This is a genomic window from Streptomyces sp. NPDC052052, from assembly GCF_040680455.1.
In the GTDB taxonomy this organism is placed as follows: domain Bacteria; phylum Actinomycetota; class Actinomycetes; order Streptomycetales; family Streptomycetaceae; genus Streptomyces.
In genome coordinates, this window is sequence record NZ_JBFAWU010000010.1 from 56,571 (window position 1) to 112,943 (window position 56,373).

Consider the following 56,373-nt stretch of genomic DNA (forward strand, 5'->3'; position numbering starts at 1 on the left):
GCCGCGCCACTGCTGCTCCTCCCACTGCGGGGCGAAGACTCCGTGCGCGGTGCCGACCCGGAACACCGGGTCCTTGACGGGCGCGGAGCCCAGATTGCCCACGGTGAAGACCAGTTGACGGGAGGGCGGGGCGCCGAACCAGGTGAGGATGCCGCTGTCGCCCTCCAGCCGGGTGGTGGCCAGGACCGCGAGTCTGCCGCTCCCGGTCTCCTTCGGCAGGGCGGCGACCGGGTGCCCGGCGACGACGAACGCCGCGTCGGCGGTGGCCTGTTCCCCGGTGACGGTGGCGACATGCACCACACAGGGGCAGGGTACGGGCGGTTCGGTGACCGGCATCTTCTTGCGGAAGCCGCCCTTGGTGTCGGTGGTGACGGCACGGCCTTCGGCGTTCGCGCAGGAGTTGGTGCCGCCGATCACGCCACGGTCCGGCGTGGCCTGTCCGCAGATCAGCATCATCAGCAGCGTGTTCGGACGCCAGCCGCTGCCCCGGACGGTGATCTCACCGCCCTTGCCCGCCTGCGACCGGGACAGGGTCACCCCGGGGTCCGCCGAGGCGGACGTCGTACCCGCCGCCTCGGCGCCGGTCGTGCAGAGCATCAGCAGGGCGGGCAGCAGTGCGCCGAACAGCACGGCCGCCCACCGGTGTCCGCCGCTGCGGAGTGCCGCCCCTGCGGCCTGTCCAGTCACGATTCCGCTCCCGCCTTCGCCACGTGCCTTCTCCTGGAGTGCCGTTGATCTCCCGAGAACCGTCGGGGTCCGTCGTCGTCCGGCGGCCGCGCGCGTGAGCGCCGGACACCCGGGACCTGGAGAAAGGACCTATCGGCCCACGACTCCCTGTCCACGCCTGGTCAGCCAGAGCACCCCCGCCGCGCCGGTCAGCAGCACCGTGCCGCCGAGCGTCCCGAGTGCCGTGGCCGAGTCGAGCGGACCGGTCTTCGGCAACTGCCCGCTGTCGTCCGTGGTGCTCTCCGTGCTCTCCGTACCGCCTGCGGCCGTCACGTCGAGCTGGAGCGAGGGGCCCGGGTTGTTGGAGGGGGTGCAGGTCGTGGTCGTACCGAGCGCCTTGATGGTCAGCACACCGGCGGTGAAGGTGACCTTGCCGCTCTTCTTCGGGGTGTACGTGCCCGACAGGTCACTGATCTTGATGGGCGCGTTGGCGGTGATGGCCGTGGAGTTCGACGGTCCGGAGACCTTGACCTCGCCGGAGTCCGCGCCTCCCACCTTGATGATCGCACTGGGGTTCATCGCCCCCTTGCCAAGTTCGACCGGGCTGGCGGAGACGCCCTTCTGAAAGGTCATCGTGAGCTTGTAGCTGCTGCCGCTCTTGACGCTCTTGATGTCGATGGGAGACACCGCGCCCTTGTCCCCGATCGGGGTCTTGCACTGGTAGTCGACGTCCACGACCGTCGCGTGCGCGGCGGGCGCGGTCATCAGCACCACCGTGCCCGCCAGCGCGGACGCCAGCGCGAGAGCTGTTCGCTTCTGGTAGGACACTTGAGTTCCCCTCATGCCGGAGGTCGTCGCACGCCGGTTCGCACCGACGCACATTACTGACGGCGCATCAGATCGGGCGCTCAAGGTACGCCGGAGGCCCCGTGGAGGGAAGACAAAGAGCGCGCCGATCCGGCGCGCTCTTCAAAGGTGCGTACAGGGGACCCCGCAGCCACGGACGGGGCTGCGGGTACGGGGCTACACGGGGACGGGGGCGGCCAGTTCCGCCCAGACGGTCTTGCCTGCCCGGCCCACCACCCGCTGAACGCCCCAGTCCAGGCAGAGCCGTTGCACGATGAACATGCCGTGCCCGCCGGGTCGGCCGGCCCGGTGCGGGGTGCGCGGTGCGGGCTGTCCCGCGCCGGAGTCGACGACCTCCACCCGCAGGACCTTCGCCGTGCAGGCGATCCGCATCTCCTCGGGCCCGTCCGCGTGCAGGCAGGCGTTGGTGACCAGTTCGGAGACGACCAGCAGGACGTCCTCGGCGGCGGCCCGTCCGTCGGCGCTCCTCGCGGGGAGCCAGCCCCAGTCGTGAAGCGCCTGGCGGGCGAAGTCACGGGCCGTCGGCACGACGGCGCCGATCCCCCGCAACGACAACGTGCGCCACTCCCGCTCGGCCGGTTCCAAGGAGGCCGCGTCGACGCCCGCGTCCGCGCGGGAGCCCGTACCGGCGCCCTCCGGCTCGCGGCCGAGGTCGCCCGGCGGATGCTGCCGGGTGGTGCTCATCAGCGCTTCACCTCACCGATTCACCCTGTGTCGCCATCGAACAGTTACCAGTACAGACGGAGTGCGGGGGCGCCCACGAGTCCGCCGGGTTTCTCCTGCCCGGCCGAATCACGACAACACCCACTTCATCCCTGCGGATCGCGTGTCACGGGCGACCCATGGGGCGCCCGGGGCCGCGAAACACTTCGCAGCCTTAGGTATCCAGGGCCGATCGGAGGGAGTCATGGACAGTGAAGACCGCCTCGGCCCCCGTGATCTCGAAGACCCGCGCCACCACCGGCAGCATTCCGGCCAAATGGACCCCTCCCCCGGCCGCCTCCGCCTTGAGGCGGGCACCGAGCAGCACATTGAGCCCGGTGGAGTCGCAGAATTCGAGTCGCGAGCAGTCGACCACCAGGCGCACGCGCCCCTGGTCGACCGCGCTCTCCAGGGGTTCCCGCAGCAGATCCGCCGTGTGGTGATCCAGCTCACCCACCGGCGTCACGACCTCGCTGCGCCCTTCGGTACGGACCTCGACCTGAAGCCGTCCCCGGTTCGCACTGCCGACCGTCCCGCGGTCCATGCCCGTCCCTCTTCGTCGTTCGTCGCTGCCTGCGCCTCTGCGTGTGCAGATGCGTATGTGCTGTCACTGACGCCCTCGAAACAGTACGCGTTTCGTTCGCCACGTGGTAGCCGAAGACCTCAACAAACCGTACATACCGTATCAATTGGTTCTTGTAACTGCCGGTCCGGACCGGGTATGGGTAGGAGGACACCCACAACTACGTCGGCTACGGAGGCGCCGCTTCACCGCAGGAAACACGTATGGGCATCGGCAGCCATATGCCGAGAACGATGGAGGAGACCATGTCACCCCGGCTCGACGGAACGCGCACCCACAACGCGACGTCAGCAGGTCCTCAGGGACTGACCCCCTCAGAATCCCCTGCCGCGAACGCCGAGAACGGCACGCGCGACAGCAGTACCGACAGCATCACCGCGGGCGGCGCAGCCCTCGGCCACGGCGTCGCCGAAGGCCTCGAAGGGCTTCCCGAGATCCCGCCCCCCGACGAAGTGGATCCGCTGGACGCCAGGGCCCTGTCGAAGACGCTCTTCGAGCGGCTCGGCTCCCTCGAAGAGGGCACCCACGAGTACGCCTACGTCCGCAACACGCTCGTCGAACTCAACCTGGCCCTGGTCAGGTTCGCCGCCGCCCGGTTCCGTACCCGCAGTGAACCGATGGAGGACATCGTCCAGGTCGGCACCATCGGCCTGATCAAGGCGATCGACCGCTTCGAGCTCAGCCGGGGCGTGGAGTTCCCGACGTTCGCGATGCCGACCATCATCGGCGAGATCAAGCGCTTCTTCCGCGACACCAGTTGGTCCGTGCGTGTACCGCGCCGGCTTCAGGAGCTACGGCTCGACCTGGCCAAGGCGGGCGACGAGCTCGCCCAGAAGCTCGACCGTTCGCCCACTGTGGGCGAGCTCGCCGACCGCCTCGGCATCGCTCCCGAAGAGGTCGTCGAGGGCATGGCCGCGAGCAACGCGTACACCGCGAGCTCGCTGGACGCCAAGCCCGAGGAGAGCGAGCACGAGAGCGCGCTGGCGGACCGCATCGGTTACGAGGACCACGGGCTCGAAGGCATCGAGTACATCGAGTCCCTGAAGCCGCTGATCGCCTCGCTGCCGGGGCGCGACCGCACCATCCTCTCGCTCCGGTTCGTCGCCAATATGACGCAGTCGGAGATCGGTGAGGAACTGGGCATCTCCCAGATGCATGTGTCGCGGCTGCTCTCCCGCACGCTGGTCAAGCTCCGCAAGGGCCTGACGCTGGAGGAGTGAACGCGCCGCCCTCGTGTTCCCGCGTCGCACCCGCCGGGCGCGACGCGATCGTTTGCGGAAGGACCCGCCCGCCCGAGGGACGGGTCCTTCCGCATGAGTGACGTGGCGTCATCAAGGTTCTTCTGCAGCCGGGTTACGGAGGCGTGCACCCCCGGGGGCGCTCAGGCGACACGTTCACCGCGCTGCCAGACCGCGTGGACCAGCGGGACTCCGGGCCGGTAGGCGAGGTGGACGGGGCTGGGCGCGTCGAGGACGACCAGGTCGGCGCGGGCGCCGGGCGTGATGCGGCCGATGTCCGTGCGCCGCAGGGCCGCCGCGCCGCCCGCGGTGGCGGACCAGAGGGCCTCATCCGGAGTCATGCCCATGTCGCGTACGGCGAGGGCGATGCAGAAGGGCATGGAGGAGGTGAACGACGAGCCCGGGTTGCAGTCGGTGGAAAGCGCCACGGTGGCACCCGCGTCGAGGATGCGGCGCGCGTCCGGCCAGGCGGCGCGGGTGGAGAACTCGGCACCGGGCAGCAGGGTCGCGACGGTGCTTCCCTGGGCCAGCGCGTCGACGTCCACGTCGGTGAGATGGGTGCAGTGGTCGGCGGAAGCCGCGTCGAGCTCGACGGCGAGCTGGACGCCGGGGCCGTGGCCGAGCTGGTTGGCGTGGACGCGGGGGTGCAGTCCCCTGGCCCGGCCCGCGGTGAGGACGGCACGGGCCTGGTCGCCGTCGAAGGCGCCCTTCTCACAGAAGACGTCGACCCAACGGGCATACGGGGCACAGGCGTCGAGCATCGCTCCGGTGACCAGGTCGACGTAGCCGGCCGGGTCGTCGGCGTAGTCCGGGGGGACGATGTGGGCGCCGAGGTAGGTGACCTCGTCGGTGTGCCGGGCGGCGATGCGCAGGGCGCGGGCCTCGTCCTCGACGGTGAGGCCGTAGCCGGACTTGGTCTCCAGCGTGGTGGTGCCCTGGCGCAGCGCCTCGGCGAGGTAGCGGGCGACGTTGGCGGAGAGTTCGTCGTCGGTGGCGGCGCGGGTGGCGGCGACCGTGGTCCTGATGCCGCCCGCACTGTAGGGGCGGCCGGACATCCGGGCGTTGAACTCCTCGGTGCGGTCGCCCGCGAAGACCAGGTGGGAGTGTGAGTCGACGAAGCCGGGGATCACCGCCCGTCCGCCCGCGTCGACGGCGTTGTCAGTGGCGGGTGCTTTCCTGGTCTCACCGGTCCACACGACCCGGTTGCCCTCGATGACGACGGCCGCGTCGTGTATCGGGCCCAGGGGTGACTCCGCGTGCAGGGAGGGATCGTTGGTGACCAGTGTGGCGATGTTGATGATGGCGGTCGTCGTCATCGGGCGACTGCTCTCCTCGTGTGTCGGCGTGCGGGGCGGCCTGTCGGTGGGCCCGCGGGGCGTCGGTGCGGGCACCTCGCGGGCCGGTCTCCGATTCGGTGCGCGACGGGCTCTCGGTGGTCGACGGGCTCTCAGTGGTGCAATGCCGCGATGGCCGAGGCGAGCGCCGCGGGGACGTCCTCGACCAGCGTGTGCTGCCCGTCACGGACGATGTGCCGGCCTGCCACGACCGTGTGCCGCACATCGGCCGCGGAGGCGGCGAATACGACTGCTTCGGCAGCGAGCCGGGGTGTGGGCCCCGCTGTTCTGACGGAGTCCAGGGCGACAGTCACCAGATCGGCGGGAGCACCGGGTTCGATGGTGCCCGCCGAGGGCCGGCCGAGCGCGGCGTGCCCGTCCGCCGTCGCGGCGCGCAGCAGGGCGGACGTCGTCCAGTGGCCGCGTGCCCGGGTGCGCAGGCGTTCGTGGAATTCCATCGCCCGCGCCTCCTCGAAGAGATCGATCACGGCGTGGCTGTCGCTGCCGAGGGAGAGCGGCGAGCCGGCGCGCTGGAGGGCGACGGCGGGGCCGATTCCGTCGGCCAGGTCGCGTTCCGTGGTGGGACACATGCAGGTGCCGGTCGACGAGGAGCCGAGGAGCGTGATGTCCTCGCCGGTGAGGTGGGTGTTGTGGATCCCGGTGGTGCGCGGTCCGAGAACCCCGTGGTCGGCGAGGAGCCGGGTGGGGGTGCGGCCGTGCACGGCGAGGCAGGCGTCGTTCTCCGCGGTCTGTTCGGAGAGGTGGACGTGGAGCGGAGCCCGTCGTTCCGCCGCCCAGGCCGCCACCGTGGAGAGCTGCGCCGCGGGGACGGCGCGCACGGAGTGCACGGCCGCACCGATCAGGGCGTGGTCGCTGCCCTTGAGGAGGGAGACGCGTTCGGCCCAGGCGTCCGCGGTGCCGTCGGAGAAGCGCACCTGGTGCTGGTCGGGCTCCTGGTACTGGGTGGGTCGCCGGCCGAATCCGGCGGAGAGATAGGCGGTGTCCAGCAGGGTGATCCGAATGCCGGCCTCGCCCGCCGCCGCGATCAGTGCCTCGCCCATCGCGTTGGGGTTGTCGTACGGGGTGCCGCCCGGCGCGTGGTGCAGATAGTGGAATTCGCCGACCGCGGTGATGCCGGCCAGGGCCATTTCGGCATACACGGCACGGGCGAGCGCGTAGTACGAGTCGGGGGTGAGCCGGGAGGCGACCTGGTACATGACCTCGCGCCACGTCCAGAAGGTTCCGGAGCCGACCTGGACGGTGGAGCGCAGGGCCCGGTGGAAGGCGTGCGAGTGGGCGTTGGCGAGCCCGGGGAGGGTCAGCCCGCGCAGCACGGTGGCGCCGGGCGGCGGGGTGGCGACGCCGGTGCGGACACCGGCGATGATCCCTCCGGACACGTCCAGGGCGACGCCCGGTTCGACATGGGTGCCGAGCCAGACATGGGACAACCAGTACGTCTCGGTGACGGGCCTGCCCGTCGGTTCCGTTGTCAGCTGCACGCGAGACCTTCCAGTACATCGGCGAGAGCGATCACCCCGGCCGCGCAGTCGTCCTCGGCGGCATGCTCGGCCGGCGAGTGCGAGATCCCGGTGGGGTTCCGTACGAACAGCATGGCGGTGGGGACCGAAGCGGACAAAATACCTGCGTCGTGTCCGGCGCCCGTGCCGAGGACGGGCACGGCACGGCCGGTGCCGCTCCGTCCCGCGAGGATCCTGCCGAGCTCGTCGCGCAGGGCGTGCTCGAACTCCACGACGGGCGTGAAGGACTCCCGCACGACGTCGAGGTCGACACCGGCCCGTTCGGCGTGCTCCCGAGCGGCCCGTTCGATGCCGGCGACCACGGTGTCGAGGCGGTCCTGGTCGGCGGCGCGGGAGTCGAGCCAGCCGCGGACGAGGGAGGGGATGGCGTTGACGCCGTTCGGCTCGACGCTGACCTTGCCGAAGGTGGCGACGGCTCCGGCGAGTTCCGCCTCCCGGCGGGCGGCCAGCACGGTCTCGGCGTACGTGAGCATCGGGTCGCGCCGGTCGGCCAGCCGGGTCGTGCCCGCGTGGTTGGCCTCGCCCCGGAAGTCGAACCTCCAGCGTCCGTGCGGCCAGATCGCGGAGGCGATGCCGACCGGGTCGCCGGTGAGGTCGAGGGCGCGTCCCTGCTCGACATGGAGTTCGACGAACGCACCGATGCGGCCGAGCCGTTCGGGGTCGGGGCCGAGGGAGTCGGGGTCGTACCCGGCCGCCTCCATGGCCTGGGGCAGGGTGACGCCGTCCCCGTCCCGGAGCCGGTGTGCCGCTTCGACGGTCAGCTGCCCGGCGGCGAGCCGGGAGCCCACGCAGGCGAGCCCGAAGCGGGCCCCCTCCTCGTCGCCGAAGTTGCTGATCGCCACCGGCCGGGCGAACTGCACGCCTCTGCCGCGGAGTTCGTCGAGCGCGGCGAAGGAGGAGACCACCCCGAGCGGACCGTCGAAGGCGCCGCCGTCCGGTACGGAGTCGAGATGCGATCCGGTGACGACGGCGTTCCCGGCGAGGGGGTCACCGAGCCAGGCCCACTGGTTGCCGTTGCGGTCGACCTCGTAGGTGAGCCCGCGCGCCTCGGCCTGCGCCCGGAACCAGGCGCGGCAGTCGGCGTCGGCGGCGGTCCAGGCGTAGCGGCGGTAGCCCCCGCTGTCCCGGTTCCGGCCGACCGGCAGCAGCTCGCGCCACATGTCCTGGAACGACGTCGCACCGGCCCCGCCCGCCGCCAGCGGCGCGGAGCCGCCGTCTCCCCTGTGGTTCACCGACCCGGTACCGCCCTCGCGGGTCACGGCCCCTCCGTCATGGGCACGCGCACGCCCTGGTCCGCGGCGACGGACTCCGCGAGGTCGTACCCGGCGTCGACGTGCCGGATGACCCCCATGCCCGGGTCATTGGTGAGCACTCGGCGGATCTTCTCGCCCGCCAGCCGCGTACCGTCGGCGACGGTCACCTGCCCGGCATGGATGGAGCGCCCCATGCCGACGCCGCCGCCGTGGTGGAGGGAGACCCAGGAGGCCCCCGACGCCACGTTGACCATGGCGTTCAGCAGCGGCCAGTCGGCGATCGCGTCGGAGCCGTCGAGCATGGCCTCGGTCTCCCGGTACGGGGAGGCCACGGAGCCGCAGTCCAGGTGGTCGCGTCCGATGGCGAGCGGGGCGGCCAGTTCACCGGAGGCCACCATGTCGTTGAACCGCTCGCCGGCCCGGTCGCGCTCGCCGTAGCCGAGCCAGCAGATCCGGGCGGGCAGTCCCTGGAAGTGGACCCGCTCGCCGGCCATCCTGATCCAGCGGTGCAGGGACTCGTTCTCGGGGAAGAGTTCGAGCATCGCCCGGTCGGTCCGGTGGATGTCGGACGCCTCCCCGGACAGCGCGGCCCAGCGGAACGGGCCCTTGCCCTCGCAGAAGAGCGGCCGGATGTACGCGGGGACGAACCCGGGGAAGTCGAAGGCCCGGTCGTAGCCCGCGAGCCGGGCCTCGCCGCGGATCGAGTTGCCGTAGTCGAAGACCTCGGCCCCGGCGTCCATGAAGCCGACCATCGCCTCGACGTGCCGGGCCATCGACTCCCGCGCACGCCGGGTGAAGTCGTCGGGCCGCCAGGCGGCGTACGAGGCCATGTCGTCGAAGTCGATGCCGACCGGCAGGTACGACAGGGGGTCGTGCGCGCTGGTCTGGTCGGTGACGATGTCGATCGGCGCACCCTCGGCGAGCATCCGCGGCAGCAGCTCGGCCGCGTTGCCCAGCAGGCCGATGGAGAGCGGCCTGCGGGCGTCCCGGGCCTCGGTGGCCAGCGTGAGCGCGTGCTCCAGGGAGTCGGCCCGCACGTCGAGGTAGCGGTGCTCGATCCGGCGCTCGATGGCGCGCGGATCGCAGTCGATGCAGATCGCGACCCCGTCGTTCATGGTCACGGCGAGCGGCTGGGCGCCGCCCATGCCGCCGAGTCCGGCGGTCAGGGTGATCGTGCCGGCCAGCGTCCCGCCGAATTTCTTGGCCGCGACGGCGGCGAACGTCTCGTAGGTGCCCTGCAGGATGCCCTGCGTACCGATGTAGATCCACGATCCGGCGGTCATCTGGCCGTACATGGTGAGCCCGAGTGCCTCCAGGCGGCGGAACTCCTCCCAGTTCGCCCAGTCGCCCACCAGGTTGGAGTTGGCGATCAGTACCCGCGGCGCCCACTCGTGCGTCTGCATGACGCCGACCGGGCGCCCGGACTGGACAAGCATCGTCTCGTCCTGCTTGAGCGTCCGCAGCGTGCGCACCATCGCGTCGAAGGAGCGCCAGTCACGGGCCGCCTTGCCGGTTCCTCCGTAGACGACGAGCTGGTCGGGATGCTCGGCGACCTCGGGGTCGAGGTTGTTCTGCAGCATGCGCAGGGCGGCCTCCTGCTGCCATCCCAGGGCGCTCAGTTCCGTACCGCGCGGAGCCCGTACGGGGCGGGGTCCTGACATGGCGATGCCTCCTCGCATCCTGTAACTCTTCTATTCACATCCTGAGGTTCTGAATACTCGTAGTCAACAGGAACGGTGCGGCCCGTGGGGTGAACGTGGTCGGCCAGGCCGGCCCAGGTACGCCCCCCTTCGGGCCTCTCCCCGCCCGCACCCTCCCGGCATCCCTCTCGCATGTACCGAAGGAAAATGCCAGAACTCCCACCTGGGACAGGCACGTTGCGTAACCTCTGTGTCGCAGTCGTACGTCTGTCGGAAGGGAATGCGTGTGCCCGGTATCGACGAGTGTCTGCTCGACGTCATGAGGCTGCCCGGCGCCCGCGGAGCCGCAGTGGTCGACTGGACGAGCGGCCTCGCCCTCGGCACCGTCGGCGAATCGCCCAACGGTGACCACGAGGCCACCGCGGCGGAGACGGCCGAGGTCGCACGGATGGCGGCCGAGCAGCCGGCCTTCGCGGCACAGGCCCCCGGGGCCGCCGGCCCCCTGCCGGACACGGCCGTGGCGGGTACGCCGCCCCCGGTCGAGGACGTCATCGTCACCACCCGTGCCGGGTACCACATCCTCCGCTTCGTCGAGACGGCCTTCGACAGCAGCGTCTTCCTCCACCTCTGGCTCGACCGCGCGGAAGGCAATCTCGCCCTCGCCCGATTACGCCTGGGCGAGTTGGCCGAGCGGATGGTCCTGTCATGAGTTCCGTCCCCTTACAGGTCACGTCCCTCTCCCCGATGCTGCAGCGCCTCGCCGCCGAACGAGCCACCGGCGCCCTGGTGCGCGACCGCGGCACCCTCTATCTCGCCGAGGGACAGGTGGTGCACGCCGAGAGCCCGGCGACGCCCGGCATCGACGTCCTGCTCACCACGGGCGGCACCCTGCACCGGGACGGCTGGTGGGAGGCGGTCGCCGCGGCAGGCACCGGGCAGCGGGTCGGCCGCTACCTGGTGGACAGCGGGCGCATACCCGGCGGGGCGCTGGAGCTGTGCCATCTGGGCGCGCTCTACGACGCGGCGTACTTCGCGCTCTCCCCCACCCGCACCCCGGCCCGCTTCCGCTACGGGGTCTCCCACTGGATCGGCCCGGTACGCCCCGTCGCCGTCGACGCCGTGCAGCGCGAGACGCTCCGGCGCCGGGAACTGCTGGAACGCATCTGGCCCGACGCGGTGACCGACAGCGCACCGCTCGTACGGACGGCCCATCGGGCCGACGCCTCCGTTCCGCCGGGCGGGCGCCGCGTGCTCGAACTCGTCGACGGGGTGCGTACCGCATCGGACATCGCCCAGGAGCTGGGCCGGCTGGCGTTCCACGTCCTGGTCGATCTGCGACGCCTGGCCGCGGCCGGACTGGTCCAAGCCGTCCGGGCATCGGCCGATGCGGCCGGTGCGGGCCGCATCTCGTTTCCCGAGGTCACGGCCGACCCCGACGTCGCGCTGCTGCGCCGGCTCCGAGACGCATTGGAGGCCCTGTGATTCGCGCGCTCAGACAGCGTGCCGGGAGGAGACAGCTGATGGTGCCCGAGGTCGCGGTGCAGGACGTCCTGGACGAACTCCAGCGGTTACGGGCCCGGGTTCCGCTCCTGTCCGGCGCCGTGGCGGCCAGCACCGACGGCCTCGTCCTGGCCCATGACGCCCCGGGCCTGGAGGCCGAGGGCATCGCCGCGCTGACCGCGGCCGGGCTCGGCGTCGCGCTCCGGATGGCGGAGGCGACGGGCCGGGGCGGCTTCCGTGAACTTCTCGTGCGGGGCGAGAGCGGCTACCTCGCGACGTACGCGGCCGGTTCCTCGGCCGTCCTGACGTTGCTGGCCGAGGACCGGATCAATGTCGGCAGGCTCCATCTGGAGGGCCGCCGGGCGGGGGCCAGGATCGGCGAACTGGTCGACACCGCGCTGGAACGCGCCGTGCACTCCGCACCCCCGAGCAGCGCCCCGGAGCGGCGCCCGGCACAGCCGGGCCCGCTGCCGCACCGCACCTGACCTCCCATGCCCCGGAGAAAACCCAAGGATCCGGCCGTCCCGGCCGGCCACGAAAGGAAACGAGCACTCATGGCGAACACCGAAGCGTCATTGAAGGAAGCGATGACGTCCATCGAGGGCACCCTCGGTGTCGCCCTCGTCGACTACACCAGCGGAATGGCGCTGGGCACGCTCGGCGGCGGCAAGGACTTCAACCTGGAGGTCGCGGCGGCGGGCAACACCGATGTCGTCCGCGCCAAGCTCCGCACGATGGAGCACCTCGGCCTCCAGGACGAGATCGAGGACATCCTGATCACGCTGGGCAGCCAGTACCACCTGATCCGGCTGCTCAAGGCGCGCGGGAACACCGGGCTCTTCCTCTACCTGGTGCTGGACGGCCGCCGCGCCAACCTGGCGATGGCCCGCCACCAGCTGAAGCGCATCGAGGCCGAGCTGGAGGTCTGACCCGGCGGCCTCAGTGCCGACGGCCTCAGTGCCGGCGCCGCGCCCCGCCGGGCGCGGCGTCGCCCGCCATCGGGCCGGTCTTCCGGTAGCCCTTCACCTGCTTGCCGGCGGGCCGTCCTCGCTCCACCCAGTCGGTCCGCACCCAGTACAGGACGTCGTCCCGCTGCTCGCGACGCCCGATCCGGACGGCCTTGATCCAGAGCCCGGCCCCGGCCCCGGCGAGGACCAGTCCCCCGGCCGCGGGCAGCAGGAACGCGCTCGCCACCGCCACGAGGAACGCGCCGAGCAGCCACCACCGGTGCCCGCGCCGCCAGGCGCGTATGGTCACGTCCCGGTCCTGAAGGAAGTCGGACCGGCCGGCCCGGGCGGCCCCCGTGGCCAGCTCCGCGTACCGCCGGCCGCGGACGAGCGCCACCAGGGCTGCGGTGATCAGGAACAGTGCGGCTCCGGCCAGCAGCCCGATCCGGCGTCCGGTGAGCCCCGGGACCAGCGCGCCGATCGCCGCCGCGATCAGCCCCGGCCACCACAGCGGTGCGGCTCCTGCCCGTACGACCACGGCCACCCTGGCCAGCGACTGCGCTCCGCGCCCCACGTCCGTGCCCCTCTCGGCAGCTCCCTCTGTCTTCTTCCCGGGCGGACAGTAGCGGCCGCGGATGAGCAACGTCTGAGAATCACGGAGACCGCCGGGGCAGCCCACGCCGAGCACCGGGGCGCGAACCCGGCACCGGGCACCTGGTCACTCCACGAACAGGCCGCGGGCCGCCGCACTCGCGTCGAAGTCCTCCAGCCGCGCCTGCGCTTCGGGCAGGTCGTCGCACATCGTCTCCAGCAGCACCCGCCCCAGCAGCATGGGAGCGCACGCCGTGTCGAAGGCGAGCCCGGTGCCGACGGCGGCAGGGATCAGCAGATCGCTGCACTTGGCCACGGGCGCGAAAGCGGAGTCGGCCACCGACACGACGGTCAGCCCGAGCTCCTGCGCATGCGCGAGGGCGTCCACGACCTCCTTCGGGTGGCGGGGCAGTGCGAAGCAGATCAGGGCCGTGGCGCCGGCCCGCCGCACGGCGTCGAGCCGGTCGTACAGCATGGTCCCGCCCTCGTCGAGCACCCGCACATCCGGATGGACCTTGGCCGCGAAGTACCCGAATCCGCGGGCCTGCGAGGAGGCGGCCCGCAGCCCGAGCACCGGCAGCGGCCGCGAGGCCGCCAGCAGCCGGCCCGCCCGCTCGACCGGACCGGGGTCGGCGAGCAGTTCGGCCAGGTGCCGCAGGTTCTCCATCTCGGCCAGCACGGCCTGCTGGTACTCGTTGTACGCCTCGCCGCCGTCCGGGGCCGGGGACTGCTCGGCGGGGGCGACCTCCCGCAGATGTCTGCGGAGCGCCGGATAGCCGTCGAAGCCGAGCGCCACGGCGAACCGCGTGACGGACGGCTGGCTCACCCCGGCAAGCTCGGCCAGTTCCACACTCGACAGGAACGGGACCTCCCCGGCCCGGCGCACCATCGAGTGGGCGATGCGCCGCTGAGTGGGTGTGAGCCGGCGCCCCTCGAAGAGCTGCTGCAACCGCGCGGCCGGGCTGCTCCCGCTCATGCTGTCCCCTCGGTAGATCCGTCGCGCCAGGTCCGGCGCCGACACTCATCCATTCAGCCAGCAAGCCGCCTGCATGTCCATATGCAGTGGCGCTGACCGGCCGGCCACGGCGGCGGGTGGTGCCGAGGGGGACGCGAACACGGGGGCTACCACCACTGTGCGGGACGCCTTTGGCGCCTAGCGTGGATTCATGAATACCCGCGACTCCGAGCTCAAGAAGGAGCTCGACGCCACCCTGCACGCCCGTAGTGAGCTGGGTCCGGACTACGAGGCCGCACTCGTCGAGTCGTTCCTGGAGAAGGTCGAGCAGCGTCTCGACGCCACACTCGACCGCCGGGTGCGACGTCACCTCGCCGAGCAGCAGGTGCGCATCGCCAGAGGGGCGTCCTCCTCGCATCCCCTGGCCGGCTTCGGCGAGCGCTACGGCTTCGGGATCATCTCCCTGGTCCTGGCCGTCCCGCTGTCGGCGATCGGCGCGGATGCCGCCGGCACCAAGGGGCTGGTCATCTCCTGGCTCGGGATCGTCGCCGTCAACGCGGTGCACAGCGCCCGCCGGCTGCCCGGGTTCCTGCGCCGTACCGAACGCCCGGGGCCCGACTGGGACGACTGACGGCCGAGCCACCGGCCTCCGCGCCGTCGCACAAGAGGGGTCGCGCAAGAGGTATTGCGCGGGGACCGCCGCACCCCCGGTTTCCCAGGGGGCGGGACGACGGCGGTCCCCGCGAGGGACACGGGTCCGGGTCAGGGCCGGTCACCGTGTCCGGGCGACGATGGAGGTCCGGGAGCCGCTCCGTAGTCCGTGTCGCCGTACCGGGTGTCGACTGGTTTCCCTGCCGACGCCCATCAATCTGCCGTAGTCGTGTTAAGCCGGTGCTGCGCACACGTGTCGCGCTCGTACCGTTTTCGCGAAGCCCGGCCTCACGACGGCCGCGTTACGGCTTGCCGGTCGCCGCGTCCTTGGCAAGGAAGGCCAGCAGGTCCTGCCTGCTGACGACGCCCTTCGGCTTGCCCTCCACCAGCACGATCGCCGCGTCCGCCGCGTTCGTGCCGCCGAGCACCGCCATCAGGTCCTCGACCGGTTCACCGGATCCGACCTGCGGGAGCGGCGGCGACATGTGCTTCTCCAGCGGGTCGGAGAGCGAGGCGCGCTGGGCGAACAGGGCGTTCAGCAGCTCCCGCTCCACCACCGAACCGACGACCTCGGCGGCCATCACGTCCGGGTGTCCCGCACCCGGCTTCACGATCGGCATCTGCGAGACGCCGTACTCGCGCAGGACGTCGATCGCCTCGCCGACGGTCTCCTCGGGGTGCATGTGGACGAGCGTGGGGATCGGGCCGTCCTTGTGGGCGAGCACGTCACCGACGCGCGCCGAGGGGCCGGTGTCCTCCAGGAAGCCGTAGTCGGCCATCCACTCGTCGTTGAAGATCTTGCTGAGGTAACCGCGGCCGCTGTCGGGCAGCAGCACGACCACCACGTCGTCCGGGCCCAGCCGCTTCGCGACCTCCAGCGCGGCGACGACCGCCATTCCGCAGGAACCGCCGACCAGCAGCCCCTCCTCCTTGGCGAGGCGGCGGGTCATCTGGAAGGAGTCCTTGTCGGACACGGCGACGATCTCGTCGGTGACCGTACGGTCGTAAGCGCTCGGCCAGAAGTCCTCGCCCACGCCTTCGACGAGGTACGGGCGGCCCGAGCCGCCGGAGTAGACCGAGCCCTCCGGGTCCGCGCCGACGACCTTGACCGAGCCGCCGCTGACGTCCTTCAGATAGCGGCCGGTGCCGCTGATCGTGCCGCCGGTGCCGACGCCCGCGACGAAATGGGTGATCTTCCCCTCCGTCTGCTGCCACAGCTCCGGACCGGTGGTCTCGTAGTGGGAACGCGGGTTGTTCGGGTTGGAGTACTGGTCGGGCTTCCAGGCTCCCGGTGTCTCACGGACCAGCCGGTCGGAGACGTTGTAGTACGAGTCGGGGTGTTCGGGGTCGACGGCCGTCGGGCAGACGACGACCTCGGCACCGTAGGCGCGCAGCACATTGATCTTGTCGGTGGACACCTTGTCCGGGCAGACGAAGATGCACTTGTATCCCTTCTGCTGGGCGACGATCGCGAGGCCGACGCCCGTGTTGCCGCTGGTCGGCTCGACGATGGTGCCGCCGGGCTGCAACTCGCCGCTCTGTTCGGCGGCCTCGATCATGCGCAGGGCGATGCGGTCCTTGACCGAACCACCGGGATTGAAGTACTCGACCTTGGCCAGGACCGTCGCCTGGATGCCGGCCGTCACACTACGCAGCCTCACCAGCGGGGTATTGCCTACGAGACTGATCAACGAATCGTGGATTTGCACCGTGTACTCCGGGGTCTCCGAGATAGTGCGGCAAGGGTATGCGGACAGGCGGGGGTTCGGGCGAAGCAAGGGGGCGAAGCGATTGAGGGACGGCCGCTGCGGGGCAGTTAGCTGAGAGAAGGGCGGTACGGCAACGAGGAGGTGGACCGGACTGTGTCGAGGGCGAGGGTGGCACGGAGGATCGCAGCGGGTGCGGCCTACGGCGGCGGCAGCATCGGGCTGCTGGGCGCGGCGACGGTCGGCATCCTGCTGGCGGAGGTCCAGCTGGCGAAACGGCATGTGGGCGGCGGTGTCGCACCGGTTCCGCCGAGCGCCGACGGGCGGTACGGGGTGGCGTTCACCGGTCCCTCGGAACCCCTGCGGCTGGGCTTGCTGGGTGACTCGACGGCGGCCGGGCAGGGGGTGCGCCGGTCCGGGCAGACACCGGGGGCGCTGCTCGCCTCGGGGCTCGCGGCGGTGTCGGAGCAGCCGGTGGATCTGCGCAATGTGGCACAGCCGGGCGCCCGGTCGGACGACCTGGAACGACAGGTCTCGCTGCTGCTCGCCGACACGTCCCGCACGCCGGACGTCTGCGTGATCATGATCGGGGCGAACGACGTGACGCACCGGATCCCCGCCACCCAGTCGGTGCGCTGTCTGACCACCGCCGTGCGCAGGCTGCGTACGGCGGGTGCGGAGGTGGTGGTCGGCACGTGCCCGGATCTCGGCACCATCGAGCCGGTGTACCAGCCGTTGCGCTGGCTGGCCCGGCGGGCGAGCCGGCAGCTGGCGGCGGCCCAGACGATCGGTTCGGTGGAGCAGGGCGGGCGCACGGTGTCGCTGGGAGACCTGCTGGGTCCGGAGTTCGAGGCGAATCCGCGGGAGTTGTTCGGCCCCGACAACTACCACCCTTCGGCGGAGGGGTACGCCACAGCGGCGATGGCGGTCCTGCCCACGCTCTGTGCGGTGCTGGGGCTGTGGCCGGAATCCGACCGGCTGGACGGGGCACGGCGCGAGGACATGCTGCCGGTGGCCGAGGCGGCCTCCCAGGCGGCCGGCGAGGCCGGTACGGAGGTCACCGGGGCACGGGCGCCCTGGGCTCTGCTCAAGCACCGCCGGCGGCGGCGGCTGCCCGCGGCCACGGAGCCCCGTCCGCACCCGGTGACGGAGGAGGAGACACCCACGGAGCCCACGGCGCCCACGGAGCCCTCGGCGCCCACGGGGACGCAGGAGGAGTCCCCCTCGCCGGGGGCCCCTGGGGAGGCGGCCCCGCCGCAGCTCGGACGGACGGCCCCGGAGGCGCGGGAGGAGGCGCGCGGCAAGCCGTACCACGATCCGTACGGGCACAGCCGGGCAGAGACACAGGGCGCGGCAGAGGGAGATCCGCACGACCTGCGCGCCAACTGATCAACTGAGCGGGCGCTTAGAAAAGAGGTCGGCGTCACACAGGCTGTCCGGTGACCCAGCCCTTACGTCCGGGTAACTTCCCTTGAGTACCTGCCAGAATCCCGTTTCCAGCCCTCATGGAGCCGCGTGATGCCCGAAGCCGTGATCGTCTCTGCTGCCCGTTCCCCCATCGGCCGGGCCTTCAAGGGTTCGCTGAAGGACCTGCGTGCGGACGACCTGACCGCCACGATCGTCCAGGCCGCACTGGCGAAGGTGCCCGAGCTGGATCCGAAGGACATCGACGACCTGATGCTCGGCTGCGGCCTCCCGGGTGGCGAGCAGGGCAACAACCTGGGCCGCATCGTCGCCGTACAGATGGGCATGGACCACCTTCCCGGCTGCACGATCACCCGCTACTGCTCGTCCTCCCTCCAGACCAGCCGGATGGCGCTGCACGCCATCAAGGCGGGCGAGGGCGACGTCTTCATCTCGGCCGGTGTCGAGATGGTGTCCCGTTTCACGAAGGGCAACTCCGACAGCCTGCCGGACACGCGCAACCCGCTGTTCGCCGACGCCGAGGCCCGCACGGCGGCCCGTGCGGAGCAGGGCGGCGAGGGCTGGCACGACCCGCGCGAGGACGGCCTGGTCCCGGACGCCTACATCGCGATGGGGCAGACCGCGGAGAACCTGGCCCGGTTCAAGGGCGTCACCCGTGAGGACATGGACGAGTTCGGGGTCCGCTCGCAGAACCTCGCCGAGGAAGCCATCAAGAACGGGTTCTGGGAGCGCGAGATCACCCCGGTCACCACACCGGACGGCACGGTCGTCTCGAAGGACGACGGTCCGCGCGCGGGCGTCACCCTGGAGGGCGTGCAGGGCCTGAAGCCGGTCTTCCGCCCCGACGGCCTGGTCACCGCGGGCAACTGCTGCCCGCTCAACGACGGCGCCGCCGCGCTCGTGATCATGTCGGACACCAAGGCGCGCGAGCTGGGCCTGACCCCGCTGGCCCGGATCGTCTCGACGGGCGTCTCCGGCCTCTCCCCCGAGATCATGGGATACGGACCGGTGGAGGCCAGCAAGCAGGCGCTGAAGCGGGCCGGGCTGACCATCGACGACATCGACCTGGCCGAGATCAACGAGGCGTTCGCCGCCCAGGTGATCCCCTCCTACCGCGACCTCGGCCTGCCGCTGGAGAAGGTCAACGTCAACGGCGGTGCCATCGCCGTGGGCCACCCCTTCGGCATGACCGGCGCCCGGATCACCACCACGCTGATCAACAGCCTCCAGTTCCACGACAAGCAGTTCGGCCTGGAGACCATGTGCGTGGGCGGCGGCCAGGGAATGGCGATGGTCATCGAGCGGCTGAGCTGAGCTGGGCTGAAGCGGAGCTGAGCCGAAGCTGATCTGAGGCCGGGCCGAGCTGAGCCGAAGCGGAAGCTGGCCGGTTCTGAGCCCCCAATCGTGACCGAATCTCCCCCAGGATGTGATGTATCTCCTGGGGGAGAGCCATTTCCGCAGGTCACACGCATATTGGGGCTAAAACCCGGGCCCAAAGACCTGTCCAATTCGTGACGTAATGCACTGACACCGGGCACGGGGAGAGGAGAAGCTGAGGTAGGAAGTCGGGGAATCTATCGGAATCGGGAGTATGTCAGTGAGCGCCTTGCCTTTTGCCCTGATGCTGACCACCGCTGCTGCCACGGCCGTCGGTGCCGCGGCTCTGCACGCTGCTCATGGGCTGCGCAAGCAGATCACGGCCCTTCGGACGGAGCTGGCCGCAGCCCACGTCCAGGGTGTTTCCGTACCCGCGCAGAGCCGGCACGACCGTACCCCTGCCACCGAAATACGCGCCGCCGTGGCCGAGGCACTTGCCGAGGAGCGGGAGCGCGAGCTCGCCGAAGCCCGTGCCTTCTGGGCCGCCCAGGAAGCGCGGGATGCCGCCGATGCCCCGTCCCTGCTCGGCGGCCTGACCGGGATCAGCGAGGACGGGCCGTTCTTCGTCCCGCGCCAGGCCGACTTCGCGGGCCTGGAGGCGACGGACCTGGACGCCCCCGAGGCGCTCGAAGAGCTGACCGAGCTGGCGGACATGACCGAGCTGCCCGAGGCGGCGGAGTTCGCCGAGGACTCCCCCGAGCTGGCTGCGGCCCGTCGCCGCCACCCGTCGCACCCCGACTTCGTCCCGGTGCAGACCTCGGTCGTCACCGACCACGAGCGCACCGTGAACCGCCTCGAAGAGCTCGCCGAAAGCCGCACGGAACTCGCCGATGTACGCCCCGGCCCGCTCGGCACCCTCGACGTCTACGTCTTCGCCGACGGCACCACGCTCTGTATGACCCCCGGCCACCGCGAGACGGCCGAGCGCCTCGCCGAGTCGCTGCTCGCGGGTGAGCACCCGGTCCTGCTCGGCGGTTCGGGCATCTCCGGCGCGTACGCCCTGACCTTCTCCTGCGGCGAGGAGAACGTCTACATCCTCGCCGACCGCGTCATCGCCTCGTTCTGACCCGGGGGCGTTCGGGCGAGACGGCTCCCACCGGCCGCAGTTCCACAGCACCCGCCCCCGGTCCCGGTCCGACCGCCCAACCGCAGCTACGCGAATGCCCGCGCTGCGGCTTCCTCCACGAATCGCACGGCCTCGTCCAGCTCCGCCGACGAGGCCGTTTCCAATGCCACCGCCAGGTCGCGACCGGCCACCGCGAGCTGGTCGCCGATGGCGAAGAGGCCGGCGTCCGGCATCACCCGCGGCTCCCGCTCCGGCGCCTCGATGCGCTGGGCCCGCAGCGCCAGTTCTCGGGCCGCGGCCAGCCCTTCCGCAGCCGCTCCCCGCTGCAGACGGCTCTGCGGGGCGGCGCGCAGCCGGTCGGCGAATCGGTCCACGGCGGTGATCAGAGGGGTCGTATCGAGCACAGCGTGACCTTACGCCCCCGGTACGGTCACCGAGGGATCGAGACCTCCGGCCCGGCTCCGCACGGAGCGGGCCCGCCCTCATCGGGCATCGGGCACCCGCCCACATATCCGCCCGCCCCTGAGCAGGCCCCCGAGTACGCCTCTCTCCGTGCCGCGCGAAGCGCACCCTGGCCAGGAGCCCCTGGGTGCGCCGAAACGGGCTCGGCCCGCAGGCGCTGTGCCTGCGGGCCGAGTCCGTTTTCGTTTGGTGCGTGTGTCAGTCGTCGCCGCTGAGGATGGAGAGCAGACGCAGCATCTCCAGGTAGATCCACACGAGGGTCATGGTGAGGCCGAAGGCCGCCAGCCAGGACTCCTCGCGCGGCGCGCCGAACGCGATGCCGTCCTCGACCTGCTTGAAGTCCAGGGCCAGGAAGCACGCGCCGAGAATGATCCCGATGATGCCGAAGAGGATGCCGAGGCCGCCGCTGCGGAAGCCGAGGCCGTCGCCGCCGCCGAAGACGGCGAACAGCAGGTTGACCACCATCAGGAGCATGAAGCCCATGGCGGCGGCCATCACGAAGCCGTAGAAGCGGCGGGTGACGCGGATCCAGCGCATCTTGTACGCGAGAAGCACACCGGCGAAGACACACATGGTGCCCATCACCGCCTGCATCACGACGCCCGGCCCGATGTATGTGCTGACGGTGCTGGAGATCACTCCGAGGAAGACACCCTCGAAGGCCGCGTACGCGACGATCAGCGCAGGAACGGGCTTGCGCTTGAAGGACTGGACGAGCGACAGGACGAACGCCACCAGGGCGGCGCCGATCGCGATGCCGTAGGACTTGCCGAGGTTGGCCTCGTCGACCGGGAGCAGGGCCCAGGCGAGGGCCGCACCCAGCACCACGGTGCCGAGCGTGATCGCGGTACGCGTGACGACGTCGTCGATCGTCATCGCGCCGGTGCGCGCGGGCGCCTGCGGAGCGCCGTACGGGGCATCCTGCTGGGCGTAGGGGTTGGTCGCGTACGGGTTGGCGGCGGTGCCCTGTGCGTACGGGTTGGCGCCCGCGACGGGGGCCCCGGCCTGCGGCGCCGCGTTGAAGCCCGCGTATCCGTTGTCGCGGCTGAAGCCCCGTCGCGAGAAGACCGGGTTGCTGCTCCTCATCTCACTCCTCCATGGCCACCCTGCGCGGCCTTCCCACAAGAGTAATGGGTAGGCAAAAGAATCAGGCTAGTGCTTGGGGAGGATCTTTTCGTACACCTCCGCGCCGAAACCGGCATTCGGCCGGGACGGGTCCGCTCACCGGCCGCCGAGAAGCCGTATCGGGTCGGCCGGTCGCCGGCCGGTCGCCACTCAGCCGTCACTCGGCCGGCCGTCACTCAGCCGGCCGTCACTCAGCCGGTCGTCACCCACGCGGGCGTACGTCCCGGGCGCGGGCCCGGCGGAGAGGCCGCGGTCGCCGGGGGAGCCCGGGGACACCCTCACCCGCCGCAGCGCGTGCACCTCCCGCCCTCCGCCCCGAGCGGGACGTTCATACACGCCCTCCGCCGGTACGGCGATGCAGCCCTGTCCCTTGGTGCGGTCGGCGGCGCGTTCCGTCCGGCATCCTCAACGGCCGCCTCGCAGTCTCGGTCTGACGTGCTGTCATGTCACGCGTGTTCCGGTCATCCACGCCGACCGGACCGTGCACGCGAGGTGGTGCCCGGAACCGGACTCGAACCGGTACGCCCCCGAGGGGCAGCGAGGTTTAAGCTCGCCGTGTCTGCTTTCCACCATCCGGGCCAGGAACGCGGCTCTGCGTTGGCACATGACCCTATCCGGGGGCTTCCCCCGATCATCCGGGCAGTGGCGCGATGTTGTCTTATTTTATTGACTGTTTGAGGGTTCGTCAGCAGTGAGTGAGGACATCGTCACACGCCTGGGCGTGGTAGCGGACATGACGGCCTGTCACCCGAATTGACGTAAAGTCGCCGCAGCGGAGCGGTGCACCCGCCAGGCACGCGCTCGGGTCCGCCAGACATGCACCACCCTTGCGGGCAACAGCGTTGTTGACGTACCGCACACCGCGGACGCACCCCGGGACTCCGAGTCCGCGCACACCGCCCCTGGTGACCTGCGGCACGGCCCTCTCCGCAGGCGGCAGCGTGATGATCATCTCGTCCACCTCGACCGCCACCGCCCAGTCGGCCGAGGCCGGTACCCGCGGCGCACAGCAGCAGGTACCGGCCTCGGCCCGGCCGGGCGCCGGTGTCCCCCGCCGCCCGGTTCGTGCCGAACGCTGTCAGCCGGTCGCCGACGCCGTCCAGTCGCGGGCTCGCAGCGGCATGCGGGAGGCCCCGCCCTTCGCCGGGCGCACCGCGAGGATCTGGTTGACACCGATCTTGTTGCGCTCGAAGGAGAGGGCGGACGCGGCCATGTAGAGGCGCCAGACCCTGGCCCGTCCCGGCGAGGCCATCCGGACCGCGCGGTCCCAGCCCTTCTCCAGGTTGGCGACCCATTCGCGCAGGGTCAGCGCGTAGTGTTCGCGGATCGACTCGACATCACGGGTCTCGAAGCCCGCGTCTTCGAGGATGGTGATGGTCCGCCCCACGGGCGCCAGTTCGCCGTCCGGGAAGACGTAGGCGTCGATGAACGCGTCCACGCGATAGGCGGACTCGTCCTTCTCGGGACGGCGGGCGATCTGGTGGTTGAGCAGCCGGCCGCCGGGTTCGAGAAGCGCGTAGAGGTCGTCGGCGTACTCACGGAAGCGGACCGAGCCGACATGCTCGGCCATGCCGATGGAGGAAATGGCGTCGTACGGGCCGTCACCGACGTCCCGGTAGTCCTGGACCCGGATCTCGACCCGGTCGGTCAGGCCCTCTTCCGCGACGCGTTTCCTGGCATGGACGGCCTGTTCGACGGAGAGGGTCACTCCGGTGACCCGGGCGCCGTACTCGCGGGCCGCGTGGATGGCCATGGAGCCCCAGCCGCAGCCGACGTCGAGGAGACGGTCTCCCGGCTTCAGGGCGAGCTTGCGGCAGACCAGGTCGAGCTTGTCGCGCTGGGCGTCCTCCAGGCTCTGACCGTCCTTCCAGTAGGCGCAGGAGTAGACCATGGACGGGCCGAGGACCAGTGCGTAGAAGTCGTTGCCCACGTCGTAGTGGTGGCTGATGGCTTCCTTGTCGCGGCGCCTGGTGTGGAGGGCACCGGTGCGGCGGGGCACCTCCTCGGGCGGTGGGGACGGCGGGAGCCAGGGGCCCGCGAGCTGCAACAGTCCTTTGGCGAAGGCCCGCACCTTCGGGTCGCGGACCGGATGGATGCCGGCCCCGGCCTTCGCGCCACGGTCCCAGATGAGCGAGGCCAGCAGGTCCAGGGCCTCGTACAGGTCGCCCTCGATGTCGAGATCGCCCGCCACCCAGGCACGGGCCAGGCCCAGTTCGCCCGGCTTCCAGAGCAGTCGGCGCAGTGCGCGACGGTTGCGGACGATCAGAACGGGGGCACCGGGCGGTCCGGATTCGCTGCCGTCCCAGGCCCGGATACGGACCGGCAGCTTCTCTTCCAGCAGTTCCTCGGCAAGAGCGGTCAGCCGCAATGCGGCGTCAGCCATGGCGCACACCTCCGTGATGGTGTTCCCAATGTGCCCAAACGTGCTCGAACATGCCTGCAACCACGCCGGGCACCCGTGGTGTCACGACGAGTTGCATCCGTGTCAACAGTCTGCGCCGAGTGCGGCATCCCGTTACCGCGCAACGGAACGGCAAAATACTTGTACGCCACATGCACCAACGGACGCCTCACCCGGGGCACTTGGCGTCACGGCCGGGCCATGCGCCCCGGCCGGGCGAGACCCGGACACGCCGAAGGGGCCGTCCGCACCACGGATGGCGGACAGCCCCTTCGGGGTTGTGCAGGTGCCGCGCGGGTGAGTGGGACCCGCGGGCGGGCTAGGAGGCCTTGGCCTTCTCGCCCTCGGCCTTGGCGGCGGCCGGTGCCGGCGCAGGCTTGGCGGCCTCGTAGAACTCCTCGCGCGGCGTCTCCATGGCGCCGAGCGAGACGACCTCGCGCTTGAGGAACATCGCAAGGGTCCAGTCGGCGAAGATCCGGATCTTGCGGTTCCAGGTCGGCATCGCCAGACCGTGGTAGCCACGGTGCATGTACCAGGCGAGACGGCCCTTGAGCTTGATCTTCATCTTGCCCATGACGATCATCGCAACGCCCTTGTGCAGCCCCAGACCGGCGACGGCACCCTTGTTGGCGTGGCTGTATTCCTTCTGCGGGAAGCCGCGCATCCCGGAGATGACGTTGTCGCCGAGGACCTTGGCCTGACGCAGTGCGTGCTGGGCGTTCGGCGGGCACCAGGCGTTCGGGTTGCCGGCCCTGCGGCCGATCATGTCCGGGACCTGGGCGTTGTCGCCGGCGGCCCAGATGTAGTCGGTGCCCTGCACCTGGAGCTTCTCGGAGGTGTCCACGTGACCGCGCGGACCGAGCGGCAGGCCGAAGCGGGCCAGCGCCGGGTTCGGCTTCACGCCGGCCGTCCACACGATGGTGTCGGAGTCGACCTCGAGGCCGTTCTTCAGGACGACGTGACCGTCGACGCAGGAGTCCATGGAGGTCGAGAGGAAGACCTCGACGCCACGGGACTCCAGGTGCTCCCGGCCCCAGGTGCCCAGCTTCGGGCCGACCTCGGGAAGGATCTTGTCGGCGGCGTCGACGAGGATGAAGCGCATGTCCTCGCGCTTCACGTTCGTGTAGTACTTCGCCGCGTCGCGGGCCATGTCCTCGACCTCGCCGATGGTCTCCGCACCGGCGAACCCGCCGCCCACGAAGACGAACGTCAACGCCCGGCGGCGGACGTCCTCATCGGTCGTCGAGTCGGCCTTGTCCAGCTGCTCGAGGACGTGGTTGCGCAGGCCGATGGCCTCCTCGATGCCCTTCATGCCGATGCCCTGTTCGGCCAGGCCGGGGATCGGGAAGGTGCGGGAGACGGCGCCCATCGCGATGACCAGGTAGTCGAAGGGCAGCTCGTAGGACTCGCCGACGAGCGGCGCGACCGTGGCGACCTTGCGGTCCTGATCGATGGTCGTGACGCGGCCGGTGAGAACCTCGGCCTTCGGCAGGACGCGTCGCAGCGGGACGACGACATGCCGAGGCGAGATGCTGCCGGCAGCAGCTTCGGGAAGGAACGGTTGGTACGTCATGTACGAGCGCGGGTCCACGACCGTGACGGTCGCCTCCCCGTAGCGCATCTTCTTCAGAATGCGTCGAGCTGCGTACAGGCCTACGTACCCACCGCCTACTACGAGGATCCTGGGACGCTCCGTGGTGCTCATGGCATCGAGTATCCACCCCACTCAGGGGGCACGCTCGTGCGCCCCTTCACAAGGTATGACGGGCCCTCTGCTACACTGCGCGGCCCACGTGACCCAGGTCATGGTGCCGAAAGGAACCACCGACCGGGTCGCACACGTTATTCACCGCCTGTGAGCTGCTCCTTGAGCCTCCGGGACGGGTGGACCACCGCCCCGGTTCATCCACCGGCAACGCGCCCGGAACGGTCCCGTATTGGCACCTGACACCCCCTCGGACGGCCCTGGACACCCGTTCGGACCAGAACCACCCCCCTCAGGGCCGAAATCCTTGTGAAGAAGTTCACGAACTTCGTCGCGCCATGGCGCGCACGGAACCCCCCGGGCGGCCCACGAAGGCTCAGAAGTGCAGGCCACCGAGCGTATGAGCACCTCTCGGACGGGTGGGCGGCTGAGCCTCCGCCGCCCTCTGCGACGCCGGGCCGCACCGCCGTCGGTCAACCGCGTGAAGCCCCGGTTCCACCGCTCAACCGGACTCAGGCACCAACGCCCGCGCGATTGCGTCGAGCATCGCTCACGAACGCAACTCCCGAACCGGACACGTGTACACGTTAGCGCGTACACTGATCTCATGACTGAGAACAGCGTGACCGTACGGGAAGCCCGCGCGCACCTCGCCGACCACATCAACCGGGCCGAGGAAGGCGTTCCGACCGTCATTACGCGCAACGGTGCTCCGGTGGCAGCCGTGGTCCCGATCGCGGACTTCGAAGCGCTGGAGGAAGCGGCCGACGTCATGCTGGCGCGCGAAGCCGAAGCGGTCCTGGCCGAGGGTGGTCCCACCGTGACGATGGCGGAACTGCTGGCGGACCTGTTCACCGAGCGGGACGGCGAGGCGGCGTGAAGTACGCCTTCCGGTTCACCACGGCGGCGCAGCGGCAGCTCCGGGCCATCAGCCGGCCCGACGCCATGCGCATCCTGACCGCGCTGACCGCGCTCGGTGACGACCCGTACCGCGAGGACGCCGACGTCAAGAAGCTCACCGGCCCGTCCGGGCTCTACCGGCTCCGGGTCGGAAGCTACCGAGTCGCCTACCAGGTCAACGAGGGTGAACTCGTCGTTCTCGTCGTCAAGGTGGGCGACCGGCGGGACGTGTACCGCAGCCTGTAGGCGGTCAGGCCAGCGACCAGGCGATCCCGTCGAGGATGTCGTGCTCGCTGACGACGACCTCCGCGGCCCCGGTCCGCCGCATCACGGCGAGCAGGATCAGCGCCCCGGAGGTGATCACGTCGACCCGTCCCGGATGCATCGCCCCGATCGCGGCACGTTCGGCGTGCGTGGAGGCGAGGAGCCGTTCGGTGATCCCCTCGACCTGTTCCAGGGAGATCCGGGAGTGGTGGATCGCCGCGGAGTCGTACGCGTCGAGCCCCAGGGCGATCGCGGCGACCGTGGTGACCGTCCCGGCGAGGCCGACGAGGGTGGCGGCGCCGGTGAGCGGGACGGTCTCCTCGGCGAGGTCGAGGGCGGCGTCGATGTCGGCGCGGATCGCGGCGATCCGGCCGGGCGTCGGCGGGTCGCTCACGACACCGTCGTGCACGAGGTGACGCTCGGTCATCCGCACGCAGCCGATGTCCACGGAGCGCGCGGCCCGCACCTGGTCGTCGCCGACGACGAACTCGGTGGAGCCGCCGCCGATGTCCACGACGAGATACGGCTTCGCGAGGTGGTCGCGGCCAGCGAGCTCCTTGGTGGCACCGGCGAAGGAGAACTCCGCCTCCTGGTCGCCGCTGATCACCTCGGGCTCGACGCCCAGGATGTCCACCACGCCGCGGACGAACTCGTCCCGGTTCTCCGCGTCCCGCGAGGCGGAGGTGGCGACGAAGCGTATCTTCCGCGCCCCGTGCTCCTCGATCGCCTCCGCGTACCGGCGGCAGGCGGCGAACGTCCGCTCCAGGGCCTCGGGCGCGAGCCGGCCGGTGCGGTCCACCCCCTGGCCGAGACGGACGATCTCCATCCGGCGGTCGAGCTCGACGAGCTCGCCGGTGGTCGGGTCCGCGTCGGCGACGAGCAGACGGATGGAGTTGGTACCGCAGTCGATGGCGGCCACGCGAGTCATGCATGCTCCTGTGGAATCAAGCCCCTCCGGTGTACGGGGAGCAGGGGGGCCGGGCAGGCCCCGGGGACGGTCAGGCCTCGTCGTCCGCGTCCGCGGGCGGACAGGGCGTCACGCACGGCCCCTTGAGCCACCACTCCGGCAGCATCGCGATCGCCTCGTCGCCCAGCGGGTTCACGCCGGGCCCGGCGGCCAGCGAGTGGCCGACCAGCACGTGCAGGCACTTCACCCGGTCCGGCATGCCGCCGGCGCTCGGGAAGCCCTCCAGCACCTCGATCGCGTCGCGCCGGGCGATGTAGTCCTCGTGTGCGGCCCGGTACGCGGCGGCCAGCTCCGGGTCCGTGCCGAGGCGTTCGGTCATCTCCTTCATGACCCCGTTCGCCTCCAGTGTGCCGATCGCCGAAGCGGCACGCGGGCACGTCAGGTAATACGTCGTCGGGAACGGCGTGCCGTCCTCCAGCCGGGGCTGCGTCTCGACCACGTCCGGGTTGCCGCACGGGCAGCGGTGCGCGATCGCGCGCAGCCCACGCGGCGGGCGGCCCAGCTGGAGCTGGAACGCGGCGATGTCCGCCTCGGTGGGCGGGGTGGACTCGGTCTGCGGAGGGGGGGTTTCCATGCCTGCCTAGGTTCTGATCGGGCTGCTCGAACTGCGGTTCTGCAGAGGGGGTGGGAGAAGTCAGTCGCGGCGGTCGGCGCTGTCCACGCCGTCCCAGAGGTTGGAGTGCCACGACCGGCCGGAATCGTCCGTCTCGCCGTTGCGCTCCTTGACCGCGTCGGGGTCGATCACCGTGTAACCGGTCTCCCCGGGGAGAAGGTAGTGCAGATGTGTGCGGGCCAGCTGCCGGACGTACGCATCGTCCTGGAGGCGCGCCTTCTCGTCGCGCAGCTCCTCGGTGCGGGTGCGGGCCTCCTGTGCCATGCGCTCCTGTTCGGCGATCTCGTCCCGTTGTGACATGTACTGCCGCATCGGGTACGCGAGCGCCACCACCAGGGAGCAGACGACGAGGGCGAGGAAGGCCGCCCGGCCGGTGAGCCGGGAGCGGCGGGCCTGACGGCGGTTCTGTGACCGGTAGACGCGGGCGGCGGTCTGCTCCCCGAGCAGCCGCAGCCGGGTCGAGGTGGAGAACCGGTCCCGGTCCTTCGCGGCCATGTTCCCGCCTCCCCTTACACACGTCCGTCCCCGAACACGGTACGGGACCGAGTGCGGGGACGGACGGAGGCCGGGGCCTTTCAACTTCGAAGGGCCGGTGCTCAGCCCTTGAAGCGCGGGAACGCGGAGCGGCCCGCGTACACCGCGGCGTCGTCGAGGATCTCCTCGATGCGCAGCAGCTGGTTGTACTTGGCGACGCGCTCGGACCGGGCCGGGGCGCCGGTCTTGATCTGGCCGCAGTTGGTGGCGACGGCCAGGTCGGCGATGGTGACGTCCTCGGTCTCGCCGGAGCGGTGCGACATCATGCACTTGTAGCCGTTGCGCTGGGCCAGCTCGACGGCGTCCAGGGTCTCGGTCAGCGAACCGATCTGGTTGACCTTGACGAGCAGGGCGTTGGCGGACCCCTCCTCGATGCCGCGGGCCAGACGCTCCGGGTTGGTGACGAACAGGTCGTCGCCGACGAGCTGGACCTTGGCGCCGAGCTTGTCGGTGATGACCTTCCAGCCGGCCCAGTCGTCCTCGAACAGCGGGTCCTCGATGGAGACCAGCGGGTACGCGGCGACGAGCTCCTCGTAGTACTCGGTCATCTCGGCGGCCGAGCGGGACTTGCCCTCGAACTCGTACACGCCGTCCTTGTAGAACTCGGACGCGGCGACGTCGAGCGCGAGCGCGATGTCCTTGCCCGGGACGTAGCCGGCCTCCTTGACGGCCTCCAGGATGAGGTCGAGGGCGGCGCGGTTGGACTCCAGGTTCGGCGCGAAGCCGCCCTCGTCGCCGAGACCGGTCGAAAGACCCTTGGTCTTCAGGACCTTCTTCAGCGTGTGGTAGACCTCGGCACCCCAGCGCAGGGCCTCGGAGAAGGACTCCGCGCCGATCGGGGCGATCATGAACTCCTGGATGTCCACGTTGGAGTCGGCGTGCGACCCACCGTTGAGGATGTTCATCATCGGAACGGGCAGCAGGTGCGCGTTCGGGCCGCCGAGGTAGCGGAACAGCGGCAGGTCGGAGGCCTCGGAGGCCGCGTGGGCGACCGCCAGCGAGACGCCGAGGATGGCGTTGGCGCCGAGCGAGCCCTTGTTCTCGGTGGCGTCCAGGTCGAACATCGCCTGGTCGATCAGCCGCTGCTCGGTGGCGTCGTAACCGACGAGCTCCGGGCCGATCTGCTCGATCACGGCGAGGACGGCCTTCTCCACGCCCTTGCCCTGGTAACGGTTGGGGTCCCCGTCGCGAAGCTCGATGGCCTCGAACGCACCGGTGGAGGCGCCGGACGGCACGGCAGCACGGCCCGTGCTGCCGTCGTCGAGGCCAACCTCGACCTCGACCGTGGGGTTACCCCGGGAGTCGAGGATTTCCCGGGCTACGACGACGTCGATGGACGGCACGAGCATCTCCTTCTGGGATATGACGCTGGTTGTGCAGGGTCACTTTGGCCTTGCGACAAGAGCCTAACCGGCGCGACCCGATCAGCCGGACGACCGCCCGTCCCCTGGGACGAAAAAGAACCCAGGAAATCTCATTGCCGGACAAACGGCCAGAATTTTACTGGCCAGTAACTACAACAGTTGAACGATCACCCACAAGGCGGGCCCGCGGCGAACGGATGCGAAGACCCCGGCCCGGCGCGCCTGGGGGACTGCGCGCCGGGCCGGGGTGCCCTGGAAAAGGGGAATCCGAACTGCCGGATTACTTCGTCAGGTGAAGCTGCTGACCCGGGTAGATCAGGTTGGCGTCCTTGACGATGCCCTTGTTCAGCTCGAACAGCTTCTGCCAGCCGCCCTGGACGTTGTGGGCGGCAGCGATCTTGCTGAGGGTGTCACCGGAGACGACCTTGTACTCGCCGTTCCCCTTCTTGACCTTCTCGCCGGTCGGGGTGGTGACGGTCTTCTTCGACTCGGTCTGCGCCGGCGCGGTCGAGCGGTACGAGCGGTTGGCGGCAGGAGCCTCGGTGCGCTCGGCCTTCTTCGGCTGGGTCTGCTGCTTCGGCGCGGCCTGGGTGCTCTGCTTCTGGGTGTTCTGCTTCTGGGTGGTGGTGGAGGACTTCGAGGAGCCGGTGTCGACGCCCGGGTTCACCCCGTCGTTCTTCAGGTTGCCGGCCCAGGCGCAGCCCCAGGCACCGGGGCCCTGCATGTCGAGGAGCCGCTCGGCCGTGGCGATCTGCTGGGCCTTGGTGGCCAGGTCGGCACGGGGGGCGTACTGCGTACCGCCGGCGGCGGCCCAGCTGGACTGCGAGAACTGCAGGCCGCCGTAGTAGCCGTTGCCGGTGTTGATGGACCAGTTGCCACCGGACTCGCACTGGGCGACGGCGTCCCAGGTGGCGACGGAGGCGGCGGAGGCGCCGGTCGCACCGATCAGCGGCATGACGGCGGCGGTGCCGGTGACACCGGCGAGCGTGGCGATGCGGACGGCCTTGGACGGACGACGGCGCTGACCCTTACCAGAAAACAGCATGGAAGATCTCCTCACCGACGCCTACGAGGTGAGCTGTCGGGTTCGGGCCAAGTGAGTTGCCCGGTCGCACGTCCTAGCACGCGACTTCACCCCAAGCCGGACCCTGATGCGTCTTTCGACGATCGGGACCGACGCCTACCTGGGTCCCCCGCTCCTGCCTACGGCGCTTTACGCGTCTGTTCCCTCCGACCGACGGCAGGATTCGGCGTGACGGTCGACGGGGCCCGCGGTGCGAGCAGTTCCGACCGTAAACACACGGAACCCTTATATCCAAAAACAGACATACCGGACAATCAGCCCTTACTTGCACCTGAAGAACCATCGTTTTCGCAGGTGGGAGGCGATACGGAAGGTTCGTCCAGCTACGACACGCCAGTTGACGCAAAGAGACCCATGTCTCACTTACGCATAAGCGGACATAGGTCCCTGAAGTACCCCAGCTTTGGGGGCTGTTTTAGTCGTTTTTCAGCCAGGCCTCACGGGGCCTTCACCTCGAGATCAAGGCTCTGGCCAGGGAGGATGAGGTCCGGATCGGAGCCGACGACACCCTTGTTGGCCTCGTAGAGCGCAGACCATCCACCAGGAACATTCTGTGCATCAGCAATCGTCCAGAGATTGTCACCGGCATGGACGGCATAGGAGCCGTCGGCGCCTGCCTGACGCGCTCCGGCGTCCGAGCGTGACGCATGGCGGCCCGACTCCCGCTCACCGCCGTTCACATGCCCTCTCCCCTCGGAGGCGGCCGCACCCCGGTGCTTGCCACCGGCCCGGCTGGGGGAAGCGGCGGAATCAGAGGACTGTGACGCATCTGACGAAGCCGACGAATCTGGTGAATCTGACGAAGCGGAAGATTCGGATGCCTTGGCGGACGGGGCCGTCGACACGGCGGCCGAAGGCTTCGCGGACGGCGTGGTCTCGTCGCTCTGCGCGTCATCGCTCTGCGCTTCGCCGCCCTGCGTGTCGCCGCCCTGCGCATCCTTCACGTGACCCTTGCCACTCGACACGTCGTCCGAGAGGCCGACGGACGGCACGGAGCCCGGGTCGACGCCCGGCAGCGTCCCGTCCGTGGTGAGGCCGGAGATGACCGCGCAACTGGGCCACGCCTTCGGGCCACGGTCCTCCAGGACTTTCTCGGCCACGGCGATCTGCTGGGCGCGGCTGGCGAGGTCGGCGCTCGGGGCGTACGACTCACCGCCGTTCGCCTTCCAGACCTCCGGCGAGAGCTGGAGACCGCCGTAGGAGCCGTTGCCGAAGTCGGCGCTCCATGTGCCACCGCTCTCGCAGTCGGCCACCCGGTCCCAGGTCGTGGCGTCGGCCGCGTGCGCACCGGCCGCGCCGAGGAGCGGGATGGCGATGGCCGATCCGGTCACGCCCGCCGCGACGACGATGGCGGGTGCCTGACGAGGGCGACGGTGTCTGCCGTTCGCGGAGCCCATGAGGTTGCCTTCCGTGTGACGAGTGACAGGTGCGTCGAACGGTGAAACTAGCGGGACTCGAACGCGTGTCACAAGTCGATGCAGCGCAGATCACGTGAAAGTCACAAAGTTGACAGGGTGTCACCTTGCGCCTCGGGGGAGCCCGGTGTGAACTCCACGGGCAGCGTGCGCAGTCCGCGCATGATGAGTCCGCCGCGCCACCGCAGATCGGCGGGTTCCCCCGCAAGGCGCAGGTCGGGAAGGCGCCTCAGCAGCGTGGCGAGCGCGGTCCGTCCCTCCAGGCGGGCCAACGGCGCGCCCAGGCAGTAGTGGATGCCGTGCCCGTATCCGAGGTGCTGGTTGTCACGCCGTGCGAGGTCGAGCACGTCGGGGTCCTCGAAGCGTTCCGGGTCACGGTCGGCTGCGGCGAGCACGACGAGCACCGGGTCGCCGACCGCGATGTCCTGCCCGCCGAGTGTCAGCGGCTCGGTGGCGAACCGCCAGGTCGCCAGCTCCACCGGACCGTCGTACCGCAGCAGCTCCTCTATCCCGGTCTCCAGCAGCCCGTCCTCCCCCACGCCGAGGGAACGCTGCAGCCGCTCGCGCTGTACGGGGTTGCGCAGCAGGGCGTACACCCCGTTGCCGATGAGGTTGACCGTCGTCTCGAACCCGGCGAAGAGCAGGATGAAGGCCATGGCCGCGGCCTCGTTCTCGGTGAGGTGCTCGCCGTGGTCGGCGACCCGGATCAGCTCCGAGATCAGGTCGTCCCCCGGGTTCTCGCGCTTGCGGTGGATCAGCTCGGCCAGATAGCCCCGCATCTTCTTCACGGACCTGGCCACTCCCCCGCGCGGCCCGCCGCCGTGGCGGATCATCATGCCCGCCCAGTCCCGGAAGTCGTCCTGGTCCTCCCGCGGGACGCCGAGCAGATCGCAGATCGCGTAGATGGGGAGCGGGAAGGCGAACTCGTGGATGAGGTCGGCCTTCCCCTCCGCGATGAAGCGGTCGATGAGTCGGTCCGTCAGTTCCTGCACGCGCGGGGCGAACTCGGCGACCCGGCGCGGGGTGAACGCCTTGGAGACGAGGCGGCGCAGCCGGGTGTGGTCGGGCGGGTCGATGTTCAGCAGGTGCGTCATCAGCTCCGCCTTGCGCTCGCCCGGGATGCCCGTCCTGCCCTTGGCGTGCGCGGGCTCGGCGTGGTGCGCCGGGTTCTTGGAGAGCCGGGTGTCGGCGAGCGCCTGCCGGGCGTCCGCGTACCGGGTCACGAGCCAGGCCTCGACGCCGCTGGGCAGCGCGGTCCGGTGCACGGGGCTGTGCTCGCGCAGCCAGGCGTAGGCCGGGTACGGATCGGTGGCGAACTCCCAGGTGAAGAGTTCGGGCGCGCCGGCGGGGCAGGCGCCGGGCTGTCCGGCGGGGCGGTCGGTGGGCTGTCCGGCGGGGCGGTCGGTGGAGCGGTCGCCAGGCTGTCCGGTGGGACGGTCGGTGGGGCTGTGGTTCACCCTTCGACGTTATCCGTTGCCCTCTGCCGCCCGGATGGCGTCCCGGTAGGCACGGCCCGCGGCCCGCAGGGCGGCCTCGGGGTCGACCCCGTCCTGTTCGGCGCGGACGGCGAGGGCGAGCAGCTCGTACCCGATGCCGTCGCCTGTGGGCAGCGTCACATCGAGCCCCGCGGTACGGGCCCGGCCGGCCAGTTTCGCGGCGAGCGCGAGACCGGGCTGGCCGAGCGGCACTCCGTCGGTGACCGAGTCGCGCTGCTTCTCGATGGCCTTGGTCCGCAGCCAGTGCGCGTGCACGTCCTCCGGAGTCTCGGCGGTCTCGTCCCCGAAGACATGCGGATGGCGGTGGATCAGCTTCTCGACGAGGGTCGCGGCCACGTCGTCGACGGAGAACGGCTCCTCCTCGTTCTCCTCGGCGATCCTGGCGTGGAAGACGACCTGGAGGAGGACGTCCCCGAGCTCTTCGCGCAGCTCCTCGCGGTCGCCGTCCTCGATCGCCTCGACGAGTTCGTACGCCTCCTCGATGGCGTACTTGGCGAGGCCCTTGTGGGTCTTCTGCGAGGTCCAGGGGCATTCGGTCCGGATCCGGTCCATGATCTGGACCAGGTCGAGGAGCCGGGCGCCCGGCAGGTCGTACGAACCGGGCAGCAGCTCCAGGTCCGGCATCCGCACCCGGCCCGAGCCGGCGAGCCGGGCCAGCCCGTCGGTCAGCGGTCCGCTTCCTTCACCGCCGGTGAGGACGACCACGCTCCGGCCGCCGGCGCACACGTCGACGAGTTCCTGCGCGCTGGGCGCGGCATGCTCGACGGCGACGCCGGCCTCGCGCAGATACGGCAGCTGCGGGTGGTCCGGCTCGGCGCAGAACACCCGGTCGGCCTCGCGCAGCGTCTGCCAGGCGGGCCAGGACAGAAGTCCGGGTGCGACGCGGTGGCTGGCGGTGAGCAGGACGATACGGCCGGGGTCTTCAGCGTTCACTGTTCGAATCTACCCCGGCCGGACGGACGGCTGTCCCTGCGACCGAGGGCGCAGGCACCTGCCGGGGCATGCGAAGTCGTGCTCAGCCAGGCGGCGACGCCCGCGCTCACCCCGGGGTGCCACAGGAGTTACGGTCCGCAGCCGGTCTGCGCCCCGCTCTACCGTCCGTGCGGATGGCCGAGCTGACCCGTGTGGCACCGGACCTCATGCCATTCCCCCGGTCAGCCGGCCGCTGCACAAGAAGGGGACGCCGGCGAGGCGGTCACCACCACCTGTTCCGCGCACTCGGCCGCGCGCAAAGCATCACCCACCACTTCGACCAGCCACACGGCGGCGTCCACCGACCACTCCGGCACACGACACACGAACCGCAGCACGCCACGCTCGCGGCCCTTGTGGTAGCCGTGCTCGCCGTTCACGTCCGCCATGCCGGACAAGTCGAGCGGCCCAGCAGCGACTTCGGCCTCTGCGACGTCACCAAGCCGCTCCCCGATGGCGCCGCACACCGCCGCCTCCTTCCCCCGCATCGTGGGCCCGGCAGCGACGGTGACGTTCACGGGAACCGACGTGGACGGGTCGGTGAGGGCGAACCATCTGCACATCGCCTGAAAGTCGTCGGAGGCATCACCGACAAGCTCCTGCAGCGGCAGGACGGCATGCAGCCCGGTGAACCGGACGCGCCCGACCCGATTCACCGCGTCCGACAGGATCCGCGCCACGTGAAGGAGCGGGAGACGCGGCTCACGGACATCGACCGGGATCTCCACCGACATCCACGCCAGCTCCCGGACGTTCCCATCCTGCGTCCAGTCCCCGCCGGCCAGAGCATCGGCCCAGCGCCCAGGGTCCTGGACGATCCGGGCCTCGCCCCATCCCTGGTACGGGTAGGTCCATCCGCCGGTGGAGTACCAGCCGTAGGCCTCCGCCCTGCGCATGGCGAGGTCGTACATTTCACTGCCGTGGGCATCGCAGGTGAGGTGCGACGCCCACGGGTACCGGTCAAGTACCCCGTGCAAGGCAACAAGCGTCTCGTAGTACACGCGATGGCCTTTCTGTACGTACTCGTACCGCACGTGACCGGTATCCGTCGGCGGGACACTGAACCCGGACCCAGGATCCGACGCCAGTCCTCTGACCGCATGGGTTCGCCGGGTCGGTCGTCGTGGCGGTTGGATGTCCCGAGACGTTCGTTGACGCCGGGGCTGTGGTGGCTGAGCCTCTCCGTGACCAGAGCGTCAGGCCACCAGCGCCGCGTGCAGCGCGTCGAACACCTCACGCAGATCAAGGATCGGGACCGGATCGAGTTCCATCTGCAGGTGACACACGCCGTCGTCGCCGTTAGGGGTCAGGCGAACGAAGAAGGCAAAACCGTCCCCGACGGGCTCCGCCTTCAACACCAGCGGATTGTTGCGGCCGGGGGTCACTTCCGTTGAAAAGCGCGCCCCCGACGCCGCGTCCAAGCACGAGACCATCCGCTCTGCGAAGTCCACGACCTCAGCATCGGTGAGGTAAGCCGTGAAGTCGGCTGTCAGCCAAGAGCACCAGTCCGCGCCGACCCGCCAGGTTCCTTCCCCGGTCCGAGTCAGCTCCAGCCATGCAACGTCGTCGCCGAGGCGCATCTGTGCCTCTACCATCCTGGCCCTCCGGGCATCCGTCCTGAGCTCAAGATCCTGTGGTGCGGGTCTCCGCCGCTGGAACCCACCGAGCGTCACCCGGCACAGCACCAACCCGGTGAACCTTCCCGGTCACGGCACCAGATTCCGCGGTACAGCATCTGCGTCTTGGCGGTGAGCTTCGAGTCGCCATCCGGGCTGCCGGTCACGGCCCCGGACGCCGGACTAGGCCCCCGCCTCGGCGGGCTGGGTCGCCTCAGTGATCCAGGGGGCCTTGTAGTTGGCGAGCTGGGTCTGCTTGTCGTCCCAGGTACCGAAGCGCGGATTGACGTCGATCTTCAACGCCTTCGACGCCTTGCTGAGCGCGTCACCGACGGCCTTCTGCCCCTCGGGCTGCTGGAGGTCGGCGCCCAGGGTCTGGGCCAGCTTCGTCAGCTGGACCTGCTCGCGCAGGACGGCGTCGATCTGGTTCGGGGCGACCCAGCTCTGCTGGAGCATCGCCGTCTGCAGCTGCTCCTCTCCCCCGGACTGGGCGGCCGCCGACTTCCGCATCTGCTGGATCTCGTTGCGGCTGACGGTCACGCCCGCGTCCCGCGCGGCCCGGTCCAGGACCCGGTCGAAGATCATCCCGTGCAGCTTGGCCCGGCCGAGCTGGCCCGACTTGTCGATGAGCTGTCCGGAGTCCTTCGACGCACGCTGCGCCTCGCGTACGGCCGCCACCTGACCCTGGAGCGTGGACACCTCGATCCGGTCCCCGCCGACGACGGCCGCGGCACCCGGATGGGCCTGGCTGCCGCACGCGGTGAGGAGCGGTGCTCCGACAAGCAGGGCGGCGGAGACGGTGAGCGCGGTGCGACGGCGGCGGTGCAAAGGAGCCTCCCGGGGAGAGTTTGTGCATCAGTGCACAAGACCTTGCGGTGATCGATGTTAGGCAGTGGACGTGGTTGAGGCCACTGATTCGACCAACGATTCGGAAGGAGTTGGGGATGTGGGCCCTCCGCCGGGGGCCCGCCGGGCAGGTCTGTGCGGTTCACGCTTCGCCGCCACCCCGCACCCCGTCACGCGTCAAGCCGCTGTGGAACGGTTGCCCGGGGGCGCTTCGTCAGGTCCGCGGCTGTCGTGCGGGGTAAACACGAAAGCCGAGGTATCGCCGTCGAGGTCGATGGTCAGCGACGCGTCCAGCGCCTTGGCAAGGCGAATGAGCAGGTGCAGGGTCGGCACGGAATCGCCGCCCTCGATGTGGGAGATCTGCGGCTGCGTCATGCCTGCGCGCCGGGCCAGTTCGGCTTGCGACAGGCCGAGTTCGATTCGGCGGTCGTGGACGGCCTGGCCGAGCGCGAACGCATACCCGGCTTCCTGATAGGCCGGGGACTCCTCGACCGACTCTCCCAGGAGCCGCCTGGTCCGGTGGGTCTTCCACTGGGAGTGGTTCACGGATTCTCCTCCTTGATCCGGTCGTAGTCGTGCTGAGCAGGACCATGGTCCGCCTCGCACGACTTCTGTGCCTGCTGCGCACGCTCGACCTCGGTCGTCTCGCGCTGCCTGGTCTTACGGAAGACCGTCAGCAGCACGATGCGCCGGTCGGGAGCCAGCCAGTACGTGATGCGCACGGCATTGCCATCCATGGTGAAACGCAGTTCGCGTAACTTGCCTCCAAGGTGGCGCGAGTACGGCTCCCCCAGACTGGTCGGCTGAGCGGCGAGCATGTCGGCCGCTCGTTCGGCCTTGTCGTACTGGGCATCCGGCAGGAGTTCCAGCCAGCGCCGGACTTCCGGTTCGATCGGTCAGTCGCCCACGATCGCGACCGGGGCGTCCCAGGCGTTCCGGTCGATCGTGAGCGTGCCGCCGGTGTGCGTCACCTTCTTGTTGACGGCGTACTGGTGGCCGCGGCGGTGCCCGGTGTACAGCGTCGACGCGTACGGGAAGCCCTTGGTGGTGGAGTACACGTCGTCGTAGCGGGCGTACCAGAGGATCTCCGGCAGGTCCGTGCGGTTCGTGGCGTTGGCCACGACGGCGGCGCTGGAGTTGCTGAAGCCGTAGAAGCCGGACCAGTACCCCTTGGCCTTGACCGTCTTGTCGAATGACCGGATGTAGGTGAGCACCGTGTTCACGCACGAGGTGTTCGACGGGTCGAAGTACTCCATGTCGAGGTAGACGGGGCTGCCGGGCTTCATGCCGAGCGCGGCCTCCTTCGCCACCGCGTCCTTGGCGTCGGTGACGGCCAGGGAGGCGGCGTTGGCGGCGGTCATCTTCTCGGGGTTGGCGCTGGTCTGGCACGGCGGCTGCGCACCGACGTACAGCGGGACGAGCTTCCAGCCGACGGCGCTGACGGACTTCACCCAGGAGGCGGTGAGGTTGGGCTGGGCGCAGCCGCGGTTCTTCCCGCCGACGTACACGGCGGCACCGTGGTAGACGGAGGAGCTGTACCAGCCCTTCATGGTGGTCAGCGACGGTGCGGTGCAGGTGTCGAAGACATGCCCGGTGTAGATCTTCGGCGCGGGCCTGGAGACCGTGGTGGCGGTGGCGGCCTCGGCGGCGAACGCACCACCGGCGAGCACGGCGACGCCGGCCACGGCCAGGGAGATACGACGGCGCTTCTTGGATATGCGGTGAGAGGGCACGGAGACCTCGAAGTGCTGGAAGAGGTGTGAGGCCGACGGGGCAGGCGAAGTCGTCAGCCGCCCCGGCGGCAGATCACGATCTCACGCCGTGGCAGGCGGATCGCCCGTGACTGGGGGTTTCTGTACAGCCATGACAGAAATTTGGCATGCCCATTACCCTCGCCCTCGCCGTCGCCGTCGCCGGAACTCGAGTCCCGGGCTCCGAGATCCGAGCTCCGAGACCGGACCGCTCACTCTTTCGTGTGTATGAGGAGGGCCCCAGTCCTGGCACTTGAGCTCCGAGATCCGAGCGCCGAGATCCGGGCTCCGGGATTCGAGCGCTGTTGGTCAACCGGTAGGGAAAACAAGGGGTTTGGTAACACCCTCCCCACCTCCCCGACCCGTCACGCACAGCAAGTACGACTAATCCGGACCAGCTTGCGGCGCGCTGTCGCGGCTGCTTACGGTGCCCAAAGAAACGACCCCGACACGGTGTTGTACGCACCGGCCGGGGCCTCACCCCAAGATCGAACCGAAGGCGATCCCGTGGCTGCCCAGAACTTTAGCTCTGCCCTACGCACCCCCGCACCCTCCCGCCCGTACGCAAAGGCCAATCCCGGCTACGGCAAGCGATCCGTGCCGCATCAACAGCCGCCGCGCGCCGATGACTTCATGCTGCTGCCGGAGCGTGAGCGCTACATCGCCGGATACCTGGATCACTTGCCCGACGGTTCGGCCATGGACATCAAGTCACTGGCCAGAGACCTCCCCCCGTACGGACAGATGGCCGTCGGCAGCGCCCTGCGCGCACTGGGCGTGGCCGGTCATCTGCGGCAGGTCCAGTGCCAGGTCGAGAGCCCGGGCAAGGTCCGCTGGGTCACCCGCACCTACTGGTCCCGCACCGCCCACGACAACGAGTGGTGGAGCACCTTCCTGGACGCCGAGAACCACCGGGCCGGAACAGAAGCGCAGGCCCCGGCCCTCGCTGCGGAGGCGGTGGCGGAGCCCGCAGCCGAGCCGACCCCGGCTGCTCCCGTTGCCGCTACCCCAGCCGTACCCGCCGTACCTGCCACTCCTACGGCCCCTGCCGTAGCCGCCGTACCGCAGCAGCGGGCGCCCGAACCGGCCCCGCAGCACCCCTCCCCCGCCTACCTCGCCCTGGCCCAACTGGGCCGAACCGAACCGCGCCTGGCCCTCTCCGCCGCCGACTGCACCACCCTGGAGCCCCTGGCCACCCAGTGGTTCACCAGAGGCGTCGACGCCACCTACCTCACCCACGCCCTCACCGCCGGCCTACCCACCCACGTCGACTCCCCCATCGGCTTCCTGCGCCGTCGCCTCTACGACAAGATGCCGCCCTGCCTGCCCACCACCCCGACACCGGCCAGCACGGGCACTCCCGCCCGCCGCGTGATGGCCGAATGCACCGAATGCGGCACCCCCGGCCCGCCCCAAGCCCTCCCTGACGGCCTCTGCCGCACCTGCCGCACACCCGACCCGGGCCACCTCCCGACCGCCCCCGCCGGCCCGTTCACCGAACGTGACATCCACGCGCTCGTCGGCAGCCTCCGGGACCTGATGAAAGCCCCTTGAAATGCTCGATCGCCTACTCGGGGTCGAGTGCGCATGGGGACGGAACGTATCCATGGTCAATGAAGACGCGTCTGAAGAGGTCGTGGCCCGTGCGTCCGCTGTAGCGGAGTGCCCGGTCCTGTGCGGCACCCCGCTCGTCATGGAGTCCGGATTCGGCCCCGCAGTCGCCAGCGGCGCCGAACGCCTCGTGGGCGATGTCCTCTTCGGGAACATGACGGATGGCGTGTGCGATGTGCCGGTAGGCGGTGCGGGGGCTCGATGGGCCCCTCGGGGTGGCGTCGCATGCAGACGTTGCAGTCGCCGACGGTGGTCATATCGCCAGCCACGGGGGCCGGTCACATTCGTTGGCCAGTTCGACACAGCCCGCGCAGCCGTCGACGGGAGGCGCCCCGGGAATCAGGGATTCTCGGACTGCTTTTCTTCGCCTGTTGGCCACCAGTGCCCTCCCCATTTTCGGTAACCGTGATGGCGAGGTCTCATGGCATTTCCGAGCAGCGATTCAAGGTTCGCACCGAAACGCCTGCCATGGCGGCAGGCATTTCGTGCGTGACGATACATGCCCGACGCGCCGATCCAGGTGGCGAGACCACTGGTTACGCAACCTCTCGGGCCAGCCTGCGCTCAGCTGCTCACATCAACCCTTTCGTCGACAGGAAGGAAAGGGCGGCGATTACCGCGAAGACTCCCGCGCACGCTGGAAGGCCTGGCCCCCTCCTCGCGAGTCTCACGAATGCCATGGTGACAAAAAGCGACCAACTGACATTGTAGCCAATCAGAATAAGACGAGAATCGCCACTCATCATAAATTCGACTGCCGAGCCAATGACGGCACCGCTCGCCGCGGCAGCTATTGGCGCCGTCCACGTCTTGACGTATCCCCGTTTTTCGACCTCCACCCCACGGCTCCTGGAGAACCGGTCATGGAATTCGGTCGCAAGGATAACGGCCGCCCCCAAAAGGTGCGGAAGCATGTAAATTACACTGGGAGTCACTCGACTTTCTCCATCTTCTGAAGATCAAAGAATATGTAAACGGCCGCCCCCTGGCGTCACCCGCCGTGCGCCTGCGCCTGACGGTCGAGGAGGCGGCCCAGCTCCACCGGCAGCGGATGGTGCGGCCCGTATGCGCGTTCCGTGTCGTACAGCAGTCTCCGCAACTCCACCCGAGCCGCCGCGTGGTCGCCGATCGCGAGCAGCAGGTGTCCGATGCGGTTGCGGATCTCGAAGGCGCGGGCCGGGTCGTTGCCCGTGGCGAGGTGGTTCTCGTAGTGCGGGAGGAGCGCCCGGTACTCCGCGAGCGCGGCGGCCGGTTCGCCGAGCTGTTCCAGGCACTGGGCCGCGTCGTAGCGGAACCGGAGGGTCTCGGCGTCGGCCGGTCCGGCCACCGCCGTGCGGTCGTCGGCGAGGCGGCGCAGTTCGGGCAGCGCGCGGCGGTACTGGCCGTCGTCCATCAGCGTCGCCGCGTACTGCTTGCGCAGGATGCGGACCACGGCGGAGTCCTCGCCGTGCTGTTCGGCCGCGACCGGGAGGAGGGAGCCGAGGATGTCCACGGCCTGGGTGATGCGGCCCTCACCGAGCAGCTTCTTGACGTCGTCGACGGCGGCGGCGACATCGGGCCGAGCGGCCGCCGGGGCGGGCGGGGCCGGGGGCGCGGGGGTGGTGCGGTCGGGCCAGGGGGCGTGCGGGCGCAGGAAGGGGCGGGTGGGGTCGTGCGGCCCGGTCGGCAGTCCGGTGCCCCGGGTGGGGAGCAGCGGGGCGAGGTGTTCGTACACCTCCTGGGGGCCGGACGGCCGGTGCTGGGGGTCCTTGGCCAGCAGTCTCAGAACCAGCGCTTCGAGCGGTTCGGGGATGTCGGGCCGGACGCGGCGGACGGGAATCGGCGGCTCGTGGAGATGGCGGTGCAGCACACCGACGGCGGTCGATCCCGCGAACGGCACGTCGCCGCTGAGGAGTTCGTGGAGGAGCACACCGAGGGCGTACAGATCGGTGTACGGGCCGACGGCGCCGCCCATCGCCTGTTCGGGGGCCATGTAGGCCGGGGAGCCGATCGGTGAGCCGGTGTGGGTGAGCCGGGTGGTGTCGGTGTCCAGGACGGAGGCGACGCCCAGGTCCAGGACGGTGATGGTGCCGTCCGGGCGCACCATGACGTTGCGGGGCTTGAGGTCGCGGTGGACGATCGGGACCGCGTGCACGGCGCTCAGGACGGCGCAGAGCTGGGCGGCAACCGCGACGGCCCACGGCCAGGGGTACGGGTCGTGCTCGGCGAGGTGGTCGGCGAGGTCGGAGCCCTCGACGTACTGCATGACGAGGTACAGGTCGTCGCCGTCGCTGCCCGCGTCGTGGACGGTCACCAGACCCGGGTGGTCGACCTGGGCGGTCACCCGGCACTCGCGGGCGAAGCGGCGGCGCAGTTCGTCCGCCGACTCGCTGCCGCCGGGGCCGGTGACCCGGTCGGGGCGCAGCAGCTTCACCGCGACCCGGCGGTCCAGGCGCTGGTCGTAGGCCGTCCAGACCTGGCCCATGCCGCCCTGGCCGAGGACGGTCGCCAGTTGGTACCGCCCGCCGACGAGTCGGCCGTTCACCGGCCCTCTTCCTTCCGGAGGTAGTCGCTCAGCTCGTCGAGTTCGGCGCGGACCTGGTCGATGCGCGGGGACCGATGCGGTGGTGCCGGCGGTACGGGTGGGGCGGCGGGAGCGGGTACGGGGGCGGACACCGGGGCGGGAGCGGGGGTGGGGGCGGTGCCCGGCCCGTGCATCGGGGCCGGGGGCGCGTATCCGTACCCGGATTCCGGCGCCGGGGGGCTCGCGTATGCGCCCGGGAGATTCTGCTTCCTGAGCTGTTCGTGGTGGCGGATGTCCGCGACCAGGTAGTACGTGGGAGCGGCCACCATCACCAGCAGCAGCACCGGTATGAGGATGTCGTCGATGCCGGTCGGTTCGTCGCTGCCGTCCCTGCCGATGACCAGAAAAAGTACGCAGACGAGAACGAACGCGGCCCCGGTCAGCCACCAGTCGGCCGCCCGGCGTCGCACGATCGCGAGGCGCAGCAGCGGAAGCCACAGCAGCAGCCCGAACGAGCACACCGAGAGCGCGCAGAACAGCACGCGCATCGAGACGGTCCAGGCCCGACCGGGAACCCGGCGCGGTGGCGTCGGCGGATGGCCCGGGGCGTGCATGGCTGCTCCTGGAGATCGGATCGTGAACGTCCGCGCACACCGCGTGCGCGCACTCCCGAGCGTAAGGGGCGGCACCGACGATCGGCCCCGGTGGTACGGAGCGACCGCAGTTCGGCTCGATGCGGCTCGCTTCGGCGCGGCCGCGGTCCGGCTTACTTCGGCGCGACCGTGCCGTCCGTCAGTCCGTCGTACATCCCCTGGACCAGCTGTCCGCCGAGCCGGCCGGCCAGCCGCAGCGCTTCCTCGAACCGGGCCAGGGCACGGAACCGCTCCCCGAACCTCTGCTGCTCCGCCAGGGGCAGCCGGGGCAGTTGGAGGCGGCGGGCGTCGAGCCGGGTGGCGGTGGAGGCGTAGCTGCTGGCCTGGCGGTTGTTGGCCGTGCCGCGCAGGAAGCCGGCGAGGAACCAGGGGTCGAGGGCGGTCGGATCGGGGCGCAGCAGCTGGAGGTTGCGGCCCAGCGCGGCACCCGCGGTGGCGTCGTCGATGACGCGTACGACGGAGCCGCCGCCGAGCACGGGGACGACGACATCGCCCCGTTCGACGAGGACCGGTTCCTCGGGAGGCCCGTCGACCGGGAGGCTTCCCGAGGGGGCGGTCGCGCCGAGGACGTCGTGTTCCGTGAGGACGGGGACCGGTCCGGTGCCGGAGCCGCCGGTGCGGAGCTGGAGGGCGCCGGCGCGGGCGAGTTCACCGACGGTGGTGAGCGGCCAGTGCGCGGGGTCGGAGGGGATCACGGCCGGCGGGGTGAGGGTGCCGGTGAGGCCAAGTGTTTCCGTGAGCCGTTCCCGTACCCGGATCAGTTCGGCCGGTCCGCTCGTGGCGGCCGGGGGCGGCAGGTGGCGGGCGGGCGCCAGATCCACGTCGTCGTCGAGGAGTTCGATGACCGGGACGGCACGGCCGGGCCTGCCGCTGCCCGCAGCACCCCTGCCCCCGTCCACGCCCGTGTCCCTGTCCTGGCCCGCACCCCTGTCCTGACCCACGCCCTCGAACGACTGCCAGGCGTCGAGCACGGCCCTTCGTACCGTCGGCCAGTCGAGCCGGTCACGTCCGCCGGACGGAGCGGTGGATGCCGGACCTGCCGAGGGGGTCTCCGACGGTTCCGCGGTGTCGACGAGCAGGAGTTCCGGTGAGGGGTGCAGGCCGCTGCCCGGCTTGCGCAGCACCCAGAGATGGAGCGGGATGCCGTACGGAGGCGCGGCGCCGGCCGGGAGCGCGATGACGGCGCGCAGGGCGCCGCGGCGCAGCAGATCGGCCCGGATACGGCGGCCGGAACGGCGGGACGCGGCGGCCGGTGGCATCAGGAGCACGGCGGTTCCGCCCTCGCGCAGACGAGCCAAGGCGTGCTGGACCCAGGCGAGTTCGGACTCGGTGCGGGCCGGCAGGCCGTACTCCCAGCGCGGGTCGTAGGCGAGTTCGTCGTGGCCCCAGTTGCGTTCGTTGAACGGGGGGTGGCAGAGCACCGCGTCGGCGGCGAGCTGCGGAAAGGCGTCCGCGCGCAGGGTGTCGCCGGTCCGTACCGCGAGGCCGCGGTCGCTGTCCGCGTCGGTGTGCAGGGCGAGCCGGAGTGCGGTGAGCGCGGCAAAGTCGGGGCTGGACTCCTGCGCGTACCGGGCGGCCGGGCCGTCGACGGCGCACAGCAGGGCGCCGGTGCCCGCGGCGGGGTCGAGGACCGTGCGGGCCTCGGGTGTTCCGGTCTCCGCCAGGGCGGCCATCAGTTCGGCGAGTCCGGGCGGGGTGAGGGTGTACTGGCGCGGGTTGGCGTCCAGTTGGCGCCCGAGCAGGAACTCGAAGGTCTGCCGGGCCCCGGTCTCGACGGCGAGTTCGGCGGCGGCGCGGAGCAGCGGTACGGACGGCAGCAGTTCCGCGCGAACCGGGGTGCGCACGGCGCGTCCTGCTTCCGCGGCGGGCCCGAAGCGGGCGGCGAGCACCTCGTCGAGGGCGAGGGACAGCACACCGGCCATCGCCTCGTCCGGGACGGCGGCGAGTTCCCTCCAGGCGGCGGGGCGGTCCCGCAGGAGCAGCAGGGCGCTGCCGGTGTGAACCAGGGCGGCTACCGCGCCGACCGGGTGTCCGGCGAGCTGCTGCCAGACCCGTTCGCGGAGCGGGACCTCGGCGAGTTTGCCCTGTTCGCGCAGCCATCGTTCGATCTCGGACAGCGCGAAGGACGGGCTCGTCTCGGTGCCGCCGACGGGCTTGGGGAAGTCGGCGTGACGGCGGCGCCAGTTGCTGACGGCGGCCCGGCCCACGCCCGCGAGCCGGGCGATCCCGGCCGCGGTCACCTCTGTCGAGTTCTCCAGCACTGGCTGTCTCCCTGGTCCGTCGCGCTGTGCGGGCGAGCATACCGATCCATCATGAGAAAGTTCGGTTCACAGCGTGATCCGACCCATCAAGAAAGTTCCTTGTTGACTCGGTTCACAAGCTCTGCTGTTATTGACGTGTCGTCACCTCATGAGCTCCTGGAGCTGTCTGCCATGCGCCTTCTCGCCCGTACCGCCGTCAACACCTTCTGCGCCCTCACCGTGCTGGGCCTGGCCGCCTGCGGCACCGACACGTCCCCCTCCTCCCCGAAGGCCACCGGACCCTTCGCGGGCCTGTCGGGCTCCGAGGTCGCCAACAAGGCCATCAAGGCCACGAAGAAGGTCAAGTCCCTCAAGATCGCCGTCGACATGACGTCGGACGGCGACCGGATCTCCGCCCGTCTCAGCACCAACACCTCCGGCGACTGCACCGGAACGATGGCCATCGGCCCGGCCGGCAGCATGGAGATCCGCAGGACCGGCGACACCGTCTACACGAAGTTCGACGAGGCGATGCTCCGCGAACAGTCCAAGGGCGAGCCCGCCGCGGACATCGACGCGGCGGTGGACGCGCTCGCGGGCCGTTGGATGAAGTCGAAGGCCTCGGACCCCGACAACAAGGACATGCTCGAACTCTGCGACCTGAACGCGCTGTTGGAGGAATTCGAGGCCAACGACAACGCGGCCAAGAAGAGCGGCGAGAGCACCGTCGACGGCCGGCCCGCACTGCGCCTCACCGAGAAGGACAGCGAGGGCACCTACACCATCCTGGTGGCCACCGAGGGGGAGCCGTACATCCTCAAGGTCGATGCCAAGGGCACCGAGGACCCGATGACGATGACGCTCTCCGAGTTCGACAAGCCCGTCGTGGTGAAGAAGCCCGCCGCCAAGGACATCATCGACCCGGACGAGTAGACCGGCTGATCGGCACCCGGAAGCGGGGACCACACTTTCCCGGCGCAACACCCGCCCCGCCGACCGCCGCAGCAGACCTGGAGCCGTTCTCGGCGGGGTGCCCGGCCGACGAACGGCACGTAGGGTGCCCGACTGCAGGACCAGGCCGACACCTGGGAGGAACAGCTCCGCACCGGCGCCGCGGAGCTGCCGCACACCCTGTCACGCCATGTGCTGGACGCAACCGTGGCGACCATCCGCGAACTGGGCCGCATCCAGCCCGACACCCTCGTCCACGGCGACCTGCACGCCCGCTACATCATGTGCGCCGACCGCGAGCCATGGCTTGCCGTCGATCCCAAGGGTATGCACGCCAGTGTGTTGTGGCTCCAACTCTCCATGGACGAGAGCATCTAGCCAGGTCAGCAGCGTAGACCGGGACAACAAGCAAGAGAGCTGTTGCCCCTCAAGTGGCAGCGATCCATGGAAAGTCCCACGGGCGGCCAGTCGCAGACCCCCCACGGGCGGTCGGCGTCGTGGCTGGTGGGCCGACCGAGAGTGCGACGGAGCCCTCCCCTGACCCGACCCTGACCGTTTTTCGCTCTGCGCCCCTGTCGCCCCTGACCGGTCCCCGCATACGACCCGGAAAAGCCCCTGATAGGGGCGCCACGTGGGCGACGGTGCACCTAACGTGACGATGGCGCCCCGGCCGGGTCCGCACGCCTGACACAACCGCTCTCTTCATGAGGAGGATCCATGCCGTTAAGGGGCAGATCCGCACTGCGGCGCATCGCCGCGCGGAGCACGGCCACGGTCGTGGGAGCCGCCATGGCCGTCATCACCGGCCTCGCCGCCGCTCCCGCGGTCCACGCGTCGCCATCTGCCACGGGAGCCCTGCAGTGGGCACCGTGTGACGACCCGGAGAAGCCGGGAGCCGAGTGCGCCACTCTTTCGTTGCCGGTCGACTGGGCCCACCCGGAGGGGCCAAGACTCGACCTGGCTGTGGCCCGCCGCAAGGCCACCGACCCCGGTGCACGCGTCGGCGCGATGGTGTTCGGCCCCGGCGGGCCGGGCGACTCGGGTGTGGAGATGGTGGTGGGCCGTATCGGCCGGTTCAGCCCCGAGGTCCGCCGCAGGTTCGACATCGTCAGCTTCGACCCGCGCGGCGTGGGGGGCAGCAACCCGGTGACCTGCTCCGGTGATTTGCTTGCCGAGCGGCCGTCACCGGAGCTGAGGAGCCAGGCGGACTTCAACGCCACGATGGCGTACAACAGGCGGCTCAGTGCCGACTGCCGGGCCCATACCGGCCCGGTGTTCGACCACCTTGACACCGCCCAGACGGTCCGGGACCTGGACGCCCTCCGGGCCGCCCTCGGCGAGCAGAAACTGACCTTCCACGGCAGCTCGTACGGCACACTGCTCGGCGCGCAGTACGCCGAGACCTACCCGCGCCGCGTGCGCGCGATGGTGCTGGAGAGCGTCATGGACCACAGCGTCCCGACCACCCGTGACTTCCTGCAGTCCGAGGCGGCCTCGGCGCAGGACTCATTCCAGGAGTTCGTGCAGTGGTGCGACGGTGCCGCGGACTGCGCGCTGCACGGTCGCGACATCCACGCCGTCTGGCAGGGCCTGTTGGCCCGGGCCGAGCGCGGCGAGCTGGAGGACCCGGCGAAGCCAGGCACCTCGCAGTCGTCTTCGGACCTGGTCAACAAGATCGCGTTCCGGAAGTTCTACCAGGCCGACTACGCGGGCCTGGCCACGGCGATCGCTGGGATGGACGCGAGCAAGCCTCTGCCCGCGTCGCCCACATCGATGGCACCGCTGCCTCCGGCCACGCCGGTCTTCTGCTCGGACTGGCACCTGTCAGTGCGTGACTACCGAGAGTACGCCTCGCTCGTCACCATGATGAACACAGCCGCACCCGACCTGCCTTACCTGCTCCCGATACACATGGCAGCGGCGTGTCTGGGCGCGCCGACCGCCAACCCGCAGCACCGCCTGGACGCACACGGCGCCCCGCCGATCTTGGTGTCCAACGCGCTGCACGACCCCGCCACCGGCTACCCGTGGGCGGTCTCGGTGGCCCGGCAGCTCGGCCGCAGCGGCGTGCTCCTCACCTATGAGGGCCACGGCCACGGCAGCGTCACCAGCGGCCCGTGCATGGAGGGCGCGGTGGACAGCTATCTCACCGACCTGACAGTCCCACCACGGGGCACCAGCTGCCCCGCCGTGCCGTCCTGATAGTTCGCCGGCCGGATCCGTCTGGAGGGCGGATCCGGCCGGAAGTCGATCGTGACGCGCCGGCAACTCAACTCACCTACGGACAGGGGACGTTGGTGGGCCCGTCCCTGCCGATAGGCGAGTACGGCACGTGCCCCGAGCAGCTGCCGGATCAGCTAGAGGGGGGTGATCCAACGGTTCAGGACAGGCCCGCAGCGGCATGAGATGCCGGGCGAGTTCAGGCCTGGCCGACCGTCTACTGGCGCTTCCGGACGGTGCCAGAACACCTCGGCCCGGGGATCACGCCCAGTACGCAGTGCCCGCCCGGCGGCTCACGCCCCGCACTGCGCCAGCATGACCTGCTTGTCCGCTGTGGTCACGGGGAGTTCGTACTTCAGCGACACCTGCGCGAACCGCACCGCATACGCGCACCGGATCGGCTTGTACGGCGGCAGCCAGGACGCGGGCCCGGAGTCCCGCTTGGCGTTGTTGGCCGGACCGTCCACCGGGATGAGGTTGAGCGGATCGTTGGCGATCTGCTGCCGCTTGGCCTCGTTCCAGCGGGAGGCACCCATCTGCCAGTCGTACGAGAGCGGCATGACATGGTCGATCTGGACCGTGGTGGCCTTCTGCTTGCGCCAGTCGATGGTCGTTCCGGTGTAGGGATCCTGGAGGGTCATCGATACGACCACACACTTCGAACCGGACCGGAACGTCACGTCCTTGCCGTCCCTGGCGAGCAAGTCGTTACGGGTGTCGCAGCCGTTCCGTGCGAGCGGTATCCCGTCGACCGAGTCCTTCCAGGCGTACCCGAACTTGTCGCGCTCGTACCCGGTCTTCGGGCCCCGCCCCTTCGTCGCCACCTTCTCGATGATCTTCCGACCGGCCGCCTTGTCCGCCTCGGAGGTGAGCGGGGCGAGCCCCGGCTTCGTGCCGTCGGCGTTGTCGAGCGGACTGGCTCCGAAGCCGGTGACGGCCTGCCCGCCGCCCTCCGCCCCGCTGCCGTTCTGTCCGGCCCCGGAGGTCACCTGCTCGGGGTCGCAGCCGGACAGGGCCAGCACTGCCACCATGCCGATGGCGGGCAGCATCACTCGGTACGCGCGGGGAGATATCACTCGGAGCCGTCCTGACGGGGAAAAAGTCGAACCCGGGAATCCTACGGAAGCGTTCCCCGCCGACGGGCCTTCATGACTGCGCACCCATCACGGTGCGGCCGGAATCACACGCTTCGCGGTCCCTGCGCGCGCATGAGCACCGGTGGCCACGGGCGCACCACTGGACGTGCCGGGAGGGTGCATGCGTACGCTTCAGAGCATATCGACTACCGTCCGTAACACGCATGGCCGTATGTTACATAGATGAATGATTCATCGGGTGCGACATCGTCGCCCCCTCACGTGAAAATGCCTCGCCTTGCCAACGCGTCGGCACTGTTGGTGAATTCAGTTCACGGTGGCGGTCACCCGGAGCCGGATAGCCTTCCTCCACGGATTCAAGGGAGAGGACCGAGGACATCAGCACAAGCCTTGACGGTCAGGACTGGGGTGCCACGCGTTCCTGGGTGGAGAACGTGCTGCCCGAGGCGGAGCGCATCGAAAAGGTTGTGCGGCTGCACGGCGGCTTGACGTCGGAGATGCGCCGCCTGGACCTCTGCGGCCCGGCTGGTCGGCGCTCACTCGTCCTGCGGTCCTTCGTCAACCCTTTCCACGTCCGGCACGCAGAGGGCCTGCTGACCCGTGAGGCGACTGTCCTGCGCCTGCTCGGTGACACGGACGTGCCCGCGGCCACGCTCACGGCAGTGGACGCGACGGCGCAGTACTGCGATCACCCTTCCTTGCTGATGTCCCTGCTGCCGGGGTCCGTGCGCCTTGCCCCTCAGGGTGCTGATGACCGCGCCGAACTGCTGGCGCGGCAGCTGGTGCGTATCCATCGACTGCCGGTGACCGCACAACAACGGCCTCGCATCTACGAGGCCTGGGCCTCTCCCGAGCAAGTAACTCCACCTGCGGCCACCGAGCGGCCCGAGCTCTGGCAGCGGGCTGTCGACGTCATCCGCCGGGAGCCCCCGGCCTATCAGGGTTGTTTCCTGCACCGAGACTTCCATCCCGGCAATGTCCTCTTCACGGGAACCGACCGTGATCTCCGGATCAGTGGTGTCGTCGACTGGGTGGAAACCTCCTGGGGACCTGCCGACTTGGACGTGGCGCATTGCTCGACGAACCTCGCCCTGCTGCACGGGATTCCCGCAGGCATGCGCTTCGCCGATCACTACGTCGCTGCGGGAGGAACGTTGGCCGAAGAGGGCGCCACCCATCTCTACTGGCGGCTGCTGGATGCGTTGGGTTTTGCTCCCGATGTGGAGAAGGTCGCCGACCCCTGGCGTGAACTGGGCCGCGTCGACCTGACAGCCAGCGTCCTGATGCAGAGGCTGGAGGGATACATCGAATCCCTCTTCAGCCGCTATGCATGAATGATCGCCGCTGGAGCGAGTGCCGCGCGCAGGAATTCCGGGCAGCGGGCCGAGGAGCCGTCTGAAGAATGCAGATCCGGACCGAAGGCGGGCGTTCACGACCCGAACCGTTTCGGAATGCGACCCTCCTCCCGGTCGGCCGCACCTCACACCTTGCCGATGCCCAGCGCCGTCTCGGACGGCAGCAGACCGGAACCGATCGCCGCCACCCACAACGGCCCCAGCAGCTCGACCAGCCGCTCCCGCTCCCCCGCGCCGAGCGCCCGCCACGGGGCGGCGGCCGCCTCGTCCGTGCGCCGCTCGACTTCGGCGCGCAATGCGCGGCCCGCCGCGGTCGCCGTACCGTCCTCCGCCAACAAGCCGCGCACCACCAGCCGTTGCCGGCCCGTGCACCACTCCTCGTCACCCCACCCCCGGCTCGCGAACACCTCCGGCCGCGCCGCACCGATGGCGGCGAAGGAGACCAGCGACTCGACCGGATCGAGCCCGGCCCCGGTGAGCGCGGCAATGTGCCCGTCCCCGCGGTGTTCACGCAGGATCGTGGCCGCCTGCCAGAGCGCCAGGTGCGGTGCGTCCGGCCAGGGCAGGGCGGCGTTGGCCCCGGCGAGCGGGCGGCCGGCCGTGTCGGCGGCACCGGCTGCACGGCACACGAGACCGGCGGCCTCGGCGAGCTCCGGACCGGCGACCCGCTCCCCCAGCAACGCCCGGTAGGTGCGGTCGATTGCTCGCGTCCGGGCCGCGAGCACCGCGTCAGCGGACGCGACGGACCACGCGGCCGGCACATGGGCACGCACCATCGCCGGACTGAAGCTGTGGAAAGCGCCGATCACCTCGTCGGCGCCCGCCTCTCCGAGCGGTGCGGCGCGCCAGGCGAAGTAGCTCGGCCAGCGCTCATCGGTGCGGTAACCGAGCGCGGCGGCCTCCTCGAAGGACTCCGGCGCGTAGTACAGAACAGCGTGCAGGGGCTCCAGCAGGTGCCACATCTGCCGTACCCGGTCCAGCTCTTCGGACATGTCTCCAACCTCCGCGCCGAGCCATCTTGTCACTGACTAGATTTCCAGGGTGGGCCCGTTTCCTCGAACTTGTCAATGACTAGATTCCACGTAGTCTGCTGCCATGCCCCGCGAACGCTCCTACCACCACGGCGACCTTCGGCAGGCCGTTCTCACCGCCGCGGTCGACGTCATCCGCACCGAAGGGCCGGGCGCGTTGAGCCTGCGCGACCTGGCGCGTCGGGCCGGTGTGTCCCACGCGGCCCCCGCCCACCACTTCAAGGACCGCACCGGCCTGCTCACCGCCATTGCGACAGAAGGGTACGAACGGTTCGCCGACGCCCTGGCCGACGCCCCGGACCTGAGGGAGCGCGGCGTGCGGTACGTGCGGTTCGCCGCCGACCACCCGGCGCACTTCCAGGTGATGTTCCAGCCGGACCTCTACCGCACCGACGACCCCGACCTGCTTGCCGCGAAGGACCGGGCCGCGGCGGAACTGCGCGCGGGCGTCACCGGCCTCCCCGCCACCGGGCGCGGCAACGACACCCGGCTTGCGGGCGTGGCCGCCTGGTCCCTGGCCCACGGCTTCGCCACCCTGCTGCTCAGCGGCAACCTGGCCGGCCCGGTGGGGGCGGAGGACCCCGAGGAGGTGTTCAGGTCACTCGCGACCCTGCTGTTTCCCCGAGGGTGAGCCTGCGGCACGGGAGAACCGGCCGGGACGGAACGGGCCGACGCACGAGCCAATCCTGAATTCGCGATGCCGGAACTGGTACGCGGCGCCGGTCACGCGACAGTCCCCGAAGGAACGTGCGAAGTCGCGCTCACTCGGGAACGAACGTGTACTGCACCTCGTACAGATGGCCCGCCTTGACCATCAGTGTCGCCTCGATGGGCCGGTCGTGATCGCTGTGGACGACACGCAAGGTGCGCAGTACGGGCAGGTCGCCGGGGAGCCGGAGATACCGGTACTGATCCTGGGTGGCGATGCGCGCGGACACCCGGTCCACGCTGCCCCTGGGCGGATATCCCAGCTCTACGACCCCAGCCCGGCCGGGGACTCCAGGAGGGCGACGCCGAGTGCGGTGGCGTTGTGGAGTGCGGTGTTGCGGTGCCGGACGGTGTCGACAAGTCCGGCCGTGCGCAGTGTGGTTGCGTGTTCGCTGGCGCTGGAAGGTGCGATGCCCGTGAAGGCGGCAAGTTCCTTGGTGGAACAACCGGGATGCTCAGCGATGGTGTGGAGAACGGCGGCCCGGGTCTCCCCCAGGAGCGAGGTCAGCGGTGACCGCGCTCCGGGCGGGGCCGGCTGTGCCGACAAGGCGAACAGCGGCGTCGCACCGGAGGACCGGTCGTGGCCGGCGGGATACCTCAGGACTGGCTGTGGCTCGGCGTCCAGGTCGATGGTGGGCGTTTCGGCGCCGAAGACCGAGGGGACGAGCAGCAGCCCACGTCCCTCGAGGTGTACATCGCCGTCGAGGCCGGACAGCATGGCGACCTCCAGGACGGGCGGATTCCAGCGGATACGCCGTGGGTGAAGCGAAGCCATCAGGCGTCCCATGCCGCCGGTGAGCGCCTGCCTCATCCGTATCCCCCGGTCGGCTGCCGCTTCGTCGGTGATGTGGGTCCAATGGGGAGACAACAGCACGGCGCAGACGTGGTCCAGGCTGTCGTAGAGCTGCCGCAGCAGGTCCGGATCGTCCGCCAGGTGGTGCGCCCACGACGGCAGGGGCTGCCACTCCGCCACATGGGCCAGATCCTTGCGGATGTGGGACCGGGGTGTGGCACGCGCCTGCTCCAGCAACTCCTTCGGACTGCCCGCACCGGAAGAGGTCAGAAACGTGGGTGCCCAGCCGCCGGCTGGAACCAGATCGATGACCATCCGATCCGTGGGACGGAGCCCGGCAAGCGCGCGGCGTCTCCAGGCCCCGAAACGCACGGGGTGGTTGCGTTGTTGCAGGGTGCGCACAGCGGCTCCCAGTTCCAGCAGTGGTGAGGGGGACTCCGCCACTCGTGTGCGCGCCAGGTCCTCCACCGTGAAGTGAATCCGGCAGACCACGGTTCCTCCGAACGCTGGACGACGTTGCCTCGCCAGATACTTCTGGAATGCCGTTGTTCGGACCAGACCGAATCACGTCGAGGAGCGCCCTCGGAGGGCTGGAGAGTGGTCACGCAGCGCCGGACGTCCCGGCGCCCGCCCTTCCACAGAATGATCAGAAGAGGGAGCTGTAGATGAAGATGCGGGGAAGACACTCTCTTGCCGTGCTCGGCGCCGCGGGCGTGCTGGCCGCGGCAACGTCCTTCATGGCCGCGCCGGCCGCGACCGCGAGCAGCAGTCTGTGCAACCCGGACTGCTCGGCGGCGGCGGACTTCAAGTCGCTCGGCGAGAAGCTCGTGGTGCACGACTACGCCTCTGATGGCTACGGCGCGGTCGCGTACATCTACAACAACGGGACCTACAAGGGCCGCTGCCTGAACACCAAGGGCTACGACGCGTCGGCGGTGACGTGCGACTTCTCCTTCGCGGAGGGCTCCGTGGTGTCCTACTACGTCTGCAACTGGGACGGCAGCAGCGCGTTCTACTGCAGCGGGTGGCGGGACGACACCGCGTAAGGCCGGATCGGCGCCTCGGGGGGAGGCATCGGGTTGGAGACCGGGGGGTTCCGACCCGTCCGCCGCCCCCTTCGTCCCGTGAAGGAACTCGACCCCGTCGGACATCCGACGGGGTCGACACGCGACACGCTCCGGGCCTACGACCCCAGGATCGTCGTCAGGAACTCCCCCGTCCACGCCAGCAGTTCGCGGCCGACGACCGGCTTGCCGCCGATCCTGCCGGTGGTGGGGCGCGGGACCAGGATCTGGTGGGCGGCCGGCTTGATGATCGTCTTCGGGTGGAGGCGCTTCAGGCGCAGCTCCTGCGACTCGCGCAGCTCGACCGGGGCGAACCGGATGTTGGAGCCCTGGAGCACGATCTCGCCGACGCCGCAGGCGCGCGCCAGCATGCGCAGGCCCGCGACCAGGAGCAGGTTCTCGACCGGTTCGGGAAGCTTGCCGTAGCGGTCGGTGAGCTCCTCGCGGACCGCGGTGATGTCCTCCTCCGTGGTGGCGGAGGCGATGGCGCGGTATGCCTGGAGTCGCAGCCGCTCGCCGGGGGCGTAGTCGTGCGGGACGTGCGCGTCGACCGGGAGCTCGATCTTGACCTCCAGGGGCGGCTCCTCCTCGAC

At 70.2% G+C, this 56,373-nt stretch carries 52 protein-coding genes, 1 tRNA gene, 3 pseudogenes and 1 riboswitch (2 of these 57 running past the window's edge); of the genes and pseudogenes, 18 read left to right on the top strand and 38 right to left on the bottom strand.

Annotated features, from left to right (window positions below; translation table 11 throughout):
* The 4 genes from AB0L71_RS14070 to AB0L71_RS14085 all read right to left on the bottom strand — a co-directional run.
* On the bottom strand, positions 1 to 597 hold the 5' portion of the coding sequence (locus AB0L71_RS14070) for a hypothetical protein (protein WP_365242484.1). The gene continues 435 nt to the left of window position 1, outside the view; the window shows 597 of its 1,032 coding nt (coding positions 1-597); its start codon is at positions 595 to 597; the stop codon falls past the left edge of the window.
* A 219-nt stretch (positions 598 to 816) separates the two neighbouring features.
* Positions 817 to 1,494 carry a peptidase gene (locus AB0L71_RS14075; protein WP_365242158.1) on the bottom strand — a complete coding sequence of 226 codons (678 nt, stop codon included), beginning with the start codon at positions 1,492 to 1,494 and terminating at the stop codon, positions 817 to 819.
* Between the two features lie 195 nt (positions 1,495 to 1,689).
* A complete protein-coding gene (locus tag AB0L71_RS14080; protein WP_365242160.1) occupies positions 1,690 to 2,217 on the bottom strand; it encodes an ATP-binding protein in 528 nt (175 codons plus the stop codon).
* Between the two features lie 193 nt (positions 2,218 to 2,410).
* Entirely contained in the window at positions 2,411 to 2,779 is a 369-nt protein-coding gene (locus AB0L71_RS14085; protein ID WP_365242162.1) for an STAS domain-containing protein, read from the bottom strand.
* 284 nt (positions 2,780 to 3,063) lie between these two features.
* On the opposite strand from AB0L71_RS14085, the gene AB0L71_RS14090 reads away from it, so the two are divergent.
* The gene (locus AB0L71_RS14090; protein WP_365242164.1) at positions 3,064 to 4,038 is read left to right on the top strand and encodes an RNA polymerase sigma factor SigF; all 975 of its coding nucleotides are present in this window, start codon (positions 3,064 to 3,066) and stop codon (positions 4,036 to 4,038) included.
* 161 nt (positions 4,039 to 4,199) lie between these two features.
* Here the strand turns inward: AB0L71_RS14090 and hutI are convergent, their stop codons facing one another.
* The 4 genes from hutI to hutU form a co-directional block, all read right to left on the bottom strand.
* Positions 4,200 to 5,372 (bottom strand): imidazolonepropionase, encoded by a 1,173-nt coding sequence (gene hutI, locus AB0L71_RS14095; RefSeq protein WP_365242166.1) that lies wholly within the window; start codon positions 5,370 to 5,372, stop codon positions 4,200 to 4,202.
* 131 nt (positions 5,373 to 5,503) lie between these two features.
* Positions 5,504 to 6,889 (bottom strand): formimidoylglutamate deiminase, encoded by a 1,386-nt coding sequence (locus tag AB0L71_RS14100; protein ID WP_365242168.1) that lies wholly within the window; start codon positions 6,887 to 6,889, stop codon positions 5,504 to 5,506.
* On the bottom strand, positions 6,880 to 8,088 hold the full coding sequence (locus AB0L71_RS14105; protein ID WP_365242486.1) for an allantoate amidohydrolase: 1,209 nt from the start codon (positions 8,086 to 8,088) through the stop codon (positions 6,880 to 6,882). The genes AB0L71_RS14100 and AB0L71_RS14105 overlap by 10 nt, the downstream gene beginning before the upstream one ends.
* Before the next feature lie 95 nt (positions 8,089 to 8,183).
* Positions 8,184 to 9,842, bottom strand: a complete 1,659-nt coding sequence (hutU, locus tag AB0L71_RS14110) for a urocanate hydratase (RefSeq protein ID WP_365242170.1) — start codon at positions 9,840 to 9,842, stop codon at positions 8,184 to 8,186.
* Between the two features lie 265 nt (positions 9,843 to 10,107).
* Between hutU and AB0L71_RS14115 the strand changes: the two genes are divergently transcribed.
* From AB0L71_RS14115 to AB0L71_RS14130, 4 genes are all read left to right on the top strand, one after another.
* Positions 10,108 to 10,530, top strand: coding sequence for a hypothetical protein (locus AB0L71_RS14115; protein ID WP_365242172.1), 423 nt, complete (start codon positions 10,108 to 10,110; stop codon positions 10,528 to 10,530).
* Positions 10,527 to 11,303, top strand: coding sequence for a transcriptional regulator (locus AB0L71_RS14120; RefSeq protein ID WP_365242174.1), 777 nt, complete (start codon positions 10,527 to 10,529; stop codon positions 11,301 to 11,303). Before AB0L71_RS14115 ends, AB0L71_RS14120 begins: the two co-directional genes overlap by 4 nt.
* 38 nt (positions 11,304 to 11,341) lie before the next feature.
* A complete protein-coding gene (locus tag AB0L71_RS14125) occupies positions 11,342 to 11,806 on the top strand; it encodes a roadblock/LC7 domain-containing protein (RefSeq protein WP_365242175.1) in 465 nt (154 codons plus the stop codon).
* Between the two features lie 69 nt (positions 11,807 to 11,875).
* On the top strand, positions 11,876 to 12,250 hold the full coding sequence (locus tag AB0L71_RS14130) for a hypothetical protein (protein ID WP_365242177.1): 375 nt from the start codon (positions 11,876 to 11,878) through the stop codon (positions 12,248 to 12,250).
* Between the two features lie 25 nt (positions 12,251 to 12,275).
* On the opposite strand, the gene AB0L71_RS14135 is transcribed toward AB0L71_RS14130, so the two are convergent.
* Positions 12,276 to 12,842 (bottom strand): hypothetical protein, encoded by a 567-nt coding sequence (locus tag AB0L71_RS14135; protein ID WP_365242179.1) that lies wholly within the window; start codon positions 12,840 to 12,842, stop codon positions 12,276 to 12,278.
* Between the two features lie 144 nt (positions 12,843 to 12,986).
* Complete coding sequence (locus AB0L71_RS14140) at positions 12,987 to 13,835, bottom strand: MurR/RpiR family transcriptional regulator (protein WP_365242181.1); 849 nt, start codon at positions 13,833 to 13,835, stop codon at positions 12,987 to 12,989.
* Positions 13,836 to 14,025: 190 nt separating this feature from the next.
* On the opposite strand from AB0L71_RS14140, the gene AB0L71_RS14145 reads away from it, so the two are divergent.
* On the top strand, positions 14,026 to 14,445 hold the full coding sequence (locus tag AB0L71_RS14145; protein WP_365242183.1) for a hypothetical protein: 420 nt from the start codon (positions 14,026 to 14,028) through the stop codon (positions 14,443 to 14,445).
* 322 nt (positions 14,446 to 14,767) lie between these two features.
* On the opposite strand, the gene AB0L71_RS14150 is transcribed toward AB0L71_RS14145, so the two are convergent.
* The gene (locus tag AB0L71_RS14150) at positions 14,768 to 16,174 is read right to left on the bottom strand and encodes a cystathionine beta-synthase (RefSeq protein ID WP_365242185.1); all 1,407 of its coding nucleotides are present in this window, start codon (positions 16,172 to 16,174) and stop codon (positions 14,768 to 14,770) included.
* A gap of 168 nt (positions 16,175 to 16,342) precedes the next feature.
* Between AB0L71_RS14150 and AB0L71_RS14155 the strand changes: the two are divergent.
* From AB0L71_RS14155 to AB0L71_RS14165, 3 genes and pseudogenes are all read left to right on the top strand, one after another.
* Positions 16,343 to 17,314 (top strand): annotated as a pseudogene (locus tag AB0L71_RS14155) (SGNH/GDSL hydrolase family protein); the annotation flags it as partial.
* 375 nt (positions 17,315 to 17,689) lie between these two features.
* Positions 17,690 to 18,910 (top strand): acetyl-CoA C-acetyltransferase, encoded by a 1,221-nt coding sequence (locus AB0L71_RS14160; protein WP_365242187.1) that lies wholly within the window; start codon positions 17,690 to 17,692, stop codon positions 18,908 to 18,910.
* A gap of 307 nt (positions 18,911 to 19,217) precedes the next feature.
* On the top strand, positions 19,218 to 20,039 hold the full coding sequence (locus AB0L71_RS14165) for a hypothetical protein (RefSeq protein WP_365242488.1): 822 nt from the start codon (positions 19,218 to 19,220) through the stop codon (positions 20,037 to 20,039).
* Positions 20,040 to 20,125: 86 nt separating this feature from the next.
* On the opposite strand, the gene AB0L71_RS14170 is transcribed toward AB0L71_RS14165, so the two are convergent.
* From AB0L71_RS14170 to AB0L71_RS14190, 5 genes are all read right to left on the bottom strand, one after another.
* Entirely contained in the window at positions 20,126 to 20,443 is a 318-nt protein-coding gene (locus tag AB0L71_RS14170) for a hypothetical protein (RefSeq protein WP_365242189.1), read from the bottom strand.
* A gap of 256 nt (positions 20,444 to 20,699) precedes the next feature.
* Complete coding sequence (locus AB0L71_RS14175; protein WP_365242191.1) at positions 20,700 to 21,587, bottom strand: Bax inhibitor-1/YccA family protein; 888 nt, start codon at positions 21,585 to 21,587, stop codon at positions 20,700 to 20,702.
* A 532-nt stretch (positions 21,588 to 22,119) separates the two neighbouring features.
* Positions 22,120 to 22,205: transfer RNA gene (locus AB0L71_RS14180), tRNA-Leu, on the bottom strand.
* A 499-nt stretch (positions 22,206 to 22,704) separates the two neighbouring features.
* The gene (locus AB0L71_RS14185) at positions 22,705 to 24,009 is read right to left on the bottom strand and encodes a cyclopropane-fatty-acyl-phospholipid synthase family protein (protein ID WP_365242193.1); all 1,305 of its coding nucleotides are present in this window, start codon (positions 24,007 to 24,009) and stop codon (positions 22,705 to 22,707) included.
* Between the two features lie 337 nt (positions 24,010 to 24,346).
* Positions 24,347 to 25,732, bottom strand: coding sequence for an NAD(P)/FAD-dependent oxidoreductase (locus AB0L71_RS14190; protein WP_365242195.1), 1,386 nt, complete (start codon positions 25,730 to 25,732; stop codon positions 24,347 to 24,349).
* A 607-nt stretch (positions 25,733 to 26,339) separates the two neighbouring features.
* Here AB0L71_RS14190 and AB0L71_RS14195 point away from each other — a divergent pair.
* Both AB0L71_RS14195 and AB0L71_RS14200 read left to right on the top strand, forming a co-directional pair.
* A complete protein-coding gene (locus tag AB0L71_RS14195; protein WP_365242197.1) occupies positions 26,340 to 26,612 on the top strand; it encodes a type II toxin-antitoxin system Phd/YefM family antitoxin in 273 nt (90 codons plus the stop codon).
* Positions 26,609 to 26,878 carry a type II toxin-antitoxin system RelE/ParE family toxin gene (locus tag AB0L71_RS14200; RefSeq protein WP_365242199.1) on the top strand — a complete coding sequence of 90 codons (270 nt, stop codon included), beginning with the start codon at positions 26,609 to 26,611 and terminating at the stop codon, positions 26,876 to 26,878. The genes AB0L71_RS14195 and AB0L71_RS14200 overlap by 4 nt, the downstream gene beginning before the upstream one ends.
* A gap of 4 nt (positions 26,879 to 26,882) precedes the next feature.
* Here the strand turns inward: AB0L71_RS14200 and AB0L71_RS14205 are convergent, their stop codons facing one another.
* From AB0L71_RS14205 to AB0L71_RS14270, 14 genes are all read right to left on the bottom strand, one after another.
* The gene (locus AB0L71_RS14205) at positions 26,883 to 27,824 is read right to left on the bottom strand and encodes a Ppx/GppA phosphatase family protein (protein ID WP_365242201.1); all 942 of its coding nucleotides are present in this window, start codon (positions 27,822 to 27,824) and stop codon (positions 26,883 to 26,885) included.
* Positions 27,825 to 27,894: 70 nt separating this feature from the next.
* Entirely contained in the window at positions 27,895 to 28,437 is a 543-nt protein-coding gene (locus AB0L71_RS14210) for a DUF501 domain-containing protein (protein ID WP_365242203.1), read from the bottom strand.
* Positions 28,438 to 28,497: 60 nt separating this feature from the next.
* The gene (locus AB0L71_RS14215) at positions 28,498 to 28,971 is read right to left on the bottom strand and encodes a septum formation initiator family protein (protein ID WP_365242205.1); all 474 of its coding nucleotides are present in this window, start codon (positions 28,969 to 28,971) and stop codon (positions 28,498 to 28,500) included.
* 101 nt (positions 28,972 to 29,072) lie between these two features.
* A complete protein-coding gene (gene eno, locus AB0L71_RS14220; RefSeq protein WP_365242207.1) occupies positions 29,073 to 30,359 on the bottom strand; it encodes a phosphopyruvate hydratase in 1,287 nt (428 codons plus the stop codon).
* A 295-nt stretch (positions 30,360 to 30,654) separates the two neighbouring features.
* Positions 30,655 to 31,419 carry a transglycosylase family protein gene (locus AB0L71_RS14225; RefSeq protein ID WP_365242209.1) on the bottom strand — a complete coding sequence of 255 codons (765 nt, stop codon included), beginning with the start codon at positions 31,417 to 31,419 and terminating at the stop codon, positions 30,655 to 30,657.
* Between the two features lie 3 nt (positions 31,420 to 31,422).
* Positions 31,423 to 31,595: riboswitch (cyclic di-AMP (ydaO/yuaA leader) on the bottom strand.
* A 300-nt stretch (positions 31,596 to 31,895) separates the two neighbouring features.
* Positions 31,896 to 32,855, bottom strand: coding sequence for a transglycosylase family protein (locus AB0L71_RS14230; protein WP_365242211.1), 960 nt, complete (start codon positions 32,853 to 32,855; stop codon positions 31,896 to 31,898).
* Between the two features lie 101 nt (positions 32,856 to 32,956).
* Entirely contained in the window at positions 32,957 to 34,330 is a 1,374-nt protein-coding gene (locus AB0L71_RS14235) for a cytochrome P450 (RefSeq protein ID WP_365242213.1), read from the bottom strand.
* Between the two features lie 9 nt (positions 34,331 to 34,339).
* The gene (locus tag AB0L71_RS14240) at positions 34,340 to 35,302 is read right to left on the bottom strand and encodes a nucleoside triphosphate pyrophosphohydrolase (RefSeq protein WP_365242215.1); all 963 of its coding nucleotides are present in this window, start codon (positions 35,300 to 35,302) and stop codon (positions 34,340 to 34,342) included.
* A gap of 221 nt (positions 35,303 to 35,523) precedes the next feature.
* On the bottom strand, positions 35,524 to 36,075 hold the full coding sequence (locus tag AB0L71_RS14245) for a hypothetical protein (RefSeq protein WP_365242217.1): 552 nt from the start codon (positions 36,073 to 36,075) through the stop codon (positions 35,524 to 35,526).
* 462 nt (positions 36,076 to 36,537) lie between these two features.
* Positions 36,538 to 36,936: a hypothetical protein gene (locus tag AB0L71_RS14250; protein WP_365242219.1), complete on the bottom strand. Its 399-nt coding sequence runs from the start codon at positions 36,934 to 36,936 to the stop codon at positions 36,538 to 36,540.
* A 204-nt stretch (positions 36,937 to 37,140) separates the two neighbouring features.
* A complete protein-coding gene (locus AB0L71_RS14255; RefSeq protein ID WP_365242221.1) occupies positions 37,141 to 37,785 on the bottom strand; it encodes a SurA N-terminal domain-containing protein in 645 nt (214 codons plus the stop codon).
* 195 nt (positions 37,786 to 37,980) lie between these two features.
* A complete protein-coding gene (locus AB0L71_RS14260) occupies positions 37,981 to 38,349 on the bottom strand; it encodes a helix-turn-helix transcriptional regulator (protein ID WP_365242223.1) in 369 nt (122 codons plus the stop codon).
* Complete coding sequence (locus AB0L71_RS14265) at positions 38,346 to 38,696, bottom strand: type II toxin-antitoxin system RelE/ParE family toxin (RefSeq protein WP_365242489.1); 351 nt, start codon at positions 38,694 to 38,696, stop codon at positions 38,346 to 38,348. Before AB0L71_RS14265 ends, AB0L71_RS14260 begins: the two co-directional genes overlap by 4 nt.
* Before the next feature lie 3 nt (positions 38,697 to 38,699).
* Positions 38,700 to 39,536 (bottom strand): glycoside hydrolase domain-containing protein, encoded by an 837-nt coding sequence (locus AB0L71_RS14270; RefSeq protein ID WP_365242225.1) that lies wholly within the window; start codon positions 39,534 to 39,536, stop codon positions 38,700 to 38,702.
* Between the two features lie 525 nt (positions 39,537 to 40,061).
* Here AB0L71_RS14270 and AB0L71_RS14275 point away from each other — a divergent pair.
* Positions 40,062 to 41,108 (top strand): MarR family transcriptional regulator, encoded by a 1,047-nt coding sequence (locus AB0L71_RS14275; protein ID WP_365242227.1) that lies wholly within the window; start codon positions 40,062 to 40,064, stop codon positions 41,106 to 41,108.
* 1,048 nt (positions 41,109 to 42,156) lie between these two features.
* On the opposite strand, the gene AB0L71_RS14280 is transcribed toward AB0L71_RS14275, so the two are convergent.
* From AB0L71_RS14280 to AB0L71_RS14290, 3 genes are all read right to left on the bottom strand, one after another.
* Complete coding sequence (locus tag AB0L71_RS14280; RefSeq protein ID WP_365242229.1) at positions 42,157 to 43,689, bottom strand: serine/threonine-protein kinase; 1,533 nt, start codon at positions 43,687 to 43,689, stop codon at positions 42,157 to 42,159.
* Entirely contained in the window at positions 43,686 to 44,282 is a 597-nt protein-coding gene (locus tag AB0L71_RS14285; protein ID WP_365242231.1) for a hypothetical protein, read from the bottom strand. Before AB0L71_RS14285 ends, AB0L71_RS14280 begins: the two co-directional genes overlap by 4 nt.
* A gap of 152 nt (positions 44,283 to 44,434) precedes the next feature.
* The gene (locus AB0L71_RS14290; RefSeq protein WP_365242233.1) at positions 44,435 to 46,582 is read right to left on the bottom strand and encodes an N-6 DNA methylase; all 2,148 of its coding nucleotides are present in this window, start codon (positions 46,580 to 46,582) and stop codon (positions 44,435 to 44,437) included.
* Between the two features lie 135 nt (positions 46,583 to 46,717).
* Here AB0L71_RS14290 and AB0L71_RS14295 point away from each other — a divergent pair, with 135 nt between their 5' ends.
* The 3 genes and pseudogenes from AB0L71_RS14295 to AB0L71_RS14305 all read left to right on the top strand — a co-directional run bounded on the left by AB0L71_RS14295 (position 46,718) and on the right by AB0L71_RS14305 (position 49,714).
* Complete coding sequence (locus tag AB0L71_RS14295) at positions 46,718 to 47,494, top strand: hypothetical protein (protein ID WP_365242235.1); 777 nt, start codon at positions 46,718 to 46,720, stop codon at positions 47,492 to 47,494.
* 129 nt (positions 47,495 to 47,623) lie between these two features.
* Positions 47,624 to 47,839 (top strand): annotated as a pseudogene (locus tag AB0L71_RS14300) (aminoglycoside phosphotransferase family protein); the annotation flags it as partial.
* A 390-nt stretch (positions 47,840 to 48,229) separates the two neighbouring features.
* A complete protein-coding gene (locus AB0L71_RS14305; protein WP_365242237.1) occupies positions 48,230 to 49,714 on the top strand; it encodes an alpha/beta hydrolase in 1,485 nt (494 codons plus the stop codon).
* A gap of 311 nt (positions 49,715 to 50,025) precedes the next feature.
* Here AB0L71_RS14305 and AB0L71_RS14310 read toward each other — a convergent pair whose 3' ends face one another.
* Positions 50,026 to 50,781 carry an HNH endonuclease family protein gene (locus AB0L71_RS14310; protein WP_365242491.1) on the bottom strand — a complete coding sequence of 252 codons (756 nt, stop codon included), beginning with the start codon at positions 50,779 to 50,781 and terminating at the stop codon, positions 50,026 to 50,028.
* Positions 50,782 to 51,254: 473 nt separating this feature from the next.
* On the opposite strand from AB0L71_RS14310, the gene AB0L71_RS14315 reads away from it, so the two are divergent.
* A complete protein-coding gene (locus AB0L71_RS14315) occupies positions 51,255 to 52,163 on the top strand; it encodes an aminoglycoside phosphotransferase family protein (protein WP_365242239.1) in 909 nt (302 codons plus the stop codon).
* A gap of 146 nt (positions 52,164 to 52,309) precedes the next feature.
* On the opposite strand, the gene AB0L71_RS14320 is transcribed toward AB0L71_RS14315, so the two are convergent.
* On the bottom strand, positions 52,310 to 53,176 hold the full coding sequence (locus AB0L71_RS14320) for a hypothetical protein (protein ID WP_365242241.1): 867 nt from the start codon (positions 53,174 to 53,176) through the stop codon (positions 52,310 to 52,312).
* 103 nt (positions 53,177 to 53,279) lie between these two features.
* Between AB0L71_RS14320 and AB0L71_RS14325 the strand changes: the two genes are divergently transcribed.
* Positions 53,280 to 53,846 (top strand): TetR/AcrR family transcriptional regulator, encoded by a 567-nt coding sequence (locus tag AB0L71_RS14325; protein WP_365242243.1) that lies wholly within the window; start codon positions 53,280 to 53,282, stop codon positions 53,844 to 53,846.
* A gap of 130 nt (positions 53,847 to 53,976) precedes the next feature.
* On the opposite strand, the pseudogene AB0L71_RS14330 reads toward AB0L71_RS14325, so the two are convergent.
* Positions 53,977 to 54,186: pseudogene (locus tag AB0L71_RS14330) on the bottom strand (UTRA domain-containing protein); the annotation flags it as partial.
* A gap of 2 nt (positions 54,187 to 54,188) precedes the next feature.
* On the bottom strand, positions 54,189 to 55,208 hold the full coding sequence (locus AB0L71_RS14335) for a MarR family transcriptional regulator (protein ID WP_365242245.1): 1,020 nt from the start codon (positions 55,206 to 55,208) through the stop codon (positions 54,189 to 54,191).
* A gap of 173 nt (positions 55,209 to 55,381) precedes the next feature.
* Between AB0L71_RS14335 and AB0L71_RS14340 the strand changes: the two genes are divergently transcribed.
* The gene (locus tag AB0L71_RS14340; RefSeq protein WP_365242247.1) at positions 55,382 to 55,762 is read left to right on the top strand and encodes a hypothetical protein; all 381 of its coding nucleotides are present in this window, start codon (positions 55,382 to 55,384) and stop codon (positions 55,760 to 55,762) included.
* A 137-nt stretch (positions 55,763 to 55,899) separates the two neighbouring features.
* Here the strand turns inward: AB0L71_RS14340 and mfd are convergent, their stop codons facing one another.
* On the bottom strand, positions 55,900 to 56,373 hold the final stretch of the coding sequence (gene mfd / locus AB0L71_RS14345) for a transcription-repair coupling factor (RefSeq protein WP_365242249.1). The gene runs 3,057 nt beyond the window's last position; 474 of the gene's 3,531 nt are visible here — the last part of the coding sequence; its start codon lies beyond the right edge, outside the window; the stop codon is at positions 55,900 to 55,902.

Bases quoted from the DNA above. Each gene is read 5' to 3' on its own strand.
- AB0L71_RS14225 (WP_365242209.1), bottom strand. From the start codon at position 31,419: ATGCTGTTTTCTGGTAAGGGTCAGCGCCGTCGTCCGTCCAAGGCCGTC.
- AB0L71_RS14320 (WP_365242241.1), bottom strand. From the start codon at position 53,176: ATGTCCGAAGAGCTGGACCGGGTACGGCAGATGTGGCACCTGCTGGAG.
- AB0L71_RS14340 (WP_365242247.1), top strand. From the start codon at position 55,382: ATGAAGATGCGGGGAAGACACTCTCTTGCCGTGCTCGGCGCCGCGGGC.
- AB0L71_RS14250 (WP_365242219.1), bottom strand. From the start codon at position 36,936: ATGGTAGAGGCACAGATGCGCCTCGGCGACGACGTTGCATGGCTGGAG.
- AB0L71_RS14285 (WP_365242231.1), bottom strand. From the start codon at position 44,282: ATGCACGCCCCGGGCCATCCGCCGACGCCACCGCGCCGGGTTCCCGGT.
- AB0L71_RS14325 (WP_365242243.1), top strand. From the start codon at position 53,280: ATGCCCCGCGAACGCTCCTACCACCACGGCGACCTTCGGCAGGCCGTT.
- AB0L71_RS14175 (WP_365242191.1), bottom strand. From the start codon at position 21,587: ATGAGGAGCAGCAACCCGGTCTTCTCGCGACGGGGCTTCAGCCGCGAC.
- AB0L71_RS14120 (WP_365242174.1), top strand. From the start codon at position 10,527: ATGAGTTCCGTCCCCTTACAGGTCACGTCCCTCTCCCCGATGCTGCAG.
- AB0L71_RS14190 (WP_365242195.1), bottom strand. From the start codon at position 25,732: ATGAGCACCACGGAGCGTCCCAGGATCCTCGTAGTAGGCGGTGGGTAC.
- AB0L71_RS14210 (WP_365242203.1), bottom strand. From the start codon at position 28,437: ATGGAAACCCCCCCTCCGCAGACCGAGTCCACCCCGCCCACCGAGGCG.
- AB0L71_RS14090 (WP_365242164.1), top strand. From the start codon at position 3,064: ATGTCACCCCGGCTCGACGGAACGCGCACCCACAACGCGACGTCAGCA.
- AB0L71_RS14245 (WP_365242217.1), bottom strand. From the start codon at position 36,075: ATGTCGGTGGAGATCCCGGTCGATGTCCGTGAGCCGCGTCTCCCGCTC.
- AB0L71_RS14165 (WP_365242488.1), top strand. From the start codon at position 19,218: ATGCTGACCACCGCTGCTGCCACGGCCGTCGGTGCCGCGGCTCTGCAC.
- AB0L71_RS14230 (WP_365242211.1), bottom strand. From the start codon at position 32,855: ATGGGCTCCGCGAACGGCAGACACCGTCGCCCTCGTCAGGCACCCGCC.
- hutU (WP_365242170.1), bottom strand. From the start codon at position 9,842: ATGTCAGGACCCCGCCCCGTACGGGCTCCGCGCGGTACGGAACTGAGC.
- AB0L71_RS14310 (WP_365242491.1), bottom strand. From the start codon at position 50,781: ATGCTGCCCGCCATCGGCATGGTGGCAGTGCTGGCCCTGTCCGGCTGC.
- AB0L71_RS14185 (WP_365242193.1), bottom strand. From the start codon at position 24,009: ATGGCTGACGCCGCATTGCGGCTGACCGCTCTTGCCGAGGAACTGCTG.
- AB0L71_RS14105 (WP_365242486.1), bottom strand. From the start codon at position 8,088: ATGTGGCGCGAGCTGCTGCCGGTCGGCCGGAACCGGGACAGCGGGGGC.
- AB0L71_RS14125 (WP_365242175.1), top strand. From the start codon at position 11,342: ATGGTGCCCGAGGTCGCGGTGCAGGACGTCCTGGACGAACTCCAGCGG.
- AB0L71_RS14085 (WP_365242162.1), bottom strand. From the start codon at position 2,779: ATGGACCGCGGGACGGTCGGCAGTGCGAACCGGGGACGGCTTCAGGTC.
- AB0L71_RS14130 (WP_365242177.1), top strand. From the start codon at position 11,876: ATGGCGAACACCGAAGCGTCATTGAAGGAAGCGATGACGTCCATCGAG.
- AB0L71_RS14080 (WP_365242160.1), bottom strand. From the start codon at position 2,217: ATGAGCACCACCCGGCAGCATCCGCCGGGCGACCTCGGCCGCGAGCCG.
- AB0L71_RS14160 (WP_365242187.1), top strand. From the start codon at position 17,690: ATGCCCGAAGCCGTGATCGTCTCTGCTGCCCGTTCCCCCATCGGCCGG.
- AB0L71_RS14145 (WP_365242183.1), top strand. From the start codon at position 14,026: ATGAATACCCGCGACTCCGAGCTCAAGAAGGAGCTCGACGCCACCCTG.
- AB0L71_RS14305 (WP_365242237.1), top strand. From the start codon at position 48,230: ATGCCGTTAAGGGGCAGATCCGCACTGCGGCGCATCGCCGCGCGGAGC.
- AB0L71_RS14140 (WP_365242181.1), bottom strand. From the start codon at position 13,835: ATGAGCGGGAGCAGCCCGGCCGCGCGGTTGCAGCAGCTCTTCGAGGGG.
- hutI (WP_365242166.1), bottom strand. From the start codon at position 5,372: ATGACGACGACCGCCATCATCAACATCGCCACACTGGTCACCAACGAT.
- AB0L71_RS14205 (WP_365242201.1), bottom strand. From the start codon at position 27,824: ATGACTCGCGTGGCCGCCATCGACTGCGGTACCAACTCCATCCGTCTG.
- AB0L71_RS14215 (WP_365242205.1), bottom strand. From the start codon at position 28,971: ATGGCCGCGAAGGACCGGGACCGGTTCTCCACCTCGACCCGGCTGCGG.
- AB0L71_RS14195 (WP_365242197.1), top strand. From the start codon at position 26,340: ATGACTGAGAACAGCGTGACCGTACGGGAAGCCCGCGCGCACCTCGCC.
- eno (WP_365242207.1), bottom strand. From the start codon at position 30,359: ATGCTCGTGCCGTCCATCGACGTCGTCGTAGCCCGGGAAATCCTCGAC.